The organism is Natronococcus amylolyticus DSM 10524 (assembly GCF_000337675.1).
Lineage (GTDB): Archaea > Halobacteriota > Halobacteria > Halobacteriales > Natrialbaceae > Natronococcus > Natronococcus amylolyticus.
This window is the reverse complement of sequence record NZ_AOIB01000028.1, coordinates 170,273-226,320: the sequence shown is the minus strand read 5'-3', so window position 1 is coordinate 226,320 and position 56,048 is coordinate 170,273. Positions and strand designations below refer to the sequence as shown.

Sequence of the window (56,048 nt, the reverse complement as noted above, 5' to 3'; positions counted from 1 at the left end):
GGACCAGCGCGCCGAAGACGATCCACAGGATCTCGAGTGCGGTCATCACCCCGACGAACGATGACCCCGCCAGGTAGTCCGGCGGGTTGTTCCACCAGATGTAGCCGACGGCGAGCGCGGCGATCCACGCGATCGGCATCGCCCGAGTCGCCGGCCACAATAGCCCGACGAGCAACACCGCGACGATCACGAGCGGTAGCGCCGCAACGATGACGTCCACTACCATCTGTGCCGTTCACCCCGGTTGTGTTGGCGTATGGCCACCGTTCGTCCGTTCCCCTGCCCGGTTTCCTGTCGCGTCGCACCGTCCTTTTGTGTCATGAACGTCCCATGATCACGTATATCACAAAGTATAATAAATGGTTCTATTTATAATCTGACTATTGAGTGTCAGTAGGAGGATACGAATCCGAGAGGGAAGCCGGCCGTCACCCCAACGAGAAGTTATCGCTTCTTGAACAGTGCGAAAAGCTACAAGGTGTCTGACGTTATCGAGCCGGGAGTAGCTCGTTGACCTTTTCGATCGGGTGCGGCGGCTTTTCGGAGGGTTCGTCGCGGTCGCCGATCTGACTCCGGCAGGAGGCGCCGGGCGCGACCGGGTTCCCCTCGCTCTCGTCGATCTTCTCGAAGAGTCGCTCGCCGATCGACTTCGAGAGGTCGTAGTGTTCGGCCTCGTAGCCGAACGAGCCGGCCATTCCACAACAGGTGCTGTCGAGCGGATCGACGGCGTAGCCAGCCCGCCGGAGGATGCCGACGGCGTGATGGTCCTTGCCGGTCGCCTTCTGGTGGCAGTGGCCGTGGTAGGCCAGCGTCTCGTCGGTCTCCTCGAGCGGGAGATCCTCGACGAGGCGGTAGGTGTCCATGTACTCGGTGATCCCGTAGGAGTGGCCCGCGACCTTCTCGGCGGTCGCGGAGGGCGCCAGATCGAGGTACTCGTCCTGGAACATCACGGCATCGGAGGGCTCGAGCGAGACGATCTCGTACCCGCGGTCGACGTAGTCGGCGAACCGCTCGATGTTCGCCACCGCGCGCTCCTCGGCGTCGTCGAGCATGCCGACCGAGAACGCCGCGCGGCCGCTCGGTCCGACGTCCTCGGGAACGGTGACGTGGACGCCCGCGGACTCGAGGACGCGCACGGCGGCCTTTCCGGGACGGGAGTAGCTGTAGTTGGTGTACGTGTCGGGGAACAGGACGACCTTCCGGTCGGCCGCGTCGGGATCGACCCGCGGGCCGCGCTTCGCGAACCAGTCCTGGAAGGACTCCTGCTGGAAGCTGGGGAGTTCCCGATCGGCGGCGATCCCCGCCACCTTCTCCATCACGAGGCGGCTGCCGGGGAGTTTCGGTCCGAGATTCGACAGCGGAGCGAGCGCACTCCCAACCTTCGAGAGGGTGTCGATGTTGCCGAACAGCCGCGAGCGCAGGCTGACGCCCTCACGCTCGTAGTACTGGTACTTGGTCTCGGCCTTGAGCTTCGCCAGGTCGACGCCGGTCGGACAGTCGCTCTTGCAGCCCTTGCAGCCGACACAGAGGTCGAGGACCTCCTCCTGGAAGCGCTCGGTGTACATCTCCTCCTCGGGAAGGTCGCCCGAGATCGCCGAGCGGAGCATGTTCGCCCGGCCGCGGGTCGTCGCGATCTCGTCTTTCATCCCGCGGTAGGTCGGACACATCACGTCGTCGGTCTGGCGACAGGTGCCACAGCCGTTACACAGCTCCACGAGGTGCGAAAAGCCGCCCTCGTCGGAGAAGTCGAGCTTCGTCTGAGGCTCGATCGAGGCGTAGGCGTGCCCGTAGCGGAGATTCTCGCGCATGTCCGTCGGCTCCTCGTCGGTGTAGACGACCTTCCCCGGGTTCATCCGCCAGTCGGGGTCGAACACGGACTTGACGTCCTTGAACGCCTGCCAGAGGTCCTCGCCGTACATCTTCGGGTTGAACGCGGTCCGGGCAAGCCCATCGCCGTGCTCACCGGAGAACGATCCCTCGTGCTCGAGGACGAGGTCGGTGACGGCGTCGGTGATCGACTGCATCGTCTGGATGCCGCCGTCGTCTTTGAGGTTGAGGATCGGCCGAATGTGTAGGGTCCCGCTGCCCGCGTGGGCGAAGTAGGCGGCGGAGGTGTCGTGGTCCTCGAGGACGTCCATGAACTTCTCGACGTACTCGGCGAGCTCCTCGGGGGGAACCGTCGCGTCCTCGATGAAGGGGTACGGCTTCGGGTCGCCCTCGAGGCCCATCAGCAGCGGGATCGCGGCCTTCCGGAGCTTCCAGATGTCGGCTTGATCCTCCTCGGTGTACGCTTCCAGGGCGTCGAAGGCGTCGCCCTTCTCGACGAAGTGCTCGTTCGTCCGACCGATCGCCTCCTCGAAGTCGTCGTGGAGCTCGGAGTCGTACTCGAGCATCAGCGTCGCCTCGGTGCCGTCGGGAATGGGTTCCTCGTACTGGGCGAACTGCTCGGACTCGCGGGCGAGCCGGAACACCTCGCTGTCCATCAGCTCGACGGCGCTGGGTTCGAACTCCAGGGCCTCGGGGACGGCCTCGAGCGTTTCGATGAGGTCCTCGAAACAGTACAGCACGAGCGCGGTCTCCTCGGGGAGGGTGACGAGGCTGATCTCGGCCTCGACGATCACGCCCAGCGTCGACTCGGCGCCGACGAACAGCTTCGAGAGGTTGATGACCTCCTCGCCGTCGTCGTTCTCGTAGACGACCTTGTTGAGGTTGTAACCCGAGACGTTGCGCTTGAGATCGGGGTAGCGCTTCTCGATCTCCTCCCGGTTGTCCTCGACGAGGCCGCGGACGGTCTCGTAGATCTCGGCCTCGCGGTCGTTCTTCGAGACGATCTCCTCCCACTCGGGAGAGTCGAGGACGACCTCGCGAGTATGGATCAGCGAGCCGTCCGCGAGCACGACGTCCAGTTCCTCGGTGTAGGCGTCGGAGATGCCGTACCGGACCGAGTGGGCACCGGTCGAGTTGTTCCCGATGCCGCCGCCGATCGTCGCGCGGTTCGAAGAGGCCGGGTCGGGAGCGAACTTGAGTCCGTACTCCCTGGCGGCTTCGTCGAAGTGGTCCTGGACGACACCGGGCTGGACCCGCGCTCGCTGGCGGTCGGCGTCGATCTCCAGGATATCGTCCATGTAGGTCGTCATATCGAGCACGACGCAGCCGGGCCCCACGGCCTGGCCGCCGAGCGACGAGCCCGCGCCACGGGCCATGATCGGCACGTCGTGTTCGGCCGCGACGCGAACGGCGTTCTGGACGTCGGCGGCGTCTCGCGGAAGCACGACGCCGGCGGGTTTGGCCTTGTAGATGCTGCCGTCGGTCGCGTACAGGACCTGGGCGTACTCGTCGAACCGAACCTCGCCCGTGACGACCGATCGGAGATCCCTCGCGAGTTCCACGTACTCGTCGACGTCGTCGTACTCGTGATCGAGTTCGTCACGGAACTCCTCGTAGTTAGCTAAGCCACCGCGTGGCTTTTCAACAGCCATTACCCGACCCTCAGGGATCGATTATGATAAATCCTGTGTCTGTCCTCCCCATGAAATCCGATAGACACCCACACGAACTGGCGGTTCCCGCAAGGCTTGCCTCACGAGGAAAATCTGGCAGTCACTCCTCGGGTTCGACGACGAGGATCCGAAGGTCGTTGACGTTCGTTCCGGTCGGTCCGGTCCGGACGATCGCGTCGGCGTCCTCGAGCGCGGGCAGAGCGTCGTTTCGCGCGAGCGCACGCCGACCCTCTGCGGCCGGGACGTCGCCAGCCGCTGCGATCGCGCCGGCGGCATCGGTCGCGCCGTCGATCCCATCGGTGTCGACGCTCGCGACGACGACCTCGTCGCTCTCGAGTTCGACGGCACTACTGAGCACGAACTCCTGGTTCGGCCCCCCCTCGCCGTGATCCTCGGCGAGCGTCACGGTCGTCTCCCCGCCGGAGAGCAAGACCGCAGGCGGCGAGATCGGATCACCAGTCTCGGCGCACTCCTCGGCGATCGAGACGTGGGTGATCGCGGACTCGCTGGCCTCGCCCCGGACTCTCGAAGAGAGGACGAGCGGATCGTACCCCCGGTCGCTCGCCACCTCGCGGGCCGCCTCGATCGCGGTCCGGCCGCTTCCGAGCACGTGGATCCGCACGGACTCGAGCAGCGGATCGTCCGGCGAGACCGTTTCGGGATTCTCGCCGCGCTCGCCGGCCTCCAGGTACGACGAGACGGTTTCTGGAACCGACAACTCGTAGCGCTCGAGCACCTCGAGGGCGTCGGCGTAGGTGGAGGCGTCGGGGGCGGTCGGACCGCTGGCGATCACGCTCAGGTCGTCGCCGACGACGTCGCTCAGGACGAGCGTCGCGACCGTCGCCGGCGCCGCTCGGCGGGCGAGTTTGCCGCCCTTGATCGACGAACAGTGCTTGCGAACGGCGTTGATCTCGTCGATGGAGGCCCCACACTCGAGCAGCGACTCGGTGACCGACTGGAGGTCGGCAAGCGAGATCCCCCCGGCGGGAGCCGGCAGGAGGGCGCTTCCGCCGCCGGTGATACAGGCCAGCACGAGGTCGTCCTCGCCGGCCCGGTCGGCGACCTCGAGCACTCGCCGGGCGCCCTCGACGCCGTCCTCGCTCGGGATGGGGTGATCGCCGGGGTGTTCCTCGACGACCGACGTGCCGGCCGGATCGTCGGTGACGACGACCCCGCCGGTGAGCGCGTCGCCGAGCGCGTCCTCGAGGGTTCGGGCGAGGTGGCCTGCGGCGTTGCCGCCCCCGACGACAAAGACGTTCTCGTAGCGGTCCAGGTCGTACTCGGTGCGTTCGTCTCCGGCGGCGTTCTCGACCGCGAGCACGCCCTCGCGAACGGTCAGCGTCTCGTCGACGATCCGCTCGGGATGGGCGGCCTCGAGGCCGGCGACGAGGCAGTCGAGCGCGACCTCGTGGGCGCGCGATCGCTCGAGCGCGTCGCGGTTCGCAATCGTGACCATACGTTCCAATGAACGGACCGCGGTATGTAGCTTTCCTGGATCGCCCGCGGCTCCCGCGTCCGTCGTCGGTTATACATAATTGTTGGTAGTGAAAACAGCTTTACCACCTGTGCGATATATGATGACATATGTCCCTCGAGGACGAGTCACTTGAGTACCACGAGGAGGAACCGCCAGGAAAGATCGAGATCGCGACGACGAAGTCGACGAGCACGCAGCGAGATCTCTCGCTTGCGTACTCACCCGGCGTCGCCGGCCCCTGTCGCGCCATCGACGAGCGGCCTGACGACGCCTATCGGTACACGGCGAAGGGGAACCTCGTCGGCGTCGTCTCGAACGGCTCCGCGGTACTGGGGCTGGGCGACATCGGCGCGCAAGCGTCGAAGCCGGTGATGGAGGGGAAGGGCGTCCTGTTCAAACGGTTCGCGGACATCGACGTCTTCGACCTCGAGTTCGAGCTCGACGATCCCGACGAGATCGTCGCGGCGACCGCGGCGATGGAGCCGACGTTCGGCGGGATCAACCTGGAGGACATCGCGGCGCCGGACTGCTTCGAGATCGAGGAGCGACTCCGCGAGCGGATGGATATCCCCGTCTTCCACGACGACCAGCACGGCACCGCGATCATCTCCGGGGCCGGACTGCTGAACGCCGCCGAACTCGCGGGAAAACACCTCGAGGACCTCGAGGTCGTCTTCTCGGGGGCGGGCGCGAGCGCGATTGCGACGGCTCGCTTCTACGTCTCGCTCGGCGTTCGGAAGGAGAACATCACGATGTGTGATTCGACCGGGATCATCACCGAAGAGCGCGCCGAGGCGGGCGACGTCAACGAGTTCAAACAGGAGTTCGCCCGCGACCTTCCCGAGGGGGGCCTCGCGGACGCAATGGAGGGAGCCGACGTCCTCGTCGGGCTGTCGGCAGCGGGCATCGTCTCCCAGGAGATGGTGCGGGCGATGGCCGCCGACCCGATCATCTTCGCGATGGCCAACCCGGACCCCGAGATCGGCTACGAGGAGGCCAAGGCCGCCCGCGACGATACGGTGATCATGGCGACGGGACGCTCGGACTACCCGAATCAGGTCAACAACGTGCTCGGCTTCCCGTTCATTTTCCGCGGTGCGCTCGACGTTCGGGCGACCGAAATCAACGAGGCGATGAAGGTCGCCTGCGCCGAGGCGCTCGCCGACCTGGCGAAACAGGACGTCCCCGACGCCGTCATCAAGGCCTACGGGGATCAACCGCTGCGCTTCGGCCCCGAGTACATCCTGCCGAAGCCGATCGACCCTCGAGTGCTGTTCGAGATCGCGCCTGCGGTCGCCGAGGCGGCAGTCGAGAGCGGGGCCGCCCGCAGCGAGGTCGACCCCGAAACGTACCGGGAGCGACTCGAGGCCCGACTGGGCAAGTCCCGCGAGATGATGCGGGTCGTGCTCAACAAAGCCAAGAGCGACCCGAAGCGCGTCGTCCTCTCGGAGGGGGAAGACGAGAAGATGATCCGGGCGGCCTACCAGATCCAGGACGAAGGGATCGCGACGCCGGTGTTGCTCGGCGACCGCGACGAGATCGGGACGACGGTCACCCGGCTCGGCCTCGAGTTCGAGCCGGAGATCGTCGATCCGTCGACCGGCGACTACGACTCCTACGCCGACCACCTCTACGGGCAGCGCCAGCGCAAGGGGATGACCCGCAACGAGGCCGACGAACTCGTCCGGAGCGACCCGAACTACCTCGGCAGCGTGATGGTCGACGTCGGCGACGCCGACGCCATGCTGACGGGGCTGACCCACCACTACCCCTCCGCGCTGCGTCCGCCCCTCGAGGTGATCGGCACCGGCGACGACGCCGACTACGCCGCCGGCGTCTACATGCTGGCGTTCAAGAACCGCGTGGTCTTCATCGCCGACGCGACGGTCAACCAGGATCCCGACGCCGACGTCCTCGAGGAGGTCACCCGACACACCGCCGACGTTGCCCGCCGGTTCGACGTCGAGCCCCGCGCGGCGATGCTGTCGTACTCGAACTTCGGCAGCGTCGACAACGAACGCACCCGTCCCTCCCGCGAGGCCGCCCAGCGGCTGCAGGCCGACCCGAACGTCGACTTCCCTATTGACGGCGAGATGCAGGCCGACACCGCCGTCGTCGAGGAGATCCTCAACGGCACCTACGAGTTCTCGGAACTCGAGGAGCCCGCGAACGTGCTCGTCTTCCCGAACCTCGAGTCGGGCAACATCGGCTACAAGCTGCTCCAGCGGCTGGGCGGCGCCGAGGCGACCGGGCCGATGCTCGCGGGGATGGACAAACCCGTGCACGTCCTCCAGCGGGGCGACGAGGTCAAGGATATCGTCAACCTCGCGGCCGTCGCGGTCGTCGACGCACAGCGAACGGAGAACTGAGCGACCCGGGTCTCAGGCGACGCGGTTTTTCAGCTCCTCGTCCGACTGGTAGCGCTCGACGTTCTCTGCGACGAGTTCGGCGATGTCGAGGTGGTACCGATTGGTCGCCGACCCCTTGTGCGGGAAGATGATCACGTCGTCGAAGCCCCACAGTGGCGACTCCTCGGGGAGCGGTTCGGTCTCGAAGACGTCGAGTCCGGCGCCGGCGATCTCGTCGGCCTCGAGGGCCTCGACGAGCGCGTCCTCGTCGACGACGGGCCCGCGGGCGACGTTGATCACGTAGGCGTCCTCGCGCATCGCCTCGAACTCCGCGTCGCTCAGCATGTCGTCGGTCGCGGGCGTGTGCGGGACGGTGAGGACGACGAACCTGGCGTCCTCGATCGCGTCGTGGAGCCGATCGGGAGAGAAGATCTCGGAGACGCCGGGCACCGGCTCGTCCGAGCGGCGAACGCCGACAACGTCCATACCGAGAGCGTCACAGCGGGTCGCGGTCGCCTCGCCGATCGTCCCGAGCCCGACGACGCAGACGCGCTCGTTCTCGAGGGTGAACGGTCGTTCGTACGGCGGCTCCCACCACTCGCGGTCGTTCTGGTGATCGCGGTAGCGGTGGCCCAGCCGGGCCAGCGAGAGCATGCAGTTGAGCGCAACCTCGCTGACCGTCGAGCCGTGGATCCCCGAACTGTTCGTGAGCGGAACTCCCTCCCGTTCGTACTCGTCGGTGTCGAACTCGTCGTAGCCGGCGCGAATGCAGTGGACCCAGCCCGCGTCCAGATACTCCGGTTGCGGAACGTAGGTCGCCACCGCGTCCGTCGGGCCGTACTCGCGACCGTCGCCGACCAGTTCGGCCGGAATCGGAAGGTCGTCGAACGCCTCGACGAACGCTTCCGGCGGGATCACGTTTTCGACCGATTCGTGGACGTACAGCTGCTCGAGCTCGTGGCGCTCGGTCATACGCTACTCCTTCCGTGGAGAGGTGTTGAATGTTGCGTATTGTTCGGTCCTCGAACGGGGTAGAGACAACTGTCGCGAGAGTCAAACTGCGAGGGTGGCGTCGCCGCCACCGCAATCTTTTTTGAGCAACGTTGCGCGTGTTGCGGTATGGAGTACCAGGAAGTAGAGGCGACGCGGGAGTTCCTCGCGCGACTCGAGACCGGACAGGACTGGCGCGACGAGATCGAGAGCCTCGCCCGGGCGGAGGAGGTCGAGGCGGGCTGGTTCAACGCGATGGGCGCAGTACAGGACGCCGAGATCTGGTTCTACGACCAGGACAAGGAGGAGTACCAGTCGGTCTCCTTCGACGAACCGCTCGAGGTCGCCGCCTGCGTCGGGAACATCGCGAAACTCGACGGCGACGTGTTCGCTCACACCCACGCCGTGCTCTCCCGACGGGACGGCGAGACCCTCGCCGGACACCTCGAGGGCGGGACCGTCTTCGCCGGCGAGGTCCACCTCCGCGCGTTCGAGGAGCCCCTCGTCCGGAACTTCGACGAGACGACGGGCCTGGACCTCTGGCTCAACGAGTAGCGCCAACAAAAATTGCTGTTTTCGTGGCGATCGCCACGACACCGGGAGATCCGTTAGAGGCGACTGCGGAGATCCTCAACTACGTCCTCGGTCCCGCTCGAGCCGCCCAGGTCGGGCGTCCGCGGGGCATCTGCGTCGGCGAGCTGGTCGGTGACAGCGTCCCAGAGGTCGTCGCTGGCCGCTTCCTCGCCGAGGTAGTCGGCCATCATCGCGCCGGAGAGAACCGTGGCAATCGGATTCGCGACGCCCTCACCAATGATGTCGGGGGCGCTGCCGTGAACGGGCTCGAACATCGACGGGTAGGTCCTCGAGGGGTCGATGTTGGCCGAGGGTGCAAGCCCCATGCTGCCCGTGATGATCGCGCCGATATCGGTCAGGATGTCGCCGAAGAGGTTCGAGGCGACGACGACGTCGAACTCCTCGGGACGGCGGATGAAGTCCATGCTCGCCGCGTCGACGAGCAGGCGCTCGACGGTGACCTCTGGGTACTCCTCGCTTACCTCCTCGACGATCTGATCCCAGAACACCATACTGTGAGCCTGGGCGTTGGACTTCGTGATACTCGTCAGGTGGCCCTCCCGCTCGGCTGCCGCGTCGAAGGCGGCCCGAACGATGCGCTCCGTTCCGGTTCGGGTGAAGACCGCGCTCTGGATCGCGACCTCGTGGTCGTGGCCGGGGTGTTCCTGCCCGCCCATGTTGGCGTACTCGCCCTCCGTGTTCTCCCGGTAGACGACGAACTCGATGTCGCCGCCGTCGTACCCCTCGAGCGGGCTCTCGACGCCGTCGAAGAGGATCGCGGGACGCTTGCAGATGGACTGATCGAACCCCTTGCGGATCGGGAGGAGGAGGTTGTTCAGCGTGACGTGGTCCGGGACGTCGGGGTGACCGACCGCCCCCAGCAAAATTGCGTCGTACCCTTCGAGTTCCTCGAGGCCGTCGTCGGGCATCATCGCCCCCTCCTCGAGGTGTCGCTCGGTTCCCCAGTCGTACCGCGTTAGTGAGAGTTCGAACCCGTGCTGTTCGGCGACGTCCTCGAACACCGGTCGGGCCGCGTCGACGACCTCGGGACCGATACCGTCGCCTGGAATACTCGCTATCTCGTATGCCATGTGGAGTGATACCGCCCGACCGTCAAAAAGACTCTGAAAGGGTCAAGGATTCCTCGTCCACCCGACGTCCCTGCATTCTGTGGACCCGGAGTGTCGATCGGTAGCATCCAGTGACTTTAATACCGTGGTCGACCGGGAAAACGGTATGGAGCTTATCCATATCAACATCAACGTCGCCGACGCCGACGAGACGATCGCGTTCTACGAACAGTTCGGCTTCGAGGAGAGCTGGGAGTTCGAGACGCCCGATGGCGAGACGCAGAACCGCTACATCGCCGACGAGAACGGCGTCGAACTCCAGCTATCGGACACCGATGGAGAGGAGAGCTTCGAGGAGGGGTCGTCGTGGGACCACCTCGCGATCGGCGTCGACGACGTCGACAGCGTGTTCGACGAGATCGACCACTACGGCGTCGAGAAGGAACCGGGCGACCAGCCCGAAGCGGGCGCCCGAACGGCGTTCGTCTACGATCCGGACGGACGGAAGGTCGAACTCGTCGAATCGCTCGACTAACGGATCAACACGCACTCGCCGCGGCGGAGCGGCTGCACGACCGATTTACCCTTCTTCTCGGCGGAACTCGCCTCCACGAATCGACAGTGCCGACGAACCGGACGGCGATCGGCCGGACCAGGATGACAAATCAGTACAGTTCGCTCGCTCGAGTTCTCTATTTCAGAATATCTGGCGCTGATGCGGGCGGAACCGAAGTGAATTACAAAAATACTGCTGTAAATATACTGATATCCTCTCGTCGCTATGGAGTGGTAAAAGAAGCGGATTCAACCTATGTTTTCTATCTCAGAACAAAGTTGAACTACCGAGTAATCGGTCGCTCAGCCCACGAATCGGGTTTGGCTGCCGTGCCGTCGGTCGGTTCGATGGATCGGTAAGCGATTATTTCTATAGGAGCACTGACCCGACAGTATCGTCATAGACGGACTGGACGAACCAGCCGTTCGGACGCGAGGTCGTCGTCGTCGCCGCGGCACTCGAGCGCGTCCGCGGCCGTCGCTTCGCCGTCGGTCCGGTTTTCCCGATCCCCAGTGCTGTACCGAACCGTCGCACGAACGCTCCGTCGGATACCGGAGACGGCGCGTTCGCGCCGAACTCGGCCGTCTCGGCCGCGAGGCGGTACCAAACGATTTTAATATTAGAACGCAATAGAGCCAGATGGATTCATGAGTACGCATACCGACCGTCTACACGACCGGAAGTTCGTGCGAACGTTCTTTACTACCCCGACCGCCGTCGAAGGAGAGGATGACTCCGCGAAGATGCTCCAGAGCGCCGTCCAGCTTCGTGGCATGCAGGCACCCGACGTCTGGGTGCCGGACAACGAGGACGCGACCGCCCCGTCGATGCGACCCGAGGGCGTCGACAACATGATCGACGTGATCTCGGAGCACGGCGCCGACTTCCCCGGCGAGATCCACCCCCGTGTTGTCTGGCACCGTGAGAGTCCCGGAACGCGATACCAGGGCCTCCAGCAGATCATGAAGCTGGCCAATCCCGAAAACGGCGCCATCGAACACCTCGACGGCTTCGTGATTCCCGAGGTCGGCGACATCGACGACTGGAAGAAGGCCGACGAGTTCCTCACCATCGTCGAGAACGAGTACGACCTCGAGGAAGGGAGCCTGGCCATGTCGGTTATCGTCGAGAGCGGCGAGTCCGAGCTGGCGATGGGCGACCTCCGCGAGGAGATGGGCAAGCCGTCGAACAACCTCGAGCGCCTGTTCATGCTGGTCGACGGCGAGGTCGACTACACGAAGAGCATGCGCGCGATCACGCCGACCGGCGAGCTCCCGCCGTGGCCGGAGCTGCGACACAACACCTCCCGCGGCGCGAGCGCGGCCGGTCTGATCGCAGTCGACGGTCCCTACGACGACATCCGCGACGTCGAAGGCTACCGCGAGCGCATGACCGACAACCAGGCGAAGGGGATGCTCGGCATCTGGTCGCTCACCCCCGGCCAGGTCGTCGAGGCCAACAAGTCGCCGCTGCCGCCGAAGAACGGCAGCTGGCAGCTCGAGGTCAACGACCGCACGATCGAGCTCGACGAGGAGGACGGACGCCACGTCTACAGCGGTAACGAGGTCGAACTCGAGGAGACGGGCGACGACCAGTACACGCTCCGCGTCGGCGGCGACGAGCTCGAGCTCGACGGCGAGGAGCTCTCCCAGGAGCTGCTCGACATGACCTCCTACATCCCGAGCCTGGACGACATCGTCGACTCGATGGAGGAGTTCGAGGCGGCCAAGGAGGCCGGCAAGGGCGCCATCGCGATGGAGCGATCGGGGACGCTCGTCATCGACGGCGTCGAGGTCGAAGTCAGCAACGACCGCATGTGGGACGAGGCGACCTATCAGGCGGCCCAGACGCCGATCACGCTGTTCCAGGACGTCTACGAGAACCGTCCGGACCAGCACGAGGACCTCGAGGAACTCTACGGGGAGGACCTCGTCGAGCGCGCGGTCGTCGTCGGATAGTCGGGGTTCGGTACCTCGGACGAATCGTCTCGTTTTTTTGATGCTCGTGCTCAAGGAGACAGATCCCTACTCCCACCCTGTCGGCTCGTCACGGCTCCCTCCGCGGTGGCGAGCGCTCTCGAGCACGGCCGACGGCGTCCGCAGTTCGTGCCCGCAGGCAATGGTGGCAGCGAGCGTCGAGCGTCCGACGACACCGCTCGACGGGCGATACCCGTAGCACTAACCCATGCTTGCGGACAGGAAGTTCCTCCACTTCGGGGCATCGGTCACGGCTCGAGAGGACGGGCGAACGGACGGCCGGTCTCGACTACCGACGAATGATCTGTTCTCCATGTGAGAATTTGTCTCCCGCTCGATCCCCAGCTCCCGTGTGCAGTACAAGGGGACGTTTTCGCAGCTCAGATGCCACTTACGCCGACTTCTGCCGAAGCTCGCGGTTTCGGCTGATAACTATACTCGTCGATTTTCCGCCCGGAAGCTCGGCATCGGCTGATTACGACGTTCTCTATAAGAGACCAACCTTTATTGGCGTCGATCGACTGGTTTCGCGTATGGAAAAACGGGCCAAACACCCCGTCCGGACGACCGAGAAGTCGCTGACGCTCATCGACGAGCTCAACCGCCGCGGGGGCGCGCGGATCACGACGCTCGCGGACGAGCTGAGCATGGGCAAGAGCGCGATTCACAACCACCTCAGTACGCTCGAGGAACACGGGTTCGTCGTCAAGAACGGGAACACCTACGAGCTGAGTCTGCGCTTTCTGGATATCGGCGGGCAGCTCCGCAGCGAGATGGACGTCTACAGGGTCGCCGAGCCGCAGGTCGAGGCGCTGGCCGAGGAGTCCGGAGAGCTGGTCCACTTCGTCGTCGAGGAGGGCGGAGAGGGCGTCTACCTCTGTCGCGCGAAGGGCGAGCGGGCCGTCGACCTCGACACCTACGTCGGCTGTCGTCACCCCATGCACAGCTCGGCGTTCGGCAAGGCGATCCTCTCGCATCTCCCCGATCAGCGGGTCGAGGAGATCATCGACCGCCACGGCCTCCCGTCGGTCACGCCGAAGACGATCACGAGCCGGGACGAACTCTACGACACGCTCGAGCGAACACGGGAACGAGGGTTCGCCGTCGACGACGAGGAGCGACTCGAGGGGCTTCGCTGTATCGCCGCACCGATCCGGTTCGACTCCGAGGTCATCGGTGCGATCAGCATCTCGGCACCGACGGCCCGCATCGACGACGACTGGGCGGAAAACGAGTTCGTCGAGCAGCTCCGTCGCACCGCGAACGTCATCGAGCTGAACAAGTACAAGGTGTAGCCTACGCGAGCGACGCCTCGAGTTTCGCGATCGGGTGGGGCGGTTTCTTCTCGTACTCGTCGCCGATCTGGGTTCTACAGGACGCCCCCGGAGCGACGACGCCGTCGCCGTCGCTCTCGTCGATCTGGCCGAACAGCTGCGTGCCGATCGCGCGGCTCATCGAGTAGTGCTCGGCCTCGTAGCCGAAGGAGCCGGCCATCCCACAGCAGCTACTGTCGAGGGGGTCGACGCCGTACCCCGCCCGTCGGAGCACGCCGACGGCGTGGTGGTCCTTCTTCGTCGCCTTCTGGTGGCAGTGACCGTGGTAGGTCAGGCGCTCGTCGACGGGCCCGAACTCGAGGCGGTCATCGAGTCGATGGACGTCGAGGTACTCGCAGACGCCGTAGGCGCTTTCGGCGACGTCGGTCACGTCGTGGCCGGTGACCAGATCCGGGTAGTCCGACTGGAACATGACCGCGTCGCTGGGCTCGCAGACGACGACGTCCCAGCCGTTTCGCACTCTCGGAATCAGGGCGTTGACGTTCTGCTCGGCCTGTTCGCGAGCCGTCTCGAGGAAGCCCTTCGAGTAGGCGGGGCGACCGCTGCTGGTGGTTCCGGACGGGAGATCGACGTAGACGCCGGCGGCCTCGAGGAGCCGAACCGCGGCCTTGCCGATCTCGGGATCGTTGTACTCCGTGGTGACGTCCGGGAACAACAGGACCTTGTGGTCGGCCGTCTCCGGATCCACAGTCGACTCCCGGCTCTCGAACCAGTCGGTGAACGTCTCCCGGTGGAACGTCGGCAGGGACCGCTCTCGGGCGATCCCGACGGTTTTCTCCATCACCGTCCGGGCGCCCGGCAGCTTCGTCATGTAGTTCGACAGCGGTGCGGTGGCGCTGCCGAGTTTCGAGAGCGTGTCGATGTTCGCGAACATGCGTTCGCGGATCGAGGCGCCGTTTCGCTGGTGGTACTCGTGTTCGACCTCGACCTTGAGCTTCGCCATGTCGACCTCGCTCGGACAGTCCTTCGCACAGCCCTTGCAGCCGATACAGAGGTCCATCACCTCGGTGACGAACTCGTCGGAAAACGCCTCGTCCGGCTCGAGTTCACCAGTCATCGCCTGGCGGAGCATGTTCGCCCGGCCGCGGGTGCTCGTGATCTCCTCGTCTGCCGCCCGGTAGGTCGGACACATCACGCCGCCGGTGCCCTCCTGGCTGGTCCGACAGCCGCCACAGCCGTGACAGAGCTCGACCATCCCCTGGAACCCGTTCTCGTTCTCCCAGTTCAGGGCGGGCTCGAAGCCGGCTTCAAACTCGCTGTCGGGGCCGAACCGGAGGTTCTCGGTCATGTCGTGGTCGCCACAGACCGAGCCGGGGTTGAGCAGCCAGTCGGGATCGAACGCGGTCTTCAGGTCGCGGAAGACGTTCCAGATGTGGTCGCCGTACAGCTTCCGGTTCCACTGCGTGCGGGCGCGACCGTCGCCGTGCTCGCCGGAGACGCTGCCGCCGTACTTCACCGCGAGGTCCGTCGCGCCGTCGGCGATCGCCTCCATCGTGTCGACCCCGTCGGCGGTTTTCGTGTTAACGAGCGGTCGGACGTGCATACAGCCCGGCCCGGCGTGAGCGTAGAAGCTGCCGAACGTCCCGTTTTCCTCCATGACCTCCTGGAAGTCGGCAACGTACTCCATGAGGTGCTCCGGCGGGATCGCGATATCCTCGATAAAGGCGATGTGTTTCTCGTCGCCGGTCCGCGAGAGCAAGATTGGCGTCGAGGCCTTTCGCATCTTCCAGAGCCGGGACTGCTGTTTCTCGTCGTAGGCCGTCAACGCGTCGAACGCGATCTCGCCCTCGCGGTCGTCGATCAGCGCCTCGACCAGTTCGCGGCCCTCCTCCTCGTCGTCCGCGTAGAACTCGACCAGCAGGAACGAACTGGTCCCCTCGGGAAGGATACCGACGACGTCGGCGAACTCCTCGGTGTTTCGCGCCAGATCGAGCAACACGTCGTCCAGCACCTCGACCGCCGCGGGGTCGTGCTCGAGGATATCCCCGACGTCGTCCATCGCGTCGAGCAGGCTGCGGTAGCAAAGCACCGCGACCGAGATCGTGTTCGGGATCGTCTCGAGGGAAACCTCCGCTTCCGTGACGATTCCCAGGGTGCCCTCGCTGCCGACCAGCAGCCGCGCGAGGTTGACGGTTCCGCTCTTGGCCTCCTCGACGAGCATGTCCAGGTTGTACCCCGAGACGTTCCGCTTGAGCGTCGGGTAGGCCTCCTCGACCGCGTCGCTCTCCTCGTCGACGACCCGAGCGACTTCGGCGTAGATCCGCTCGAGGAGCTCCCCGTCGGGATCGCCCCGCTCGCGCAGTTCCTCGAGGTCGATCTCGCCGAACCGTTCGACGGAGCCGTCGGCGAGGACGACCTCCACCTCCTCGACGTAGGCGTCGGTTTTGCCGTACTTCAGCGAGTGCGCCCCGGTCGTGTTGTTCCCGATCGCGCCGCCGAGGGCGCTCCGGTCGGCGGTCGACGGGTCCGGGGCGAACTTGAGCCCGTGGGGCTCGAGGGTCCGGTTGAGTTCGCCGACCGTGATCCCCGCCTGGGCTCGAGCCCGCCTGGCGTCTGGGTCGGTGTCGGTCACCCCGTTCATGTAGCGAGTGAAATCGAGGACGACGGCCTCGTTGACGGTCTGTCCGGCGAGGCTCGTGCCGCCACCTCGGGGGAGCACCGGGATCTCGTGGTCCGCACAGTAACCCATCACCGCGGCGACGTCGTCGGTCCCGGTCGGGTAGACGACGCCGATCGGGAGCATCTCGTAGGCGCTCGCGTCCGTCGCGTACAGCTCGCGGGAGTACTCGTCGAAGCGGACGTCGCCGTCGACCCGCTGCTCGAGCGCGTCGACGAGATCGGTTCGTTCCGTCGTCTCGTTCTGGTAGTCGTACTCCGCGCGACGATCCGTCGCCGGGTCTGCGTCGATCGGTCTGTCGTGTGTAGCCATTGGATATCTGGTGTTGGTCGAAGCGGTTTCTGTTGCAAGCGATGCCGAAAGCGGCCCGGGAAGGCGACGAGGGGGCGTCTACTCGCCGGTCCGGCCGTCGGCGAACGGTCGGACTGCTCGCCGCACCGCGAACCGGTCGGTCGGGAAGCGGGGAGCAGTCACCGGTCGTTTGCTAATCGCTTGCATGTTTCGTGTGTGGTAACTGCTAGTCGAGGGAACTCACATAACTGTTGTGCCACTCGGCTGCGAGCATAGTCGTGTTCGTGGATCGCACCACTCCAGCGCGCCGTTCCCACGCGGCCTTCCGGGAGTCGTTTCAATCGGCGTACCCGTCGTTCGCCCGGTAGACGACGAGGAGATACGCGGTGACGACGAGAAACACCGTCGCGTACAGCACCGATCGGACGTACAGGGAGTAGACGAACGCCGACGCGTTGAGCACGATTCCGCCCAGTACGAGTCCCCGCTGGAGTCGCGGCATAGCCATCGATACGGGCACTCGAGTATTAAACTCGGTGGTGGTGTCGACTCCCCAGTACCCCTACTTGTCGTCCCCAACGGAGCCGTCCGTCGCTTCGTCCGCGGTCTCGAGCTGGTGGACCGGATACCGTCCGTCCTGGGGCCACCCGATCGCGGCGAGCTTACACGGCTCCTCGAACGGGTTGTAGACGAGGTGAGCGCCCGCCTTCCCCTCGTCGAACGCGACGATATCGTCGGCCTCGAGCGTCAGGGTCTCTCGAGTCGTCTCGGCGCGACAGGACCCGGAAACGACGTAGAACAGCTCCTTCTGATTTTCGTGATAGTGGAAATGATTCTGCGAGAGTCGCTCGCCCGACTCGAGCACGGCGACGTTGAAGTTGAACGCGTCAATTCCGAGCGCCGGCGAGGCCTCCCACCGGCGTCCCGGCTTGTCGGGATTGGTCTCGAGCTCCTCGAGTGTGACGTGTTGCCAACCGTCTTCCATACGATACCGGTCGCACGTCGGTACTTAGCCGTTGTGATAGCGGTTGTTCGCCGCTCGCTTCGAGAAGGGATCGAGTGTCAGTTCCTGCTGACGAGCCGCTTGACCCGTCCCTTCAGGAAGGGACCGAATAGGATCAGGAAGATGGCAAGCGTCAGCAGGAACGACAGCGGCCGGTTGATCGGATCGAAGAAGATCGTGTACTCGCCGCCCGAGATCTGCAGCGACCGGAAGAAGTTCTCCTCGGCGATCGGACCGAGCACGATCCCGAGCACGAACGCGATGATCGAGTAGTTGTTCCGGACCATGTAGAAGCCCAGAACGCCGAGCACGATGACGGCGCCGACGTCCCACCAGTTCTGGTTCAGGGTGTACGCGCCGGCGTACGAGAGCACGACGACCATCGGAATGATCAGCGTGGTGTCGAGCTCGGTGATCTTGCTCGCGTACGGGATCAGCGTCAATCCGACGGCAAGGATGAGGACGTTACCGAGGAACAGCGAGATGAACAGCGCGTACGTGATCTGGAGCTGTTCGCCGAAGAGGACTGGACCCGGCTGGAGTCCGTGCATGAGGATACCGCCGAGCAGGACCGCAGTCGATCCGCTGCCCGGGATCCCGAACGACAGCGTCGGAATGAGCGATCCGCTCACGGTTGGATTGTTCGCGGCCTCCGGTGCGATGACCCCGCGAGGATCACCTTCGCCGAATCTCCCGTCCTTGGTGGAGGAGCGAGCCTCCTCTGCGTAGGCGACGAACGTCGACGTCGTCGCTCCGGAGCCGGGAACCATCCCGATCCCCATCCCGATCAGGCCCGATTTGAGGGTTGTCATCGGATACTTGAATATCGTCGTAATCCCGTCTCGAACGCTGCCGGCGATCTCGACGTCGTCCTCCGAAATCTGTTTGCGGGCGGCGAGTTTCATCATCTCGGCGAACGCGAACATCCCGATCAGCGCCGCGACGAAGTCGATCCCCTCGTAGAGTCCGAACTGGCCGAAGGTGTACCGCGGACGCGGACTGAGGATCGCGGTCCCGATGGTCGAGATCATGAATCCGAGCGCGCCGGCGACCAGTCCCTTGACGATCGACCCCTGGGTGACGATCGTGATCAGGGAGATCCCGAGGATCGCCAGCAGGAAGTACTCCGGTGAGCCGAACGCCAACACGACCTCGATCAGGACCGGCGAGAGGATGATCAGCGCGATCGCGGCGAGAAAGCCGTTCAGCGCCGAGGCCGTCGTCGCGATGGCGAGTGCGTTCTTCGCCAACCCGTTCTGTGACATCGGATAGCCGTCGAGTGTCGTCGCTGCGGCCGACTCGGTCCCGGGCGCGTTGATCAGGATCGCGGAGATCGAGCCGCCGAACATCGCACCGCTGTAGATCGCGACCAGCAGGATGATCGCCGCCGTTGCGTCGAGGGGCAGCGTCAGTGGCAACACGATCGCCATCCCGACCGGCGAACCGATACCCGGGAGGGCGCCGAGAACGATCCCGAGGAGCAACCCGAGTGTCAGCCAGACGAGCATCTCGGGCGTCGTTGCGATCGATAAGCCCTCGAAGAAGGCGTCGACCGCCATCTACAGTCCACCTCTCAGTAGTATCGGTGCGCCGTCGAACAGCATCGGCACGAGTGGACTGAAGTCGAAGACGTGCCCCTGGTCGAACGGTAACACGAGATACGTCATGAACAGGTAGATGACGGCGGTCCCCCCAATAGCCAGTCCGACACTGACGACCGGATTGACCCGGAACCAGAGGGTGTACCCGAGGATGTACAGCGGTGTAATGAAGAGGAAACCGGCGGCCCATCCGACGACGAAGTACAGAACCGCCGTCGAAACCATAAACACCGTCTCGTTCACTTCGTATCCGTACTTCGCACCGAGTGTCTCCTTTTTGTACTCCTCCTCCGGCTCATCGACCTCCTCGAGCGGTTCATCGTCCTCCTCGACCTGATCGATCACCTCCGACGAGTCTGAGGTGGTGATGCTGACACTCTCGGCGACGAACTTCTGGAGAGGGCCAGGAAGGTAGTTCTGCAGCAATAGGAGCAACGAACCGATAAAGACGGCTGATGCGGTTAGCTGGGGAAACACGCGAGCGTCGTCCGGGTAGCTCTCGATCACCGGCTCGAGAATGAACACCGCACTCACGACGAGGAACACAACGAGCATCACCCGCTCGGCCGTTACTTTCCTCTTGAATGACTCTGAGTTGCTCATAATATAATAGCGGCGGGGGTAGTTACGCGTGCTCTTCGATCAGCTCAATGACTTCCAGCTCCTCCATCTCCTCGAACGCGTCGTCGATCGCCGCGTTCGCCTCCTCGGGACCCTCGTAGAAGATCGGATTCCCGGTCTCGTCGGACCACTCCTCGTAGCGCTCGTCCTCGGTCGCCTCCTCGACTCGTGCGGTCAGTTCCTCGATCGTCCCCTCCGACGTCTCGGGTGGCGCGTACAGGCCACGGGTCACACCGGCGATGAAGTCCATCTCCGGGTATCCCTCGTCGGTTACCGACGGAATGTCGGGGTAGACTTCGGATCCCTCGCTGAAGAACGTGGCCACCGGGTAGATACCGCCCGCGGAGACGTCGGGTTCGGTCCCCGCGTCGGTTCCGATTCCGCAGGGCACCTCGCCGGAGGTCACCGCCTCCGCGATCGGGCCGGTGCCGGTGTACTGAACCCGGTCCTCCCACTGCCAGTCGTACTCGTCGGCGTACTCGTCGCCGTACTTCGCCAGCAGGGTCATGATGTCCTGGGGGCTCCCGGGCTCCTGGATGCCGATCGAGTCCCACTCGCCGGAGTTGTGCATCTCGCGAACGTCGTCGAACGTCTCGACCTCGTCCTCGTACTCCTCGTTGACGACCAGACACCACGTCGAGCGGCCGATGTTCGCGATCCCCTCGAGATCACGCTGGTCGAACCCGGGATCGTCCAGCATCTGTGGCGGCACCTCGAGCGGGGTCGCACTTCCCGCGAACGTATGCCCGTCCGGTTCGGAGCCGTACAGTTCCCCGAACCCGTTCAGGCCGCCACCGCCGGGCACGTTGTCGATCTGGATCTCCTCGCCCATCGCGTCGATGAGCGGTTCGATGATCCCGCGCGCGTAGACGTCGGTGCCGCCGCCCTCGTCGTACGGGATGATGAACCGCATCGATTGGCTGGGTTCCCAATCCTCGTCGTCCCCGGCATCAGGGTCGTCGTCCTGCAAACAGCCAGCCATCGATACCGCCGCACCCGCACCAGCGATCCCGAGGAACCCTCGCCTGGTCGTTGCCTCCACCGTCAAACGTCGTTGAGTTGGTTTTTCGGACATACGTATCGACCACAGACCCTGGAATGCGTTACACGACTCCGTGAGTCAGGGTCACACTACCATGATCAAACAGTACAAATATAAAGCTTTCTCTTGTGTTGGGGCTTGATCCACACATAGTGGAAAAATGAAGGCCAATAATGTTAGATCTAATAGTTGATAGGCCATCCGATCGTGGCTGCGGGCCATTCAGCCCGGCGAGTAACTGATTTATGGGTGGAGGCCGTCGTCGGATCCATGACCGTCGTTGCAGCGATCGATCGTTCCGACAGGGCCGGCGCCATCATCACCGAAGCACATCAACTCGGCGAGGCGTTCGGCGAACCGGTCGAGGTCGTCCACGTGCTCACCCGCGACGAGTTCGTCTCGCTCGAGCGGACGAACGTCAGCGAGACGGGGGAGTCGGTCCCGGTAGGAGACGTCGTCGAAATCGCCGAAGAGATCGCCGCGGAGGCGATCGAGGACGCCGGCGTCGAGGCGACCCCGGTCGGACTTCTCGGAGATCCGGCGGACGAGGTCGCCAGCTACGCCGACGAGGAGGGGGCGAGCTACCTGGTCGTCGCGGGGCGCAACCGTTCGCCGGTCGGCAAGGCGCTGTTCGGGAGCGTCGCTCAGTCGATCATGCTGGACGCCTCGACGCCGGTCGTCTCCCTTCGAGCCGAGTGAACCGACGCGACCGACGCCGTAATACAAAATTTTTTGCGAGAGACCCACTAACGGGGAGGTATGGTTAGCTACAGTGCCTACGAAAGCATTACCCTCGACGTCGACGACGGAGTGGCGACGATCGAGTTTCACCGCCCCGAGGTCTACAACGCGCTCAACAACGAGGTCATGCTCGACCTCAGCCGCGCGTTCGACGAGATCCAGCTGAACCGCGACATCGACGTCGTCGTGATCACCGGCGAGGGTGAGGACGCGTTCTCCGCCGGTGCGGACATCTCCCAGTACGCTGGAACCGCCGACGAGCACGATCCGCTCCAGCGGGACCGCCAGGAGCTGTTCTACGAGATGTACCAGAAGCCCTACGACTGCCACGCGCCGGTGATCGCGAAGATCAACGGCTACTGCGTCGGCGGCGGGCTGATCTTCGCGATGTACTGCGATCTCCGGATCGCCGTCGACGACGCGAAGTTCGGCGTCCCGACCGCGAACATCGGTCAGATTCCGACGGGGGGATCGACCTGGCGAGCCGTCGAACTCGTGGGCGAGGCGAAGGCGAAGGAACTCGTCTACACCGCGGGGATGATCGACGCCGACGAGGCCGAACGGATCGGGCTGATCAACCACGCGGTCCCGCGCGAGGAGTTAGACGAGACCGTCGACGGGATCGTCGAGGCGGTCCAGGACACCGGACGCGAGGCGGTCAAGAACTCCAAACGCGCGATCAACGGCGCGGTACGTGCGGGAAGCCTCGAGGGAGCGAGAGAACAGGAGGCCGAGATCTGGTGGGAGCAGTTCGCCACCGACGAGCGCCGCGAGCTGGTCGACGAGTTCAACGAGGGCCAATGACCGGGGGACCGCTTTCGGGCGTCTCGGTCGTCGAGATGACCGGTCACCGCGCGGGGCCGTTCTGCGGAGCGCTGCTCGCCGACATGGGCGCCGACGTCGTGAAGATCGAACGGCCGGGCGTCGGCGATCCGGCCCGATCCCAGGGGATCGGTCCCGACGGCAAGTCGGGGTACTTCATGGCGAACAACCGAAACAAGCGCTCGGTTACCCTCGATCTCAAGACCGATGCGGGAACCGAGGCCGCCCGTGAGCTGATCGCCAGCGCCGACGTCTTCGTCGAGAACTTCGGCTACGGCGTCACCGACAAGCTCGGCATCGGCTACGACGAGATCAGCGAACGCAATCCCGGGATCGTCTACGCGAGCATCAAGGGGTACGGCGAGACCGGTCCAAAGCGAGAGCAGCCCGGACTCGACCTCATCCTTCAGGCCGAGGGCGGCATCATGAGCGTCACCGGCCCCGAGGGCGGCGAGCCCGTCAAGGTCGGCCAGGCGATCGGCGATCTCACCACGGGGATGTTCGCCGCGATGGGCGTCCTCGCGCGGCTCTACGAGCGCGACCGCACCGAGGAGTCCGACTCGTTCGTCGGGAAGTTCGACGTCGGCCTGTTCGACTCGATCGTCACCCTGCTCAACGAGTACCTCACGGAGTACTCGATGGATGGCTCCGTTCCCGGCCCCCAGGGCGTGACCCACCAGACACTGGTCCCCTACCAGCGCTTCGAGACCGCCGACGGCGCCATCGTCACCGGCGTCCCCAGCGACGACCGCTGGGACGATTTCGTCGATCTCATCGGTGAGGAGGAGCTCCGGGAGTATCCAACGAACGACGACCGCCAAGACAACGCCGAGCGCGTGACGGAACTGATCCAGGCGTCCCTCGAGCAAGAGTCCACCGAGCACTGGCTCGAGCAGCTGACGGCCGCGAACTTCCCCTGCGGCCCGATCAACGACGTGGCCGATGTCGTCGCGGACGAGCAGACGAGCGCCCGGAACCTCGTCGTCGACCACGAGGACCCCGACTGGGGCGAGTGCCTGCTGCCGGGCCACCCGATCAACTACCCCGATCACGACGCCATCGTCCGATCGCCCGCGCCGCGCCTCGGCGAGCACACCGACGAGGTGTTCGACGAGATCGCGAGCGACCAGACGACCCTCGAGCAGTGGAGCGAGGGCGGCGCGTTCGGCGACTGACGCGCTCGGCCGTTCTTTCAGACCAGCAGCTCGGCGACGAAAGCAGAGAGAAGAGCGTTCGGCGGTGCCGTTTTACTCGAGATCCGGCCGCGAGAGCTCGGTCTCCTTCGAGGTGATGATCTCGAGCAGCGCGGGCGTGCCGGACTCGGTCTGTTCGATGGCACGTTCGATGGCCGGTCCGACCTCGTCGGGATCCTCGACGCGCTCGCCGTAGCCGCCGAGCGCCTCGCCGACGTCGGCGAAGTCGCCGGAAAAGGGCGTATCGTAGGCGGCCATCTCGTAGTTGTTCAGGTGGATCGTCAGGATCGGGATGTCCTCGCGGGCAGCCGTCTCGAAGTCCAGCCCGGTCATTCCGATCGCGCCGTCGCCCATGAGGTTGATGCAGTGCTTGTCGGGGTGGAGCAGCTTCGCGCCCAGCGCGAGCCCGAGCCCGTAGCCGAGCTGGGTCGTCTTCCCCCAGCCGATGTACGACAGGGGCTCGGTCGACTCCCAGAACGGCGCCAGGAAGTCCCGCGGGTTGCCGGCGTCGTGGGTGATGATCGTGTCCTCGGCGTCGAGGACCTCCGTGAGCTCGTGGATCACGCGGTAGGGGTTGATCGGCGTCTCGTCGGATGTGAGCTTCGGCCGCCACTCGTCGAGCCACGCCTCGCGCGCGTCCTCGATCTCGCTGACGACGTCGTCGAAGCGGTCGCGGGAGCCGCCGACCTGTGCATCGACGGAGTCGACCAGCGCATCGAGGGTCAGCTTGGCGTCGCCAACCAGCGAGTAGTCGGACTCGACGTCCTTGTCGATGTCCGTCGAGTCGAGCGTCGAGTGGATAACCGTCGGTCCGTCGGGGACCGTAACGCCGTAGGCGGTCTCGGTGAAGCTACAGCCGACGCCGAAGAGGACGTCGGTCTCGCGCATGAAGTGTGCGAGCTGTCCCGGTTCGCTCTTGCTGGCGGCGCCCAGCGACAGCGGGTGGTCCTCCGGGAACGCACTCTTGCCGTTGAGGCTCGTTGCGACGGGCGCCTCGAGCGTCTCGGCCAGCTCCCGTAGCTCGTCCCACGCCTCGGCGTAGTGGACGCCCTGGCCGGCGAAGATGACGGGGTTCTCGGCCTCGAGCAGGACGTCCGCGATCTCGTCGACGCCGTCCGGGTCGGGACCGGACCGGTTCGACGACGTCGGCTGATACTCGAAGTCCTCCGAGAGGTCGGTGTAGAAGACGTCCTTCGGAACCTCGACGACGGCCGGACGCGGACGACCGTTCCGGGCTGCGCTGAACGCGCGGCGCATCGTCTCGCCGACGGCGTCGGGGTTCGTCAGCTGCTCGCAGGACTTGCTCACGTGCTGGTAGTTGACCAGCGAGCTGAACTTGGGATCGACGTCGGTCTTGGCCTCGTCGTAGCCGGCGGGGATCGCGACGATCGGCGCCGACTCGCCGTAGGCCTGGGCGACGCCGCCGAAGGAGTTCTCCGTGCCGGGGCCGTGCTGGCACGCGAACGCGCCGACCCGCTCGCCGGAACTCAGTCGCCCGACGGCGTCGGCCATGTGAACGGCGGTCCGTTCCTGCCTGGTGATGATCGTTCGAATCCCTTCCTCTTCGGCCGCACCGGTGTCGAAGAGTGGGTTGCTCGGAAACCCGAACAGATACTCTACTCCTTCCTCTTTCAGGGTGCGCGCGATCGCTTGATTGACATCCATAGTGTTTGCTCCGAGTAGGGCTACCTACTCCTACTCCCGAGCACTATCATAAATCCTTCGACGCCTGCGGTCGGTTTCGGCCGAATGCGGAGCTATCGCTCCAAGAACTCGCGGTCTCGCTCGAGACGGGGATCGGCTGCCGGCACGTCTCGCGGCTCGACAGCGCCACCGCTCCTCAATGGGGCCTATGCCCCCTCATGCGGCCAGCTCAGCCTGACAGCGCTCCCTTCCGGCGAAGCTCTTCGATCTCCGCCTCCGAATACCCCAGCGCCTGAACGATGTCCTCGGTGTCCTCGCCGAGCAGCGGCGGTGCCTCGTCGAACCCACTTTCGGACTCGGCGTAGTTCAGCGGATGTTCGAGGATCGGGATCTCGCCGGCGGCGGGGTGGGAGAGACTGTCGACCGCGCCGCGCGCGTTGACCTGTTCGTTGTCCAGCGCCTCGTCGACGCTGTAGACGGGACCAACCGGCAGGCCGGCGTCGTCGGCGAGGCGTTCGACCCACTCGTCGGTCGAGCGCTCGGTGAGCGTCTCGGCGAGTTCCTCCTCGAGGGCGTCCATGTTCGCTACCCTGTCGGCGTTGGACTCGAAGCGGAGATCCGACGCGAGGTCCTCGCGGTCGATCTCCGCACAGAACTGTTCCCACAGCTTCTGATTTCCGCAGGCGACGTTGAGGTAGCCGTCGGCGGTCGGATAGCTCTGATAGGGTGCGAGCACCGGATCCTTCGTCCCCATCCTGGTCGGCTCGTCGCCGACGAACGCCTTCCCGGCCTGTTTGGTCAGCCACGGGAGCGCCGCATCGAGCATCCCGAGTTCGACGCGTTCGCCCTCGCCGGTCCGCTCGCGTCGGTAGAGCGCGTTGACGATCCCGAACGCGGACCACATCGCGGTGATCAGATCGGTCTGCGGAAGCCCGACCTTGACGGGGTCACCACCCTCGGGACCGGTAACGCTCATCATGCCGCTCATCCCCTGAATCAGCAGGTCGTAGCCGGGGCGATCGCTCCAGGGCCCCGAATCGCCGAACGCGGAGATCGAACAGTAGACGAGTTCGGGGTGCTCCTCGGAGAGCTCGTCGTAGCCGAGGCCGAGCCGTTCTGCGGTCCCCGGCCTGAAGTTCTCGACGACAACGTCGGCCTCGTCGATCAGCTCCCGACAGATCTCGTACCCCTCCTCGGATTTGAGGTTGAGTTCGACGCTCTTCTTGTTGTAGTTGACCGTCCAGAAGTACGGCGACTCGCCGTGTTCGGACGCCGCCCGTCCCTCACCTTCGTAGTCGGAAATATCGACGAACGGCGGCCCCGAATGTCTGCTGTCGTCGCCGACCTCCGGCCGCTCGATCTTGATGACTTCCGCCCCCTGGTTCGCAAGCATCAGCGTCGCGAATCCGCCGGTCACGAACGTCGTCAGATCGACGACGGTGATGTCGTCGAGAATCCCACGGCTAGCTCTGGCTACCATACACCAAGGATGCGAGAATACCGTATTAAATCTTGCCGTTAGTTACCTGCCCTCACCGTACAACGTGATCAGGGTGACCACGATCCCGGCACCCACGAGCGCGAGTACACCGAGTGTTCCGAGGAGCACGGTCTCGCTCGCGTAGGTGAGCAGTGAGCCGGCGAGTGCGGCACCCGCCGCGCCGAAGCCGAACATCCCGAGGTAGGCGTAGCCGTAGGAGAGGCCGTGGACGTCGGCGGCCGCGTACTCGGCGATCACCACCTGGTAGATCGGCGCCGTCGCGTAGAGGAAAAACCCCAGCGCGGCACAGACGAACAGGAACGGGGCGAGCCCCCAGCCGACGGAGGGGATGAAGACGAACGCGAGCACGCCGAGAGCGAACAGCGTCGAGAAGAACGCGTACTCCGTCCGAACGTGGTCGGTGACCCGGCCGCCGGCGTACTGTCCCAGAATGCCGATCATCAGGATCCCCGTGTAGATGTACTGTGCGGGCTCGGCCTCCTGGCCGAAGATTTCGTAGGTGCCGAACTGCGGCAGTCCTCCGATCATGTCGGGCAGGAACGTAAGCAGGCCACGGTAGTAGATCCCGTAGATCATGATCGCGGCGAACGTGAGCAGGAACCCGGTCGTGAGAAGTAGCCTCGAGTCGTCGACGATCGACTGGAGGTCCATCGACGACCCGTCGTCGTCGGTGTCGTCCGTTCCGCCGTCGGCCGCGGTCGCAGCGTTCTCGTTGAACTCGATCAGCGAGCCGAACGCGACGACGGCCACGGCCGGGACGGTGAGCGCGACGACGACGAGCCGCCAGTCGAAAAAGAGGAGCAGCGAGGCGGTCAACAACGGGCCGAACGCGGTCCCGATGTTGCCGCCGACACCGTGGTAGGCGAACACCGTACCGCGGTTTTTCGCACCGCGGCTGATCAGCGACAGACCGGCGGGGTGGTAGACGCTCGCGGCGACGCCCCAGATGACGATGGCTACCATCAACACGTAGACGTTCGGCGCGAGCGCGAGGAGGAAGAAGCCGCCGCCCATCCCGACCACCGATGCGACGATCAGCCGGCGTGAGCCGTAGGTGTCAGACAGCAGGCCGCTCGGGATCGCACCGACGCCGATGAGGCCGTAACCGATACTGACGACAACGCCGAGGACGAACGGCGAGACGTCGAAGACGTCCAACCAGATGACGATGAAGATGGGGATGCTCAGCTCGTAGGTATGAAAGATTCCGTGTGCGAGCATCGTAAACCCCGTAATCGAGCGATCGTTCTCATCCATCGCCGTTCACCACTTCCTTCCAGCGGGAGGACGAACCTGGCATGGCATAACGGAGCGTGTCGAATCTACTTAACCGATTCCCTGTCGCGTTCGCTCTCAAGCGGAGCATGCTGGCGTAATCTGTCCCAGTTATTCGGATAAGCCGAAAGAAGGATCGAGACTGTTGTACGAGGCTCGGAAAGCGGTTATTTTGGTATCAGTCCGCCAATATAGCATCCGAGAGGCCGGGATGTACGCGAAGAACACCAGAACGTGACGAATGAGGCCACATCACACGTCCGACTGCTGGCCCCGCAGATATGATTACGAAAGTACGAATGTAATTCCATGAGACGGCCTCGGTTTTGGATGATAATATATTGAGATTGTTGTCGGAAAACGGCCGAAACAGGAGTCCCGATTCACGGTGCGAATGTCGCTGATCCCGTTCTGTAGGATCTGGAGGGAGACCGGTCTGGAGGCCCGTCTCCGCAAGGAGTGGCATAATTTATAATGCCTGGGTCCCCAGGACCGAGTATGGCAAACAAACCCAAATCGGGGGCGCGCACGACCGAGACGTCTATACAGATCATCGATGTCCTCCGAGAACTGGGGGAGGCGACGATCCACGAGCTATCCGAGCATCTCGGACTCGCCCCGAGCACCGTGCATCGTCACCTCGTTACGCTCCGCGAGCACAGCTACGTAGTGTGTACGGACGGGCGCTACCGGATCGGATTCCAGTTTCTCACCGTCGGCGGCCACGCACAGCGAACGACGACCGCGTACCCGATGATCAAGCAGAAGGTCGACGTGCTGGCGGCGGAAACCGGAGAACGCTCTCAGTTCATCGTCGAGGAACACGGCGAGCGGGTCTATCTGTACACCGAGGTCGGCCAGAGCGCGGTGCAGACCGGCGCCCACATTGGAAAGCGCGGCCCGCTCCACACGAGCGCCGCGGGAAAGGCGATCCTCGCGAACATGCCAGCGGACCGTGTCGACGAGATTGTCGCGACCCACGGGTTACAGGGCGTGAGCGAGAACACCATCACGACGCGCGCGGAACTCGAGGAGGAGTGCGAGCGGATCCGAGAGCGAGGGTACGCCTTCAACAGGCAGGAAACGACGGAAGGAGTCCACGCGGTCGGCGCGGCGGTGACGGATGCCGACGACGAGGTGATCGGTGCGCTGAGCGTCTCCGGACCCGCCCACCGCGTCAAGGGAGCACAGCTCACCGACGAGCTTCCGGAGCGGGTGCTCGGCGCGGTCAACGAACTCGAACTCCACATCGCTCACTCTATATAATCGTCGGTCACCGGTCTCACTGTTTGCCCGAACTCGTCGGTGTCTCCCGATCCCGGTCGGTTTCGGCCGGAACGAGCCGCGGGGGCGATCCCGCTCCGTCCGGCGTCTCGAGGACGACCGAGTCGCCCGCCTCGAGACCGTCCTCGAGCCGGGCGATGATACTCGCATCGCCGTCGAAGGAGGCGAGACCGAGCCGATTCGGGGCGCTGACGCCGTCGGGCGTGACGTGAACCGCCGTCACCGCCTGCACGATACCGACGCCCGAATCGCGAGGCCGCAGTCCGTCGGCGCCGCAGTCGAGACAGCGGCGTTTCTCGTAGAAGGTTCGCCGACCGCAGTCCGGACACTCGAGGACGCGCGTCATCCGCTCGCCTCCACGATCGTACAGACGCTGTTGTTCCCGAACCCGGCGACGTTGATCGCAAGTCCGTACCGCGGCGAATCGACCGCACGGTCGCTGGGCACGTCCCCTCGAAGCTGCCAGACGAGTTCGACGAGCTGGGAGATTCCCGTGGCGCCCAGCGGATGGCCCCGGGCTTTCAGCCCGCCACCCGGGTTGACCGTCAGGTCCCCATCGCCGTCGATCTCGGTCCGTCCCTCCCGCGTTAGTCGCCACGCCTCGCCCCGCTCGGCGAGGCCCAGTTCCTCCATCTCGAGCCACTCGAGGATGGTGAAGGCATCGTGGATGCACGCGACATCGATCTCGTCGGGATCCGTCCCCGCCGCGTCATACGCGGCTCGTCCGGCGGCCGCGGCGCTCTCGATCCGCAACGGATCGGCCCGATCCGCGACGGCGTGGACGCCGACGGCGCTCTCGCAGGCCGTCACCGACACGTCCGCGTCCGCCGCCGTGACGACCACCGCGGCGGCTCCGTCCGTCGTCGGGCAGCAGTCGTACAGACGAAGCGGCGTCGCGACCTTCGGCGAGTCGAGGACGTCCGCGACCGTCACGTCGCTTTCGAACTGCGCGTACGGGTTTCGGCGGGCGTTCGCGTGGTTCTTTACCGCAACCCGTGCGAGATCGCGTCGAGTCGCGTCGTAGCTCTCGAGGTACCGGGCAGCCGCGAGGCCCGCGAACGAGGGGAGGGTGATCCCCTGATCGTACTCCTGGCTGTGCGTGATCCGGCTGATGATCTCCGTCGCGACCGACGTCTCGGCGACGGACATCTTCTCGCCGCCGACGGCGAGTGCGACCTCGGCCCGTCCTGCTCGAACGGTGTCGACCGCGTCGAGCACCGCGCTCGCGCCGGTCGCGCTGGTGTTTTCGATCCGGCGTGCGGACGCCCGGCTGAGGCCGAGGCTAGCGGTCAACGCGTTCGCCAGTCCGGAGGTGTTGTTGAACGCTTCCGCGGCCATGTTGCCGACGTGAACCGAGTCGACGGCGTCCGGTTCGACGTCCGCGTCGTCGAGTGCCCGCTCCGCAGCGGTTTCCAGCAACTCGGCGATCGATCGGTCGTCGGACCCGGTAAACCTCGTCATTCCGACGCCGGGGAGTCCGAAGCGAGCCGGCGATGCCTCTGGCCGACCCGAAAGGGAGTTATGACTTACCATCTCACTGCGTGAGGTAACAAACCACACTGACTTATAGATGTCGTTGCGAACGCCCCGAAAACTGGACGAACACCCGCTAGCGGTCGGATTCGATGGCTGGCGGCTTCCGAGAGTAGCATCGTCTTCCCTCCCTTGCCTTCGACGAACCGCCTCGGGATCGAGTCGTTCGAGAGAGGGACGCTCTCTCGTCGTCGAGCGAGAGTGCCGGTTCCGTCGAGACCGGGGTTTCGTCCCTTCCCGAGAGATAAATGTAGATATATTGTTATGCTTTTTGCTGATGGAATTGTGCTACTATAACTATACTAATGCGTGCTGCACTCGAGCCAGTCCCGACCGAGGGTTGGTAGTTGCTCCTTCGCTGGGTCTCCGCTCGAGCTGTTTCAGATTCAAGCACGAGCGGCTGAAATAGATCTTTAACCTGGACTAATGCCGATCCAGGTCTGTCATACGTGGCGTAGCGCTCGAATCTGTTCCGCGCCTTCGGAGGAATCGTCGTGCTCGTATCCGTCTGTGAGCGAGTCGAAACGGCAGCTGATATAACAGCTACTCGAAAATCCAATTTGGTTATAAAACTATAGTGCTATTATATCGTTACGAGGGAACGTAGACCGCTGCCCGATTCGAGTCCCGGTGGAATCGGACGCCCCATGTCGAGTGCAGTTGGCCTCCGCTACGAGGGAGGAGAAAAGGGCCCGGCTGCACTGGGAACGAACTCGGCGGCGGCGCGGACGAGAATGCCGATAGTAACGAAGATGTGGACTATGCGGACGCAGCGATGGCGTACTCCGAGTGAGCCGCTGGAAAGGCAGCATCTACCCGCCAGCAAGGGAAAGAGTGAGGAGGAGTATAGGAGTCTAGTACGGAATGAGCAGTCATCAAGGTGCGCGCTGGGAGTACAAGGCGATCGAGCCGCCGACGGAGCTGACGAAGCGCGAATCCGCGAACCCCGAGGGACGGTTGAATCAGTTGGGTGCAGATGGCTGGCGGCTCGTCGAGACGGTTTCCTACGACGGCGGCGGCACGAAGTTCCTGCTCTTCGAACGGCGCCTCGAGGACTGATCATCGTCGATGAGGGATCTGACGACCGCCAACACGATGCGCGAGCGGGCCGCCGAGAACCGCTACAAGCTCTGGGTGCTCCTCAACGCGAACCGATGGCTCCTCACCGGGATGCTGGCGGCGGGCGTGTTCTCGCTGTTGATGCTCTGGGGGGTCTCGAGTTCGCAGTCGATCCGCGCGGTGATCGCCTCGGAGGACTGGGTAAAGATGACGTTCCAGGCGCTGATCGGCGCGCTCATCACCGGGACGACGCTCGTGGTCTCGATCAACCAGCTGGTTCTCTCCCAGGAGATCGGACCGCTGGGCAGCCAGCGAAAGCGGATGGATCTCGCGATGGATTTCTATCAGAACACCGACGAGCTACTGGACTTTCCGAGCCCCGCGAGCCCGGCGCTGTTCCTCAAGGAGCTCATCGACGCGACCAGCGATCGGGCTCAACGGTTCGAACAGACCGTGCAACCCAGCGACGACGAGGACCTTCGCGCACAGACCGCCGAGTACGTCGACGACCTCCTCGAGAACGCGACCGTGGCCGGAGAGGGGTTAGCGGGGGCCGACTTCGGCTCGTACGACGTGATGAAATCGGCGCTGAACTACAACTACGATCGGAAGATGTACGATCTCCGCTGGCTGCTGGCCGAGCACGAGGAGGACCTCTCGGCAGAGCAACGTGAGTCGGGCGTCCGGACCCTGGAGGCGCTTGCGATGTACGGGCCGGCAAGAGAGTACGTCAAGACGTTGTACTTCCAGTGGTCACTCGTCAAGCTCTCGCAGGGGATCCTCTATCTGGCGGTCCTCGCGCTCGTCGTCGCTGGCGGGATGCTGCTGTTCGTCGACGAGGGGACGATGATCGGCTCGCTGTTCGGCGTCGACAACCTGCTGTGGATCGTCGCCCTCGCGTACACGATCTGCGTGCTGCCGTTCCTGCTGTTCGTTTCATACATCCTTCGGCTGGCGACGATCGCGAAGCGAACGTCTGCGATGGGTCCGCTGGTCCTTCGGGGGGACTGAGATCGTTCGTCAAAATATCGGTCGCTTCGCCGTCACTCTCTCCCTCGAGCGTCCGACAGCTGGCACCGAACGCAGCGGTCACCGGGGAAGCAAGCGCCGTTCTCGTACGGACAGTCCGATTCGTCGACGTCGACGGAGAGCTCGCGTTTCGCGTCCTCCCACGCGGTTTCCCAAACTTCGATCTCCATCTCCGCGGAGGTGAAGACGACGTTCTCGTCGCGGTCGAGGATCTTCGCGGCCGTCACCGACCGCTGGCGGTCCTTCACTACCTCGATCGCGTCGGCGTACGAGTTACACCGGATCGTCCTCGTTTCGTCGCCGTCGTCCAGCAGGCGAACGGTCACGGAGCCGTCGGTCTCCTCCGTCGGTTCCAGTCCTCCGGTCATACTGCCGGGGTCGGGCCGCCGACACAAAAGGGTGCCCTCAGGTTTCGACGAATCCGACGTTCGTACTGGCGGACAGTATCACCCTCGCCCGAAGTGTGAGCAATCCAAAGAGCCATCCGATACTCCCTCGTCAGAGAGTGGTATGGTCACCGTTAGATCGGTCGCCCAGTGGGGGCTGGGCGTGCTCGTCGCGCTCTTTGCGCTCACCGCGCTCTCCGCGATAGAACTCTCACCGCTGTCGATACTACAGGGAGTACTCGCCGCCCTCCTGTTTCTCGGCGCTGCAGCGCTCATCGTTCCGCGAACCCGGGCCGAGATCGTCGGACGAACCGATCGGACCCTCTCGTCGAGCGTCCTCGCCATCCTCGTCGTGGTCGCAGTTCTGACGGGGATGCTCGTCACGCCGCTCGACGCCGACGACGATCCACCGGTCGACGCCAACGCCGAGGACCTCGAGGCCGCCGATACCGACGGCCAGGCGGACGACGGAACGCAAGCCGACGAGACGAACGACGCGGACGACGAGGTGGAGTCCGACGACGGTGCAGCAGACGAAACCGGTAGCGAACCGGGATCAGCGCAGGCGGACGCCGATGACGACGGGACCGAAGCGGAAGGCACCGACGACGGCTCGAGCGACGACACGGGAGCAGCGAGCACGGACGGCGACCCGGAGACCGAACGGACGACCGACGTCGAGGGCGAACTCGAGACCCACCACATCGACGTCGGCCAGGCCGACGCGACGCTTCTCGTGACGCCTGACGACGAAACGGTGCTGATCGACACCGGCGACTGGCGCCAGGACGGCTCGGACGTCATCGCCTATCTCGAGTCCCAGAACGTCGATCGGATCGATCACCTCGTGGCGACCCACGCACACGCAGATCATATCGGCGGCCACGCTGCCGTGATCGAGCACTTCGAAACCGACGGTGACGGCGTCGGAGCCGCCTACGACTCGGGCGTCGCCCACGACTCCGCGACCTACGAGAACTACCTCGACGCGATCGAAGAACACGACGTCGACCTCTTCGAGGTCGAGGAGGGCGACGAACTGCCAATCGACGGGATCGAGGCGACCGTGCTGAACCCGCCCGCAGGCGAATCCGACGACGACCTCCACTACAACAGCGTCTCGGTCGCGTTCGAGTTCGGCGAGTTCGCCTACCTGACGACGGGCGATGCCGAGGCCGACGCCGAACAGCGGATGGTCGAAGCACACGGCAGCGCGCTCGAGGCCGACGCGTACCAGGCCGGCCACCACGGCTCGTCGACGTCGTCCACCGGGCCGTTCATGGACGCGGTCGACCCGGAGATCACCGTTATTTCGAGCGGCTACGACAGCCAGTACGGCCACCCGCACGAGGAAGTGCTCGAGGAGTACGCCGAGCGGGGAATCGAGACCTACTGGACGGGCGTCCACGGCGACATCGTACTGACGACCGACGGAACGGAGGTGGGTGTCGAGACCGAACGAGAGTTTTCGACAGATGCGGCCGACCTCCTGGAGGAACGACCCGAGGAACAGGCCAGCATCGCCACACCACAGGTTGATACGGCTACGGCGGGTGTGTCCGGATAATGACCGTCGACGGATCGTTCACCTGCGTCGTCGATCGTATCGTCGACGAACGGACCGCCGTCGTGCTTCTCGAGGAGGACGGCGACGTCGTCGACCAGCTGGATCTCGACCTTGAGACGCTCCCGGAGGAGTGTCGACACGAAGGGGCGCTGTTCGACGCCGACGTCTCCGACGGGGCGCTCGTCGACCTCGAGTACCGACCCGAGCGCGAGCGAAAGCGACGGGAGCGGCTTCAGGAGAAGTTCGATCGGCTCTCGAAGCGACTCGACGAGCAGTAGTTTCCCTCCGGTGTCGCGCGGTTCACGACAGAGTCGCAGGCGGACGAACGGGAAGTTTCGACTCGCTGTGAAGCGTCGAGCCAGTCCGGCCCGAGGGGATTCGCGCCAATGCTCTCGAGAACGGAGCGGTAGTTGATCGTCCGTCTGCCCGACTCAGTCCGCGCTGTGGGCCGGAATGGATCCACACTCCGGACAGCCAACGTGTTTCGTCGTTCTGTAGTCGAGCGCAGCACTGCATCGGGTACACTTGTACTCGGTTTCGGTCATCGAACGCTGGTAATCCACTCGAGCATATATGCCTTGTGCGACGTCTATAACGGTTAATTCGGCAGATACGGGGACGTTCTCGCCTCGCGGTCAGCCGGCACGTTCGTCGGCGCCGACGTTTTCCCGGCTCTCGAACGAGTCGGGATCGGGCTCGATGTTGGCGAACTGGACCGCTCGCGTTCCGAGCGTCTCGACGCGCTGGCGAACGTCCTCGTCGACCAGTTCTCGGCCCTCGAACCGACTGTGGGCGTTCGGCACCGCTGCCTGGTGAGGTAACACCCAGGCGTCGAGCGCCCGGCAGACGACCCGCAGGTGGTCGAGCGCCCCGATTGGGAAACTGCCGCCGGAGACCGCGAGCAGCCCGACGGTCTTGTTCTCGAACTCGTCGAACCCGCAGTAGTCGAGCGCGGTCTTCAGCACCGAGGAGTACGACCCGTGGTACATCGGCGTTCCCAGGAGGATGGCCTCGGCCTCCCGAACGCGCCGGGCGAGTTCCGACGCGTCGCCGGCCTCGTCGTCGTCGGCGTCGAACAGCGGGATCTCGAGCTCCCGGAGGTCGATCAGTTCGGTGCTCGCGCCGGCGGCCTCGGCCGCGTCTAAGGCGTGTCGCAGGGCGGGGCGGGTGTAGCTCTCCTCGCGGAGGCTTCCGGCGATGGCGACGACGTGCACTGCGTTCTCGTCCATAGGACACCTTCGGCGGTGTGGGTTAAAATCGCTCTCCCGCACGCGACGGTCGGGCCGGTCCGCTACTCGTTCGTCGCGACGGGGTCTTCGCTCGCCGCCTCGAGCAGGAGGATCGCCCCGCCGAGGAGGGCGACGTTCTTGCAGAAGTTGATCTTGTTCGCCTGGCGCTCCTCGCCCTCCATCGTCCAGAAGTCGTGGATCCCGGGCGTCGTCCCGAGGAAGAAGACGATCACCGCGCCGGCGGACGCTCGAGGGTACTTCCAGCAGACGATCCCGAGGTTGGCGACGAACAGCATGCCGGTGACGAACGGAACGAGCAGATCGGGGACGGGAACGCCCTTCTCGCGGGCGATTTCGACGCGTTTCTCGTTGCTCTGGAAACCATCGACAGCCATGTACATGAGCGTCGCTCCATACAGCAGCCGGCCCAATCTCGAGGGCGGAGACGAGTTGGCCATCGCTCAGATCGCCTCCATTCGGCTGACGTTGGCTCCGAGTCGGCCGACCGTCTCGTACTCCCCGCTCTCGTCGCGTCGCATGATCCGGCCTTCGACGTCGTCGCGCTGGTCGGGGACGTCGAACAGGCCGGAGCCACAGAGCACGTCGCTGTCGTGGACCGTCCAGGTTTCGATGACCTCCTGGGGCTCACCGGGGAACGGAACCCGCTCGAAGTCCCGCCCGAAGTTCGTCGACTCGAACAGCGCGACCTCGTGTTCGTCGTCGACCCACGCCGGGGGCGCCTCCTCGCCGCCACAGAAGAACAGTCGGCCATCGTGGACGAAGACGCATCTGATGTACGAGAAGTCGTTGCCGTCGTCGAGCCGAGTCCACGACTCCCCCGCGTCGGTCGTCCGATACAGGCCGCCGACGCCGACCGCGTGACCTAGACCGAGGTTCTCGAGATCGTGATCCAGATACCCGGTCGTCGCGAGCCAGACGTCTTCCGAGATCGGCAGCACCTGGTGGACGTCGTCGATGATCGTGTCTCGACGGTCGAGCCAGGTCTGACCACCATCGTTACTCAGGTGGATCCCGCCCGCTTCGACCCCCGCGATCAGTCGTTCCGGGCGACCTGGGACGGTCTCGAGCGCGCGCAGCCGCGCGTAGTGAGGGTCGATCGGCGACTCCCAGTGGCCGCGGGAGGGAAGCTCGCGGAAGCCCTTCAGCTCCGACCACGTCTCGCCGTCGTCGACCGAGCGGTAGATGTAGGGGTCGTTCGTCCCCGCGTACAGCGCCCCGTCGGCCGTCGCAAGGATCGACCACACCTCGCTCTCGCCGGCGTGCCAGAAGCGGTCGCCGAGGGGAACCTCGAGATCCGCCCACGTTCGGCCGCCGTCTCTCGAGCGGTACGCCCCCGTCGACGACGCGACGAACACGCCGTCGGCGTGGTCCCACGATCTGACCGCCGTGACGACCCCGCAGTCGAGCACCTGCTCCGCTTCGTCCCGATCAAAGGGGACCCCGGCGACCCGGTAGAGGCCGTCGTCCGTCCCGATCAGCAGCGCCATGTGTGTCACGTTACTTCCACACATAATAAAGTTTTACCAGCCTGTAAAACGCTAAGTGGTCGCGCCGACGATAGGGTATCTGTCGCGACTACGACAGCCTCGCTTCCGCCGTTTGCAGTACACTCAACCTGACCCATGCCACCGACACACCCGACGAAGCGGCCGACCGATGCAGCGCATCTCGACGACCACCCGGAGCTGCCGACCGAGCTCCTCAACTTGCCCTGGATCGACGTCCACAACCACGCCCACACGCTCTCGTGGGACGATCGCGAGCGGTACGCCCTCTCGGGCTGCGAGTCGATGGTGATGGTCGCCTCGGGCTACCACTGGACGCCGTACAAGCCGGTCAGAGCGGAGGATATCCGGTACCTCTGGGACGACGCGATCAACCGACGCGCGGCGATCGAGCGAAACCACTTCTTCGAGGCCAACCTCGGGCTAGGGATCCACACCGGCGTCCGCATCGAGAACCCCGACGAGGCGCTCGAGGCGATGGCCGACTACTGCAGCCTCGAGGAGGTCGTCGCGATCGGGGAAATCGGCGTCACACCTACCCAGCACGTCAGTCGCTGGGACCTCGACGAACAGCGCGCGATCGTCCAGGCCCAGATGGAACTCGCGGATACCCACGACCTCCCGGTGCTCCTCCACACGCCGAACACCTCGAGCGACTCGGGTCGGTCGTATCGGGACGGGATCGGGACGCCGGGCTACGAGAAAAACCCGGGGCTGGGACAGGAGCCGGTGATCGACGCCGAGAACCCCGCGCTCGAGGCGGTGAAGATCGACGTCGAGGCAGCCCGAGACGCAGGCTTGGACGAGGAGCAGGTCGTCGCCTCCCACGCTGACGGGAACAACACGGAGTATCTCATGGCGGAGACCGACTGCTACCTGAGCTACACCATCGGCCACTCGTGGCTGATCGGCGTCACCGCGGCGGACGTCGCCGACGCCATCGACGAGTACGGCCCCGAGCGGATCATGGTCGACACCGACTGTGCGAACGTCCTGCGGACGGATCCGTTCGCGCTGAAGCGGGCCATCCTCGAGCTGTATCGCTACGGGATCGACGAGGCGGCGATTCGGCAGGTAGTGCTCGAGAATCCGCGCGACGTATTCGACATCGGGCAGTGATCCTCGAAGAGGGGATCGTCACCTGTTTCGCTTCGGCATCGTCGAGTGGCGCTTGACGGCGTGCATGTCCGCCCGTTCGGACGGCGGCGGTGCCATCGTCGAGAGACGGGACGACTCGCTCGAGCCGAGTCCGCCGCTCCCGTCGTCGCTCAGCCCGAGGAGTCCGTCGTCGCCTTCGTCGGCCTCCCTGGTGTCGGTTTCTTCCGCCTCGTCCCCGTCGCCCTTGCCGTCCGTATCGTTCGCCATCACTCCCTCGAGTTGGTTCTGGACGTCGCCGATCTCGTCGCCGAACGTCTCGAGCGGCGATTTCATCGCCTCACGAAGGCGATCTCCGAGATCGGCGGCGGCTTCGCCGTTGCCTTCCTCGGCTTCCGCCTCGCTCTCTTCGTCGGTCGTCGGCTCCCGGTCGGAGGGGTCGTCCCGGTCGGTGTCCTCTCGTTCCGTCTCCGACTGCGCCCGCTGGATCGCCTCGCGGATTCCGGAAGTGGCGTCCTCGAGCGTGTCCTCGTCCGATCGGTCGCCGAGTTTCGCGAGGCGCAACAGTCGATGGAGATCCTCGACGCGTTCGGGATCGCCCCTCGCGATCGCCTCGAAAACGGACTCGGCCTCCGACCCGTCCGGGAGCGTCCCGAGGCCGACGGCCTCGAGCAACGCCGTCGGCTCCGAGGACGCGACGAACTCGTCGGCTTCCCGTGCGACTTCGAGAAGGTCGCGCCCGGCATCGTCCGCCGACGCTTCCGGCGCCAGCAACGTTTCACTCTCGGTGCTCGCTTCGTCCAGAATCTCCGCCACTCGAGTATCGTATTCGTCAGTCATGGATCGATCCGTGCAGGCGCTCACAATCGGTCTAACCGCACTTCATCGTCCGTAACCGTCTTGACGTTTCGTTCGGCGAGATCGTAGCTCTCCTCGTCAGAGTCGCCCCACCCGAGCTTCGATCTGATGGCGTCCGTAACTCCCGGATCGGGGTTGACGTAAGCGCTCCCGTTTTCGACGGTCTCGATGATGCCGATTTCGTTACCCTCTGCGTTGACGACCCGTTTGCCTTCGTCGTCGTCCGTGAATCGAGCACACATACGGCAGTTCGTCAGCGAGTACCGAGTAAGAGCTGTCACCTCCATGTGCCGGGAACTCAACTCCCGGTCCTCACCTCTCCGGAGTCCAACTCGTCGTCTTGGTTCGCACGTTCGGCGACCGGTGGACTAGAAGACGCAGACGGCGAGAAACCGATCATCTACGAAGGCGATTTCTCGGACTGTTCGGCGTCGGTCGATCGGATGTAGACCTCGAGGACACCGTTCTTGAACCACGCGTTTCGCATTTCCGACGAGGTCCAGGGAAGCTCCACCCGTCCGACAGTAGTGCCCGTCTTTTTGATGACGAGTTCGTTCGTCTCTGGATTGATTCCAGCCGTGAGATCCTCTTTGGTTGCTCCGGGAAGGTCTGCGACGACGACGAACTCCCCGTCGTCGAGACGAGTGTCGATCAAACACTCCGCGGACTCGGATTTTTGTGTCCGTTTCCGTTCCGAACCGTCTCGGTGCTGTTTTCGATTTACCCGGCTTCTCTGAGCCGGTGGGCGTGATCCGGGCGGCCCTCTCGAGGAACGCTTCGCCTCTTCTCCGACCACGTTCTCTAACCCCTCCGATAGCGATCGCAATCCCGCTTGAAGCGAACTCTCGATAGCTCTTGCAAGGGACGGATCGGTTCGTTGTCGATCGCGTTCGGATGCATCTCGGTCACTGTCCTCCCGCTCGTTTTCGTCCTTGTTGCTCATAGGGGGGTCACCTCTGCATCGTGATTATCTCGTACGTTATGTGATAGCCTCTAGTGGGATAAGCCTCCGTACCCGTCAGTTGCTACGTTTTCTTTTAGGCTGCCTTCTGAGCGGTGAAGGCAGTGCACTGGCCCCGGAGAGGGCAACTCAGTTCTCAGTTCACATACCCCCGCAACTCGATCCTCGAGGGGTGGTTCGCGGGACAGCTCACCACACCCTTCTCACGGCCGCTCGCACCGGTTCATACGGGCAGTAAAACTGGCGGCCACTCGACGACGAAAATCTACGCCACGGAGCCGCTCGTTCTTGGAGGGCGCTCGCGAGTCCCGTGCTCGAGCGACGCCGCGACGGTATCAGCTTCGACCGTGCGAGATGGTGGCTCGATCCGAACTGAGACGCATCCCCACCCTTCCACGAGTTCCGCGGCCAGCACGAACTGCCGAAACCGTGCTGCCCTCTGGCGTTAGCTATCGAACGCGCAGGTGTTCGTCAGTTCGCCGAGCCCTTCGACGCCGATCGTCACCTCGTCGCCGTCCTCGAGCAGTACCGGTGGTTCCCGATAGACGCCGACTCCGGGCGGCGTCCCGGTGAATATCAGGTCGCCCGGCTCGAGCGTGAATGCCTGGCTGCAGAACGAGACCAGTTCGTCGATCCCGAAGATGAGGTTCGCGGTAGTCGACTTCTGCAGTCGCTCCCCGTTGACCTCGGCTCGGATCTCGAGGTCGTGGGGATCGTCGACCTCGTCTGCCGTGACGAGTTCGGGTCCGATCGGGGCGAAGCCGTCGAGGCTCTTGCCGCGGACCCACTGGCCGTCGCCGTGTTGAAGATCGCGAGCCGAGACGTCGTTGCCGACGAGGTAGCCGGCGACGTGCTCGAGGGCCTCGTCCTCGTCGACGCGCCGGGCTTTCTCCCCGATGACGGCGACGAGTTCGGCCTCGTAGTCGACCTTCTCGGTGAGGTCGGGATCCCAGCTGATCGTGCTCTCCGGACCGGTTACGGTCGTCGGGAACTTCGAGAAGAGGACGGGTTCGTCCGGAATCGGATTGTCGCCCTCCTCGGCGTGATCCCGGTAGTTGAGCCCGACACAAACCACCTTCTGTGGATCACCTACCGGCGCGTGTCGCACCAGATCGTCGTGCTCGTAGACGCCGACTCCCGTCCCCGCGGCGTGCTCGACGGCCAGTTCGGCCTTCCGCTGCCACTTCCAGCCGGCCAGCAGGTCGGTAGTTCGCTGGGGCAGGTCGATGCCGGCGGCGGCGCCCGCTTCGGCGAGATTGACGACCGTCTCGTCGTCGGTTCTGGCACCGCACCAGGGCTGTTCTCCGTCCGTCGTCGCGTACTGTCCGAGTCGCATTATGAGTGAATCTGTAGCGGGTAGTTACTCGAGGTCGACGCCGGCCTCGTCGAGCAGCCGTTCGCCGGAGGCGACGAAGCGGTCGAACTCCTCCTCGAGGAGCGGGTTGTGCAGTTCGCCGTCGCGCTTGACCGGTTCGCCGTCGACGAGCACGGTGTCGATGTGGGACGGGTCCGACTGGAAGACGACGGTTTGGACCGGGTCGTGACACGGCGCGGTCATGAAGTCGTCCGTGCGGATCATCACAATGTCTGCCCGCTTGCCGGGCGTGAGCGAACCGATCTCGTCCTCCATGCCGAGCGCTCGCGCGCCCTCGATGGTGGCCATCTCGAGGGTGTCTCGCGCGGTGGTCTGTACCTCGGTGACCTCCGAATCGCCCTCGAGGATCGCCTGGTTCTCGAACATCCGCTGGACCTGCAGGCCGATCCGCATCTGCGTCGCCATGTCGCCGCTGATGTCCGAGCAGACGTCGACGCCCCACGCCGGTCGGCCGCCGGCCTCGAGGACCTTCCCGGTGACGGGGATGCCGTGGCCCATCTGCATCTCGACCTCCGGCGTCGCCGAAAAGGAGACCCCCTGCTCGACGGCGTGGTCGATATCCTCCTGGGCGAAGTGGTTTCCGTGGGCGACGTTGACGTCCGGCCCGAGCATGTCCTCGATCGCGCCGAAGCCCTGGTAGTCGTCGCCGTACACCGACGAGGGCCAGCACGCAGCGCCCATGTGAAGCGTGGCGATAACGTCGAGTTCGCGGGCCAGCTCCAGGTCGCTGCGGGCGGCCTCGTCGGTACAGAAGTCCGGGCCCCGGAGTCCGAGCGCGAGGTCGAGCAGGTCGTCGTCGCTGATCTTCTCGTCGTGGAACTCGCGGATCTCCTCTTCGGGAAGGGTGACGTCGCTATCGAACCACCACGTCGCCGCGTCGTCACCCGGCGGTCCGTAGGTGTACACCGCGCGTAGTCCGGTGTCCTGTAGCGCGTCGACGGCCCGTTCGGCGTGCTCGAGCGAGTTGGGGTACGACCAGTCCAGGGCCGTCGTCGTCCCCGTATAGAGCTTCTCCAGCGCGCCGAACAGGCCCCCGAGGTACATGTCTTCGGGCTGGTAGAGCCCAGCGATGTTGCCGAGCATGTGATCGAAGTAGTCGCCCATGAGCGACCAGTCCCCGGCGATCCCTCGTACCTGAGTCTGTGCGAGGTGGATGTGCGAGTCGACGAATCCCGGCAGGACGATGTGATCGCTCGCGTCGATCTCCTCGGCGTTCGACGCGCTCAGCCCGCGTCCGATCTCGACGATCTCGCCGCCTTCGATCAGCACGTCGGCGTCCTCGAGATCGCCGATATCGGGGTCGAGCGAGACGATCGTCCCGTTCCGGATGAGTGTATCTGCCATGCGCGGTCTGACAGACTGACCGCGAGGACAAAAATTTACCGTGCGGTAAACTCCCGGTCGCCGGAGCAATCGAACTATATATCGTTCGAACGGAGAGAACGTATGAGCGAGTCCGACGGGAGCGCCTCCGAGAGGGACACCGAGGCGGTGATCATGGAGGCGACGTTCCGTGCGCTACGCGAGCACGGGTACGCGGATCTCAGAATGCGCCACATCGGCGAGGAGATGGAGCTGACACGACAGGTGATTCACTACCACTTCGAGGGGAAGTACGATCTCCTGTCCTCGTTTCTGGAGTACGTCATCGACCAGTACGAGGGTAGCGTCGACGTCGACCGCGATACGGACCCGCGGACCGAACTCGAGGCCCGGATCGATCAGTGTCTGTTCGGTCCCGAGTTCGAGGAGTTTACCCACTGGGACCGGATGAAGGTGTACCACGAGCTGTACACCTACGCACAGAACGACGAGCAACACCGGGAGATCTTCAACGAGCACTACGAGCGGATCCGCGGCAGCATCGTCGAGGTCGTCGAGGACGGCATCAAGCAGGGCGTCTTCCGCGACGTCGACGCCGAGCGGATGGGCCAGCTCGTCACCGACGCGATCCACGCCGCGCGCGGACGGCGGATCTCGCTCGGTCACGACGACGCTCCCGAGGAGGCGCGGCGGGCCATCCACGAGTTTATCCTTGACCCGCTGTGTATCGACGCGGAGGGCGACCGATACTCCTGATCTGTCGCGCACAGCGCCGACGACGTCGACTTCACGATCGACGCACCGAGCGTCGGTCTTTCGATACTGTTATTCCGTCGTTGGATAACAAACGTGTATGCGACGACGGACGCTACTCGGGGGCGCCGGGGCGACGCTCTCGATCGCGCTGGCGGGCTGCGGTGACGACGAAGCGTCTCCCGATCAGAGCGACGAGTCCGACGCCAACGACTCCGATGCCGACGACTCCGGTAACGAAAGCGACGAACCGACCGACGACGACGACGAGCAGGTGTACGAGGACGACTCCATCGAGGGGGACGTAACTCTCTCCGGGGACGCGGGCGAATCGCTTTCGGCCCGGCGACACACCTACACGTGGACGGACGAACCGCCGACGGACTACTGTTACATCCACGTCGAACTCGAGAACGAGGGCGACGAGGAGCCGACCCTCGACATGGAGGCGCGGATCTACGACGACGACGGTGGCGAGCTCTCGAGGACGCGCCATACCGACGAGACGGCCCCCGAACCGGGGGAGGCGGAGGTCTACTCGTTCTCGCTCAGCAACTGCGAGGAGACCGCCACGTACGAACTCGAGATCGGAGACGTCGGCGAGGACGACGAGGACGACGAGAGCGAGGATGCGGACGAACTGACGATCGACGACTTCGAGGCGTACGACGGCGGCGACCTCGAGGGTCCGTGGACGCTCGACGGAACCGGCGACGCCGACGTCTCCTCGAGCGCGGCGCTGCACGAGGACTCGAGCCAGGGGCTTCGACAGGGCGGCGACTCGAACGTTCGCTCGTTCCCCGATCAGGGACTCCCGAACTACCCCGAGGACGGCCGCGAGGTCTCGGTGCTCGTGCGCCCCGAGTCGGGTGCCTCCCAACCCTGGATCCTCGTCGGGATGGAGGAAGACGTCTGGTCGACGCAGACACCCGGCTGGCGGCTCATCGTCGATCCGAGCGGCGAGATCCGGCTCGGGCGTGAGACCGGCAGCGGCGTCGAAATCCTCGAGGAGGACTCGACGGTTCCGAACCTGGCGGACGAGACCGTCGACTGTCGGTTCGTTTTCGACAGCTCCGAGGGCGTCGAGTTCCGGATTCAGGATCTCGAGGGGGCGACGCTCGGATCGGTACACACGAGCGAGACGGACGGGATCGACGACGAGATGAGCATCGGGTTCCGCTCGACGAGCGGCGTCGACTGGGACTGGCTGCGGCTCGTCGAGGAGTAGCGATAGCGGTCGGGGAGCTCCACGGAACCCGGGCGGTCACGATCGGTCCGCCTGCGAAATCGACACCTCGAGTCGCTTCCGTCGCGCTCGAACTGTTTCCATCGACGTTCCGTCCGGGGGCGATTCTCGAATTAGCGGCGTTCCCCCACCGTTTCACCGTGCGTGACTCCACTCACGAGGAAGAGCGACGACGGGAAGCAGATCCACGCAGCCAACTTCCGTTCGCCGCTTCGAAATTGGTGTCGATGAGGAGGCCGACTCAGTCCTCGCGGTCCGCCTCGAGTTCGAACTGCTCGTTCTCGGCGACCTTGTTGAGCACGATGCTGGTGTTCGACTGCTTGATGTCGGGATCCGTAACGAGCGCCTTGATCTGGTCGTTCATGTCGTCGGTATCCTTGAATTTCCCGATCGCGACGATGTCGTAGTCTCCGGTAACCTCGTAGACGGACATCATCTGCTGGTGGTCCCGGAGCGTCTCTGTGATCTCCGCGAGCGCGCTTCCCTCGGCTTTGAGCTGCATCACTGCGGTCACGTCGTAGCCGGCGGCGTCGTAGTCGACGATCGGGGTATAGCCCTCGATGACCCCCTCGTCCTCGAGGTCGGAGAGATGGTTCGAGACCGTCGTCACGGAGACGTCGAGCTCTTCGGCGAGGCTCCGGAGGCTGGCGCGGCCGTTCCCGAGCAGTTCGTTCACCAGATCGGTGTCCAGATGTTCGTAGGTCATTAGTTTGGATGTTTTTCTCCTTATACTAGGGTGTTACGAAAACTGATTCGGCGAATTCCGGAAAGGATTCAGCCGAGTTTATAAGCTACAATTTGTACTTTCGGGAAAGCACTCGACAACGAGCATCGGCGAGTCGAGGTGCGTCGAGCGGATCGCGAGGGAAAAACCCCACAGTATTACGGCTCCGATTCGCCGATACCGGCAACTCGAGTCGTCTGACGAAGCTAACGGCGGTCCTCAAGGCCAGCCAACTATTCACTTGGGAACGGCCACAGAAGGACTTCCCCGAGGGGAAGACCGGGTGCATGGGTGCAGGGTCGATACCACTGCACGTGTGAGCAAGCGACGGTATAATACAGTCGTTACGGTTTTAGTTGAATAATAGCTATTGCTAGTATTATATGCTTGCAGCAGTCTCGAGACAGTCGTGGCCCGACGGCTGTCTCGAAACGTTCCACCGCTGGCCGGTCGGAATCAGCTCCACGGGCGCTTTCCGGGAGTTACAACTCGTCCAGGGTCGAGCCTCGACACGAAGGATGACCGACGACACCGACACACAGGACGGAACCCCCGAACCGAAACGACGCGTGGTCGCCGGCTGGCACGGCCGCTACTACGAGGACTTCGCGGTCGGCGACGTCTACAAACACCCCTTCGGCCGAACCGTCACCGAGACCGACAACGTCTGGTTCACGAACGTGACGATGAACCTCAACCCGATGCACTTCAACGAGGCGTACGCCGCCGGGACCGAGTTCGACGAGCGGCTCGTCGACGGGACGTTCGTCATCGCCCTCGCCGTCGGGATGAGCGTAATCGACGTCTCAGTGAACGCGACTGCCAACCTCGGCTACGACCGGATCCGCCACCACGCCCCCGTCTACCACGGCGATACGATCTTCGCCGAGAGCGAGGTGCTCGAGAAACGCGAGAGCGACTCCCGGGACCACGTCGGCATCGTCACGACCGAGCTCCGGGCGTACAACCAGGACGGAACGAAGGTGCTCTCGCTCGAGCGGACGCCGATGGTGCTCAAACGGGAGCACGCCGATCCGTCCGCCGCGCAGCCGCCCGGGTGGCCCGAGGGGATCGGCACCCAGTCGGAGGACTCGTGACCCGGAATCGGCCCTCGTCGGTGGGGAACCGGGACGGGAACGCGGCGTTCGAGCGGCTGGCCGACGCGACCGCGACCGCCGGAGCGGACGCATTCGTCCACGTCGGCGACCGGTTCGACGACGACCTGCGATACCTGACCCGCTTTGGCGGGCCGGATCGGGACTACGCGTTCGTCCACGCCGACGGTCGCTCGACGCTGTGTGCGCCCCGACTGTTCGCCGAGCAGGCCGAGCGGGAGTTTCCGGGTTCGGTCGTTTCGGCCAGCGAGTCCTCGGCCTCGAGCGCGGCCGAACGGGCCCTCGAGGTGCTCGGCGACCGCCTGACATCACCGCTCGAGGATGCCTGCGTGCTCGCCCTCCCCTCCATGCCTGCCGGAGCCACACGGACTGTCGCCGACAGCGTCGACGAGGTCGTACTCGAGCCGATCGACCTCGGTCGGGCGCACAAGACGAGTGCCGAGCGGGATCGACACGCGTTCGTCCAGCGGGCGGCCCAGCGGGGGATGGCCAGGGCGGAGGCGGTGCTCGCGGCGGCGACCCCCGAAACCGCCGGGGACGCCGAGGACGCTGAGGAAGCCCGACTCGACGAACTTCGTTGGGACGGCGACCTCCTTACGACGGAACGACTGCGCCGCGAGGTGAACGCGACCCTGGCGAAATCGGGAGTTCGTGACGCGGAAAACACGGTGATCGGCGTAGGAACGACCTGTGCGGACCTGCACTTCACCGGCGAGGATCGTATCGGTCCGGGCGAGACGGTGTTGCTCGACCTCTCCCCGCGGGGCCCGCAGGGGTACTACGCCGATCTCACGCGGACCTTCGTCGTCGGTGACGTCGGCGAGTGGGAGCGACGGGCCTACGACGCGGTCGGCGAAGCCCAGGACGCGGCGTTCGACGCGCTCCGCGGCGGGGCCGGGACGCGCGCGGCCGACGTCCACGAGGCGGCGACTCGGACGCTCGCCGAGTACGGGTTCGAGTCCGGCGACGTCGACGTCGGCATGTACCACGGCACCGGCCACGGCGTCGGCGTCAGCCTCCACGAGGCGCCGTCGCTCTCGAGCGAGGACCCGCTCGAGGCCGGCCACGTCGTCACCGTCGAACCGGGAGTGTACGACCCGGACCGTGGCGGGGTGCGACTCGAGGACCTCATCGTCGTGACGGCCGACGGCTACGAGAACCTGACTGCCTACCCCTGCGAGATCGAGCCAAATCCGACCCGAACTGAGACGATTTCCGACCTCTCCAACTAAATATAACTCTACTTTCGCTGTTTAGGGCTTGTCGGCGCTTCGGACCGTAATCACAAAGACGTTCCGACACTGAACGTGAGAGTACGCCGATCCAATGAGTGAACAACCCGACGACGACCTCGAGGAACTGGGGATCGACATCTCGATCCGCGGCCCCGACGGGGAGGATCTGGAGTACGACGGCGTCTCGGTCGACGAGGAACTCGAGAGCGGCGTCGCGCCGGCCGGTGCCGACGAGGAGTGCTCGCTCGAGGCGGTGAGCAAACAGTCCACGCGGGACTACCCCGACGACTGGGATCGGCGCCGACAGGAGGTCTACCGGCGCGACGACTACCAGTGTGCCAACTGTCGGCGCCGCGGCGGCCCCCACGGCGACGTCGAACTCCACGCCCACCACATCGTCCCGAAGTCCCGCGGGGGGATCCACGAACTCTCGAACCTGATCACCGTGTGCGAGGCGTGTCACACCGCGGTCCACAACAGGGACGCGGTCGCGCCGACCGCGATCCCGCCCGAGGAGCGGGGGAAGACCGCCGGCGGCGAGCTCGCGGAAGCCGTCGACGAGATCAAGTCGGCGCGACGGCAGTACCGCTCGTGGAAGCGACTGTTCAACAAGTTCTTTTGAACTCTCCGCAGGCGACAAGCAAAGTAGCTCCGCCCGAGACACCCTCGTATGCCACGCGTCCGCGTCCTGAGCACCGGCGGAACGATCGCATCGACTGACGGCGACGGCGGCGCCACGCCCTCGAAGGACGGCGACGACCTCGTCGCGGCCGTCCCCGAACTCGAGGACGTCGCGACCCTCGAGGTCGAATCCGTCTGCGACGAACTCAGTTTTCACCTCTCCGCGTCGAACGTCGCGTCGCTGGTCCGTGCGGTCGAACGGGCCGGCGAGGATGGCGTCGACGGCGTCGTCGTCACCCACGGCACCGACACGATGGAGGAGTCGTCGTACTACCTCGACCTGGTGAGCGACGCCGACATCCCGGTCGTCTTCACCGGCGCACAGCGGCCCGCGGACATGGCGGGCGCCGACGGCCCGGCGAACCTCCTGCAGGCGGTCCGCACCGCGGCCGACGAGCGGTTCACGGAGGGTGCGTACATCGCGTTCGGCAACCTCGTCCACGCGGCCAGGTGGGTGACGAAGGCACGAGCCGGCCGCCCGGAGGCGTACGCCTCGCCCGACTCGGGACCGGTCGCGGAGCTCACGGCCGACGGCATCTCGCTGCGCCGCGACCCCCGAAGCGAGTCGGTCTCGCTGCCCGCCACCGAGCTGACCGCTCGAGTCGAGATGATCCCCAGCGGGCTGGCCGTCGACGCTCGCCAGCTCGAGCGCGCCGTCGAGGACGACGTCGACGGCCTCGTTCTGGCGGCGAGCGGCATCGGCAACACGACGCCCGCGATCGGCGACGCCGTCGCCGACGCGGTCGAGACTGGCATCTCGGTTGTCGTCGCGACGCGGTGTTTCGACGGCGCGGTGAGCGCTCGCTACGGCGGTCCGGGCGGCAGCCGAACCGTCCGCGAGCACGGGACGATCCCGGCCGGCGACCTGCCGCCCTGGAAGGCCCGGATCAAGCTCGGGCTGGCGCTGTCGGCGTTCGACGACCTCGAGGCGGTTCGAGGGGCGTTCGAGGACCAACTCGGCGTTCCGACAACCGAGTAAGCGCTCGCTCGTCCGAACGTGTCAGCCGCCGCGTTTCCGATACCAGACTCGAGCGCCGACCGGCGACTCGCCGTCCTCGAGCCCCAGTCGCTTCTCGACTAACTCCCCGATAGCGGCCGTGACGACGAGCTCGACCGACTCGCTCTCGTCGCTTCGCACCTCGAAGACGGTGTTTCCGTCCCGATTGCCGGTTCGCTCGACGGTGCCGACGGTCCACCGATCGACGTCGGCCGTCGGTTTCCGCGCGCGGATTCTGTCGTGACTCATGATCTTAGTAGTCGCCGAGGACGCCGAGCCGTCTCGCTCGACGGGTCGCGTACTGGAACACGACGTACCCCAGAGCCAGGTAGCCGACCGCGACCCCGACGAGAATTCCCACGTCGATCGGCGAGAACTCCCAGAGCCGGATCCCGTCGACCATCGCGCGCTGGAGGAGGGCGCTGCCGTGGGCGAGCGGGAGAAAACGCATTCAGCCGAGGTCGAACGCAGGCGCGGAGATCAACACGATGAACCCGAACTGAAGGAGGTTGAGCCAGTTGCCGATCTGTTTGTAGAGCACGGTGATCCCGCCCGCCGCGAGACCGAGGCCGAGCACCGAGACGATCGTAAGCGTCGCGACGACGACGATCGTCAGGAGATTCAGCTCGAGCGTCGTACCGGTGACGACGATCATCACGGCCAGGATCACCGTCGAGGTGAGGAAGGTCCGAACGATCTTCGCGACGCCTTTCAACAGCGCGACGGGCGCGAACCCGAACGGCGTCATCACGTGGCGCTCGAGAGTTCCCCACTGGACCTCGCTCCCGATGTCGTTCGAGATCGAGGAGTAGGCGCCAACCGAGAGCGTCCACAGGAAGTAGCCGACGACGATCCCCTCGATCGAGTCGGTGAGCGCCTGCCCGGCGACCATCCGCCCGCCGTAGAAGAGGACGCCGAAGAAAAACAACGCGACGACGATCCCCCCGACCGCGTTGGCGGGGTAGCGGACGAAGAGCAGGAACTCCCGATAGAGGACGGCTCGAGCGAGGTGGCGGTAGCCCGCCTTCCGCGGCGTCTCGGCCGCAGCGGCTTCCCGGGCTGTCATCGCTCGCCCTCCTCGACTCCTCGCGTGGTCGGCTCCTCCCCCTCGGCGCTCGTCAGCTCGACGAACACGTCCTCGAGGTCCGGCTCGACGGTCCGCACCCGCTCGAGGGCCACTCCGGCAGCCCGGAGCCGGGCCATCAGTTCGTACAGCCCGTCGCCGTCCGTCGTGACGTCGATTCGCCCGCCGGTGTCGAACGCCTCGATCTCGATCACGGCGAACCGGTTTCGCAGCTCCGAGACGATCGATCCGACGAGATCGGGACTCGAGATCCGAATCCGATGACGGTCCGTTCCGCGAAGCAACGCGTCGACGGTGTCGTCCGCGATGATCCGCCCGTTCGAGACGACGAGGACCCGATCACAGACCGTCTCGACGACGTCCATATCGTGGCTGCTGAGGACGACGGTGAGCCCCTCCTCCTCGACGAGGCGCCGCAGCTCCCGCTGGAGGGTGCGCGAGCTCTCGACGTCCAGCCCGAGCGTCGGCTCGTCGAGGAAGATCACCTCCGCTCCCCCCGCGAGGACGGTCGCCAGCGACACCTTCTGTTTCATCCCCCGCGAGAGGTCGCGGACGGGGACGTCCGCTTTCTCGGCGAGTTCCAGCTGCGAGAGCAGTCGCTCGTGTCGGCCGCGCACCGAGTCCGGGTCGACGCCGCTGATCGTGGTGAAATATCGCAGGTTCTCCCGGACGGTCAGTCGCCAGTAGTCGTTTCGCGCGCCCTCGAGCATCGCGTCGACGAACGCGTACGCCTCGCGAGGACGGTCGTAGACGTCGACTCCCCGGATCCGGACCGTTCCCTCATCGGGAAACACCATTCCGAGGATCGACTTGATCAGCGTCGTCTTTCCGGCGCCGTTCGGCCCCAGCAGTCCGACGATCGATCCGGTCTCGATCTCGAGCGAAACGTCGTCGACGGCCGTGATCGCCTCCGGACCGTCACCGAACCGCTTGCACAGCCCATCGACGGAGACGGCTGGGGGACGACGCGCCGGTAGCGGGCCGTCGGTGTCGTCGGCGACGCGGTCGATCGGCTCGGCCCTCGAGTTGGACTGTTCGGCCGAGCGTTCGAGGACGGGTTCGGCGGCCGTCTCGCCGGTTCCCGTGGCTTCGTTCTGCCGACCCGCGAACCGGCCGTCGTCGCGCACTGTCACACACCGTAGAGGCGAGGAAGCTACAAAAGCTCGAGGCCTCCGCCGCGATCCGGGTCGGAGCTCACTCGCAACTCCTGTTCGGCCGGCCCGGAAGAGTCCACGTCGCCGCTCGAACGATCACGGCGAAGGAGAAAGCGTTTCACCCCCTCGCCCCGGAGCGGTGAGTAGATGAGCCGAGAACGACGGGACCGGTCGGTCGACGTCATCAACGGAAAGCTGGTGTGGCCGTTGATCGTCCTCTCGGTTCCGATCGTCATCACCAATCTGCTGATGGTCGGCTACAACCTGGCCGACACGTTCTGGGTCGGTCGGCTCGGTCAGGCGGGCGTCTCTGCGCTGTCGTTTTCGTGGGCGATCATCTTTCTGGTGATCAGCTTCGGGATCGGCTTTAACGTCGCGGGGACCGTCCTCGTCGCCCAGAACAAGGGCGCCGGCAACGTGGAGCGGATCGCCAGGGTCGCCGGCCAGACCGTCACGTTCGTCTTCGGCCTCTCGGTACTGATCGGGATCGTCGGCTTCCTGCTGACGCCGACGATGCTCCGGCTCGTCGGCGCCGAGCCGGGTACCCTCGAGTACGAGTACGCCCGCACCTACACCCGAACGGAGTTCGCCGGAATGCCCTTTATCTTCGCGTTCTTCGTCTTCCAGTCGCTGCTCCAAGGGTGGGGTGATACGCGCACGCCGCTGTATCTCATGACGTTCAGCGTCGCGCTCAACGTCGCCATCGACCCCTTTTTCATTCTGGGCTTTCAGGACAACGTCGTCTTCGCCTGGTTCGGCCTCGAGGCCCTCGAGTCACAGCTGTTCGCGCTCACCGGATTCGACGGCTGGGCCGTCCAGGGGGCGGCGTTCGCGACGATCCTCTCGCGGGGGCTCGCAGCCGGGATCGGGATCTGGCTGTTGCTCTCGGGACGGGTCGGGGTCGAACTCTCGGCGAGCGACTTCCGACCGGAGTTCGAGACCATCAAACAGCTCGTGACGATCGGCCTTCCCGCGAGCGTCGAGGTCAGCACCAAGGCGTTCAGCGTGACGATCCTGACCGCGCTGGTCGCGCTGGCCGGCCCGACGGCGGTCGCCGGCTACGGCATCGGCACCCGCGTCACGTCGATGGTCGTGTTGCCGGCGCTCGGGCTCGCTCGAGGCGTCGAAACCGTCGTCGGGCAGAACCTCGGCGCCCAGCAGGTCGACCGCGCCAAGCGCGGGGTGTACGCCGCGGCCGGCCTCATCGCCGGCTGTTTCCTCCTGTTCAGCGGGTTCGTCTACCTGCTCGCCGATCCGATCGTCAGCTTCTTCATCACCGGCTCGGGGGCGGCCGAGGTGACGGCTGTCGGCGCCGAGTACCTGCGGATCGTCTCGCTCTCGTTCGTCTTCCTGGGCGTCTTCTACATCGTCCAGGGGGCGTTCCGCGGAAGCGGCAGCACCCGAACCGCGATGGGGTTCGCGATCGTCGGCTTCATCGTGCTCCGTCCGCTGCTGGCCTACGGCCTCGCCGAACCGCTGGGGATGAGCGCGACCGGCGTCTTCATCGGGGACGCGCTGACGAACGTCGTGATCGTCGTGCTGGCCGGCCTGTACCTCCTTCGGGGGACATGGACCGACAGCGTGGTCGAGGCGGATTCGGATCGAGAGCGCGAGCCGGGCGCCGAGGAACGACCGCCGACCGCGAACGGTGGATTTGAGGAGGACGACTGACGAGACGGCCGTCGAGCGTTCGACGGCGGTCGATCGTCACGACCGGGCAGGCAGCTGAAAGCAGCAGTGTTTACCGTTCCACTGAGTATCAGAATATATGCCTATTCTCACGGCAGTAAAAAAGCGTCTCTCGGGAGATACTGCCGTGGTCTACGAGTGTCGGAACTGCGGCACGGTGCTCGAGGCGAACGAGTGGACCTGTTCGTGCTGTGGCTCCATCGAGATCGCGGAGTACGAGAGCGGGGAGTACGACGCCCCATGAGCCAGAGACGGTCCCGGCCCGCAGGAGACCGTTCCCGCGAGGAGCCGCCGATTACGACGACGGCGACGGGTCGTCCCGAAGCGGTGCCTGTAGCTCCTCGACGTCGACGATCACCACGTTGTTCGTCTCCTCGATAGCCGTGATCTTACCGAGAACGACCAGACTCGAGACCGGAGAGGGGCCGACGACGATCGGATCACCCTCCTCGAGGTCGCGGACCGACTGCTGGAAGTGGAGCTGCGCTCGGCAAAGGTCGGGGTGATGAACGTTCGTGAAATCGATCTCGTCGACCGTCGCGTCGACGCGATCGTACTCGCTGGCGAGGGTGACGGTTTCCGTATCGTCCAGCTGCTGGCGACCGAGGATTTGGTAGGCGGCGTCGGTCGGTTCGTACCCGCCTTTCGGCCCGGCGATCCCCTCGGCGAGCCCGATCGAGGTGAGCGTCCGCATCTGATTCCGAACTGTGCCCGCGTTCCGATCGGTTTCGTCCGCGAGGGCGCGGGCGTTCACCGGTTCGCCGGTCGCCTGATACTCGTTGATCAGCGTCGTTATCGTCAGCCGCTGACTGTTGCTCAGATCGATTTCGTCCATACCTGCACAAACGGTCGTTCAGTTATACGGATTGTGGTTATCAGTTCACTAACACGGACGGAGCGGCCACAGTCGAAGAGAGACCAGAGTAAGCGAAGAGGGGCGACCACCGCTAGCGACCCTGCAATCGGGGTCGACACCCGTGATTCACGCTCTCTTCCCGCGAACCGTACTCCGCCGACCGTACGTGACCAGGTAGGCGGTCACTGAGGTGAGTAGTAACAGCGGTACCGAGTACAGAACGAGCGTGAACGGATCCGGCGGCGAGACGATCGCCGCGATCGAAACCGCGAGCATCGCCAGAACCAACGCCGTCGACAGGAACTTCGAGAACGTTTTGGAGTGCATACCGGGAACACTGCTGTTATTTCACCATATCCTTTGTGTCGGCGCGGATCCGGTTCGAGCTCCGGAGGGTATCGGGTCGAGTTTCCGCATCCCCTGCGTTCAACTGGCGTCGAGGAGACGGAGTCGCATGGAGGATCGATCACAGCCGTTGCTAGCGAGGGACGACCGCTCGGTCGGAAACTGGATCTCGATCGGCCATCCGACCGTCGCGGAGCTCTGCGCTCGAGGGTTCGATTTCGTGGTTATCGACACCGAGCACACGGCTCTCGGCCTCGAGACCGTCGCGAACATGCTCCGGGCAATCGAGGCGCTCGACGAGGCGGTCGCGTCGATCGTTCGCGTTCCGGGGAACGATCGAACCCGGATCAAGCGGGTGCTCGATCTCGGCGTCGACGGACTGCTGGTGCCGAGGATCGAGACGGCCGAGGAGGCCGAACGAGTCGTCGACGCGATGCGATACCCGCCCGAGGGAAGCCGCGGGGCGGCTCCCGCTCGAGCGTCCGACTACGGGCGGGCGTTCGGCGAGTACGTCGAGCGCGCGAACGAGGAGCTGACGACGATCGTCCAGATCGAGACCGAACGCGGCGTCGAGAACGCCGCGGGGATCGTTTCGGTCGACGGCGTAGACGCGGTTATCGTCGGCCACGGCGACCTCTCTGCGTCGCTGGACGTCTTCGGCCAGTGGGACCACGAACGGTTCCAGTCGGCACTCGAGTCGATCCTGGAGGCTGCCCACGGAGCCGGGAAACCGGTCGGGATGCTCGCGACCGACGACGAGGAGATGCGG

At 64.9% G+C, this 56,048-nt stretch carries 53 protein-coding genes and 1 pseudogene (2 of these 54 running past the window's edge); 23 read left to right on the top strand and 31 right to left on the bottom strand.

Features of this window, described 5'->3' with window-relative positions:
* The 3 genes from C491_RS14200 to C491_RS14190 all read right to left on the bottom strand — a co-directional run.
* Positions 1-226 carry the 5' end (the start) of an L-lactate permease gene (locus C491_RS14200; RefSeq protein WP_049891966.1) on the bottom strand. Its footprint begins 1,547 nt before the window's first position, so 226 of the gene's 1,773 nt are visible here — the first part of the coding sequence; the start codon lies at positions 224-226; the stop codon falls past the left edge of the window.
* Positions 227-488: 262 nt separating this feature from the next.
* Positions 489-3,479, bottom strand: coding sequence for an FAD-binding and (Fe-S)-binding domain-containing protein (locus tag C491_RS14195; protein ID WP_005557452.1), 2,991 nt, complete (start codon positions 3,477-3,479; stop codon positions 489-491).
* Between the two features lie 121 nt (positions 3,480-3,600).
* Positions 3,601-4,956 (bottom strand): glycerate kinase type-2 family protein, encoded by a 1,356-nt coding sequence (locus tag C491_RS14190; protein ID WP_005557451.1) that lies wholly within the window; start codon positions 4,954-4,956, stop codon positions 3,601-3,603.
* Between the two features lie 128 nt (positions 4,957-5,084).
* Between C491_RS14190 and C491_RS14185 the strand changes: the two genes are divergently transcribed.
* Positions 5,085-7,346, top strand: coding sequence for an NADP-dependent malic enzyme (locus tag C491_RS14185; protein WP_005557449.1), 2,262 nt, complete (start codon positions 5,085-5,087; stop codon positions 7,344-7,346).
* Positions 7,347-7,358: 12 nt separating this feature from the next.
* On the opposite strand, the gene ddh is transcribed toward C491_RS14185, so the two are convergent.
* Entirely contained in the window at positions 7,359-8,297 is a 939-nt protein-coding gene (gene ddh, locus C491_RS14180) for a D-2-hydroxyacid dehydrogenase (RefSeq protein ID WP_005557447.1), read from the bottom strand.
* A gap of 147 nt (positions 8,298-8,444) precedes the next feature.
* On the opposite strand from ddh, the gene C491_RS14175 reads away from it, so the two are divergent.
* A complete protein-coding gene (locus C491_RS14175; RefSeq protein WP_005557445.1) occupies positions 8,445-8,870 on the top strand; it encodes a PPC domain-containing DNA-binding protein in 426 nt (141 codons plus the stop codon).
* Between the two features lie 53 nt (positions 8,871-8,923).
* Here the strand turns inward: C491_RS14175 and C491_RS14170 are convergent, their stop codons facing one another.
* The gene (locus tag C491_RS14170) at positions 8,924-9,979 is read right to left on the bottom strand and encodes an isocitrate/isopropylmalate dehydrogenase family protein (RefSeq protein ID WP_005557443.1); all 1,056 of its coding nucleotides are present in this window, start codon (positions 9,977-9,979) and stop codon (positions 8,924-8,926) included.
* Between the two features lie 145 nt (positions 9,980-10,124).
* Between C491_RS14170 and C491_RS14165 the strand changes: the two genes are divergently transcribed.
* From C491_RS14165 to C491_RS14150, 3 genes are all read left to right on the top strand, one after another.
* Positions 10,125-10,493: a VOC family protein gene (locus tag C491_RS14165; RefSeq protein WP_005557441.1), complete on the top strand. Its 369-nt coding sequence runs from the start codon at positions 10,125-10,127 to the stop codon at positions 10,491-10,493.
* 668 nt (positions 10,494-11,161) lie between these two features.
* On the top strand, positions 11,162-12,472 hold the full coding sequence (gene aceB, locus C491_RS14155; RefSeq protein ID WP_005557439.1) for a malate synthase AceB: 1,311 nt from the start codon (positions 11,162-11,164) through the stop codon (positions 12,470-12,472).
* A 551-nt stretch (positions 12,473-13,023) separates the two neighbouring features.
* Entirely contained in the window at positions 13,024-13,785 is a 762-nt protein-coding gene (locus C491_RS14150) for an IclR family transcriptional regulator (protein WP_005557438.1), read from the top strand.
* Between the two features lies 1 nt (position 13,786).
* Here the strand turns inward: C491_RS14150 and C491_RS14145 are convergent, their stop codons facing one another.
* From C491_RS14145 to C491_RS14125, 6 genes are all read right to left on the bottom strand, one after another.
* Positions 13,787-16,753, bottom strand: a complete 2,967-nt coding sequence (locus C491_RS14145; RefSeq protein ID WP_005557437.1) for an FAD-binding and (Fe-S)-binding domain-containing protein — start codon at positions 16,751-16,753, stop codon at positions 13,787-13,789.
* Between the two features lie 316 nt (positions 16,754-17,069).
* Positions 17,070-17,234 carry a hypothetical protein gene (locus tag C491_RS23315; RefSeq protein ID WP_169331741.1) on the bottom strand — a complete coding sequence of 55 codons (165 nt, stop codon included), beginning with the start codon at positions 17,232-17,234 and terminating at the stop codon, positions 17,070-17,072.
* A gap of 60 nt (positions 17,235-17,294) precedes the next feature.
* Positions 17,295-17,717, bottom strand: a complete 423-nt coding sequence (locus C491_RS14140) for a cupin domain-containing protein (protein WP_005557436.1) — start codon at positions 17,715-17,717, stop codon at positions 17,295-17,297.
* Between the two features lie 77 nt (positions 17,718-17,794).
* Complete coding sequence (locus C491_RS14135; RefSeq protein WP_005557435.1) at positions 17,795-19,294, bottom strand: tripartite tricarboxylate transporter permease; 1,500 nt, start codon at positions 19,292-19,294, stop codon at positions 17,795-17,797.
* Positions 19,295-19,891, bottom strand: a complete 597-nt coding sequence (locus tag C491_RS14130; protein WP_005557434.1) for a tripartite tricarboxylate transporter TctB family protein — start codon at positions 19,889-19,891, stop codon at positions 19,295-19,297.
* Between the two features lie 70 nt (positions 19,892-19,961).
* Positions 19,962-20,966, bottom strand: coding sequence for a Bug family tripartite tricarboxylate transporter substrate binding protein (locus C491_RS14125; RefSeq protein WP_049892072.1), 1,005 nt, complete (start codon positions 20,964-20,966; stop codon positions 19,962-19,964).
* A 303-nt stretch (positions 20,967-21,269) separates the two neighbouring features.
* Here C491_RS14125 and C491_RS14120 point away from each other — a divergent pair, with 303 nt between their 5' ends.
* The 3 genes from C491_RS14120 to C491_RS14110 are packed head-to-tail and all read left to right on the top strand — an operon-like array spanning position 21,270 to position 23,737.
* Positions 21,270-21,698: a universal stress protein gene (locus C491_RS14120; protein WP_049892068.1), complete on the top strand. Its 429-nt coding sequence runs from the start codon at positions 21,270-21,272 to the stop codon at positions 21,696-21,698.
* A gap of 60 nt (positions 21,699-21,758) precedes the next feature.
* On the top strand, positions 21,759-22,544 hold the full coding sequence (locus C491_RS14115) for an enoyl-CoA hydratase/isomerase family protein (protein WP_005557431.1): 786 nt from the start codon (positions 21,759-21,761) through the stop codon (positions 22,542-22,544).
* On the top strand, positions 22,541-23,737 hold the full coding sequence (locus tag C491_RS14110) for a CaiB/BaiF CoA transferase family protein (protein WP_005557429.1): 1,197 nt from the start codon (positions 22,541-22,543) through the stop codon (positions 23,735-23,737). The genes C491_RS14115 and C491_RS14110 overlap by 4 nt, the downstream gene beginning before the upstream one ends.
* Before the next feature lie 72 nt (positions 23,738-23,809).
* On the opposite strand, the gene C491_RS14105 is transcribed toward C491_RS14110, so the two are convergent.
* The 3 genes from C491_RS14105 to C491_RS14095 all read right to left on the bottom strand — a co-directional run bounded on the left by C491_RS14105 (position 23,810) and on the right by C491_RS14095 (position 28,157).
* Positions 23,810-25,420 (bottom strand): thiamine pyrophosphate-requiring protein, encoded by a 1,611-nt coding sequence (locus C491_RS14105; RefSeq protein ID WP_005557428.1) that lies wholly within the window; start codon positions 25,418-25,420, stop codon positions 23,810-23,812.
* A gap of 208 nt (positions 25,421-25,628) precedes the next feature.
* Positions 25,629-26,879: a CaiB/BaiF CoA transferase family protein gene (locus C491_RS14100; protein WP_005557426.1), complete on the bottom strand. Its 1,251-nt coding sequence runs from the start codon at positions 26,877-26,879 to the stop codon at positions 25,629-25,631.
* 42 nt (positions 26,880-26,921) lie between these two features.
* Complete coding sequence (locus C491_RS14095) at positions 26,922-28,157, bottom strand: MFS transporter (RefSeq protein WP_005557424.1); 1,236 nt, start codon at positions 28,155-28,157, stop codon at positions 26,922-26,924.
* A 516-nt stretch (positions 28,158-28,673) separates the two neighbouring features.
* Here C491_RS14095 and C491_RS14090 point away from each other — a divergent pair.
* The gene (locus C491_RS14090) at positions 28,674-29,441 is read left to right on the top strand and encodes an IclR family transcriptional regulator (protein WP_005557422.1); all 768 of its coding nucleotides are present in this window, start codon (positions 28,674-28,676) and stop codon (positions 29,439-29,441) included.
* Positions 29,442-29,457: 16 nt separating this feature from the next.
* On the opposite strand, the gene C491_RS14085 is transcribed toward C491_RS14090, so the two are convergent.
* A complete protein-coding gene (locus tag C491_RS14085) occupies positions 29,458-29,805 on the bottom strand; it encodes a Zn-ribbon domain-containing OB-fold protein (protein ID WP_005557420.1) in 348 nt (115 codons plus the stop codon).
* Positions 29,802-30,920 carry a thiolase family protein gene (locus tag C491_RS14080; protein WP_005557417.1) on the bottom strand — a complete coding sequence of 373 codons (1,119 nt, stop codon included), beginning with the start codon at positions 30,918-30,920 and terminating at the stop codon, positions 29,802-29,804. Before C491_RS14080 ends, C491_RS14085 begins: the two co-directional genes overlap by 4 nt.
* A gap of 936 nt (positions 30,921-31,856) precedes the next feature.
* On the opposite strand from C491_RS14080, the gene C491_RS14075 reads away from it, so the two are divergent.
* A complete protein-coding gene (locus tag C491_RS14075) occupies positions 31,857-32,051 on the top strand; it encodes a DUF4177 domain-containing protein (protein ID WP_005557415.1) in 195 nt (64 codons plus the stop codon).
* Between the two features lie 9 nt (positions 32,052-32,060).
* Positions 32,061-33,062, top strand: coding sequence for a hypothetical protein (locus tag C491_RS14070; RefSeq protein ID WP_005557413.1), 1,002 nt, complete (start codon positions 32,061-32,063; stop codon positions 33,060-33,062).
* Between the two features lie 32 nt (positions 33,063-33,094).
* On the opposite strand, the gene C491_RS14065 is transcribed toward C491_RS14070, so the two are convergent.
* Positions 33,095-33,448, bottom strand: a complete 354-nt coding sequence (locus C491_RS14065; RefSeq protein WP_005557412.1) for a hypothetical protein — start codon at positions 33,446-33,448, stop codon at positions 33,095-33,097.
* 526 nt (positions 33,449-33,974) lie between these two features.
* Here C491_RS14065 and C491_RS14060 point away from each other — a divergent pair.
* The gene (locus tag C491_RS14060; protein ID WP_338042748.1) at positions 33,975-35,033 is read left to right on the top strand and encodes a ComEC/Rec2 family competence protein; all 1,059 of its coding nucleotides are present in this window, start codon (positions 33,975-33,977) and stop codon (positions 35,031-35,033) included.
* On the top strand, positions 35,033-35,311 hold the full coding sequence (locus tag C491_RS14055) for a DUF3006 family protein (RefSeq protein WP_005557408.1): 279 nt from the start codon (positions 35,033-35,035) through the stop codon (positions 35,309-35,311). Before C491_RS14060 ends, C491_RS14055 begins: the two co-directional genes overlap by 1 nt.
* A gap of 357 nt (positions 35,312-35,668) precedes the next feature.
* On the opposite strand, the gene C491_RS14050 is transcribed toward C491_RS14055, so the two are convergent.
* The 3 genes from C491_RS14050 to C491_RS14040 form a co-directional block, all read right to left on the bottom strand.
* The gene (locus tag C491_RS14050; protein WP_005557406.1) at positions 35,669-36,262 is read right to left on the bottom strand and encodes an NADPH-dependent FMN reductase; all 594 of its coding nucleotides are present in this window, start codon (positions 36,260-36,262) and stop codon (positions 35,669-35,671) included.
* A gap of 62 nt (positions 36,263-36,324) precedes the next feature.
* Positions 36,325-36,720: a DoxX family protein gene (locus C491_RS14045; RefSeq protein ID WP_049891958.1), complete on the bottom strand. Its 396-nt coding sequence runs from the start codon at positions 36,718-36,720 to the stop codon at positions 36,325-36,327.
* Positions 36,721-36,723: 3 nt separating this feature from the next.
* Positions 36,724-37,770: a WD40/YVTN/BNR-like repeat-containing protein gene (locus C491_RS14040; protein ID WP_005557401.1), complete on the bottom strand. Its 1,047-nt coding sequence runs from the start codon at positions 37,768-37,770 to the stop codon at positions 36,724-36,726.
* Positions 37,771-37,905: 135 nt separating this feature from the next.
* On the opposite strand from C491_RS14040, the gene C491_RS14035 reads away from it, so the two are divergent.
* Positions 37,906-38,907, top strand: a complete 1,002-nt coding sequence (locus tag C491_RS14035) for a TatD family hydrolase (RefSeq protein WP_005557399.1) — start codon at positions 37,906-37,908, stop codon at positions 38,905-38,907.
* A gap of 18 nt (positions 38,908-38,925) precedes the next feature.
* Here C491_RS14035 and C491_RS14030 read toward each other — a convergent pair whose 3' ends face one another.
* From C491_RS14030 to C491_RS14010, 5 genes are all read right to left on the bottom strand, one after another.
* The gene (locus C491_RS14030) at positions 38,926-39,723 is read right to left on the bottom strand and encodes a hypothetical protein (protein WP_005557396.1); all 798 of its coding nucleotides are present in this window, start codon (positions 39,721-39,723) and stop codon (positions 38,926-38,928) included.
* Between the two features lie 20 nt (positions 39,724-39,743).
* Entirely contained in the window at positions 39,744-39,983 is a 240-nt protein-coding gene (locus tag C491_RS14025; protein WP_005557394.1) for a hypothetical protein, read from the bottom strand.
* A gap of 158 nt (positions 39,984-40,141) precedes the next feature.
* A complete protein-coding gene (gvpH, locus tag C491_RS24000) occupies positions 40,142-40,684 on the bottom strand; it encodes a gas vesicle protein GvpH (protein WP_083909331.1) in 543 nt (180 codons plus the stop codon).
* Positions 40,685-41,147: 463 nt separating this feature from the next.
* Complete coding sequence (locus C491_RS14015; protein ID WP_005557390.1) at positions 41,148-42,038, bottom strand: fumarylacetoacetate hydrolase family protein; 891 nt, start codon at positions 42,036-42,038, stop codon at positions 41,148-41,150.
* A 24-nt stretch (positions 42,039-42,062) separates the two neighbouring features.
* Positions 42,063-43,421, bottom strand: a complete 1,359-nt coding sequence (locus C491_RS14010) for an amidohydrolase family protein (protein WP_005557389.1) — start codon at positions 43,419-43,421, stop codon at positions 42,063-42,065.
* Positions 43,422-43,523: 102 nt separating this feature from the next.
* On the opposite strand from C491_RS14010, the gene C491_RS14005 reads away from it, so the two are divergent.
* A complete protein-coding gene (locus C491_RS14005; protein WP_005557387.1) occupies positions 43,524-44,156 on the top strand; it encodes a TetR/AcrR family transcriptional regulator in 633 nt (210 codons plus the stop codon).
* 97 nt (positions 44,157-44,253) lie between these two features.
* Positions 44,254-45,381: a hypothetical protein gene (locus C491_RS14000; protein ID WP_005557385.1), complete on the top strand. Its 1,128-nt coding sequence runs from the start codon at positions 44,254-44,256 to the stop codon at positions 45,379-45,381.
* Positions 45,382-45,640: 259 nt separating this feature from the next.
* Here C491_RS14000 and lrp read toward each other — a convergent pair whose 3' ends face one another.
* Positions 45,641-46,105 (bottom strand): HTH-type transcriptional regulator Lrp, encoded by a 465-nt coding sequence (lrp, locus tag C491_RS13995; protein WP_005557383.1) that lies wholly within the window; start codon positions 46,103-46,105, stop codon positions 45,641-45,643.
* Positions 46,106-46,641: 536 nt separating this feature from the next.
* Here lrp and C491_RS13990 point away from each other — a divergent pair.
* The 4 genes from C491_RS13990 (at position 46,642) to C491_RS13975 (ending at position 50,133) form a co-directional block, all read left to right on the top strand.
* The gene (locus C491_RS13990; RefSeq protein WP_005557381.1) at positions 46,642-47,220 is read left to right on the top strand and encodes a MaoC family dehydratase; all 579 of its coding nucleotides are present in this window, start codon (positions 46,642-46,644) and stop codon (positions 47,218-47,220) included.
* Positions 47,217-48,470, top strand: coding sequence for a M24 family metallopeptidase (locus C491_RS13985; RefSeq protein WP_206537572.1), 1,254 nt, complete (start codon positions 47,217-47,219; stop codon positions 48,468-48,470). Before C491_RS13990 ends, C491_RS13985 begins: the two co-directional genes overlap by 4 nt.
* 94 nt (positions 48,471-48,564) lie before the next feature.
* Entirely contained in the window at positions 48,565-49,095 is a 531-nt protein-coding gene (locus C491_RS13980) for an HNH endonuclease (protein ID WP_005557377.1), read from the top strand.
* Positions 49,096-49,143: 48 nt separating this feature from the next.
* Entirely contained in the window at positions 49,144-50,133 is a 990-nt protein-coding gene (locus tag C491_RS13975; RefSeq protein WP_005557374.1) for an asparaginase, read from the top strand.
* 21 nt (positions 50,134-50,154) lie between these two features.
* Here C491_RS13975 and C491_RS13970 read toward each other — a convergent pair whose 3' ends face one another.
* From C491_RS13970 to C491_RS13960, 3 genes and pseudogenes are all read right to left on the bottom strand, one after another.
* Positions 50,155-50,400 (bottom strand): DUF7861 family protein, encoded by a 246-nt coding sequence (locus tag C491_RS13970; protein ID WP_005557372.1) that lies wholly within the window; start codon positions 50,398-50,400, stop codon positions 50,155-50,157.
* Positions 50,401-50,404: 4 nt separating this feature from the next.
* Positions 50,405-51,217, bottom strand: a pseudogene (locus C491_RS13965) (ABC transporter permease).
* Positions 51,214-52,362, bottom strand: a complete 1,149-nt coding sequence (locus tag C491_RS13960; RefSeq protein ID WP_005557370.1) for an ABC transporter ATP-binding protein — start codon at positions 52,360-52,362, stop codon at positions 51,214-51,216. The pseudogene C491_RS13965 and the gene C491_RS13960 overlap by 4 nt, the downstream one beginning before the upstream one ends.
* A gap of 174 nt (positions 52,363-52,536) precedes the next feature.
* Here C491_RS13960 and C491_RS13955 point away from each other — a divergent pair, with 174 nt between their 5' ends.
* Together C491_RS13955 and C491_RS23310 are read left to right on the top strand one after the other, a co-directional pair.
* Positions 52,537-54,060 carry an MATE family efflux transporter gene (locus tag C491_RS13955; RefSeq protein ID WP_005557369.1) on the top strand — a complete coding sequence of 508 codons (1,524 nt, stop codon included), beginning with the start codon at positions 52,537-52,539 and terminating at the stop codon, positions 54,058-54,060.
* A gap of 97 nt (positions 54,061-54,157) precedes the next feature.
* Positions 54,158-54,322: a hypothetical protein gene (locus tag C491_RS23310; protein WP_169331740.1), complete on the top strand. Its 165-nt coding sequence runs from the start codon at positions 54,158-54,160 to the stop codon at positions 54,320-54,322.
* Positions 54,323-54,373: 51 nt separating this feature from the next.
* Here C491_RS23310 and C491_RS13950 read toward each other — a convergent pair whose 3' ends face one another.
* Together C491_RS13950 and C491_RS13945 are read right to left on the bottom strand one after the other, a co-directional pair.
* Positions 54,374-54,913: an Rrf2 family transcriptional regulator gene (locus C491_RS13950; protein ID WP_005557367.1), complete on the bottom strand. Its 540-nt coding sequence runs from the start codon at positions 54,911-54,913 to the stop codon at positions 54,374-54,376.
* A gap of 147 nt (positions 54,914-55,060) precedes the next feature.
* Positions 55,061-55,261: a DUF7534 family protein gene (locus C491_RS13945; protein WP_005557365.1), complete on the bottom strand. Its 201-nt coding sequence runs from the start codon at positions 55,259-55,261 to the stop codon at positions 55,061-55,063.
* A 127-nt stretch (positions 55,262-55,388) separates the two neighbouring features.
* Here C491_RS13945 and C491_RS13940 point away from each other — a divergent pair, with 127 nt between their 5' ends.
* Positions 55,389-56,048, top strand: partial view of an HpcH/HpaI aldolase family protein gene (locus tag C491_RS13940; RefSeq protein WP_005557362.1) — the 5' portion only. The gene runs 123 nt beyond the window's last position; 660 of the gene's 783 nt are visible here — the first part of the coding sequence; its start codon is at positions 55,389-55,391; the stop codon falls past the right edge of the window.

What these genes read in the sequence shown, in the direction of transcription:
- C491_RS13970 (WP_005557372.1), bottom strand. Translation starts at nt 50,400, where the DNA reads ATGAGTCACGACAGAATCCGCGCGCGGAAACCGACGGCCGACGTCGAT.
- C491_RS14120 (WP_049892068.1), top strand. Translation starts at nt 21,270, where the DNA reads ATGACCGTCGTTGCAGCGATCGATCGTTCCGACAGGGCCGGCGCCATC.
- C491_RS13945 (WP_005557365.1), bottom strand. Translation starts at nt 55,261, where the DNA reads ATGCACTCCAAAACGTTCTCGAAGTTCCTGTCGACGGCGTTGGTTCTG.
- C491_RS14140 (WP_005557436.1), bottom strand. Translation starts at nt 17,717, where the DNA reads ATGGAAGACGGTTGGCAACACGTCACACTCGAGGAGCTCGAGACCAAT.
- C491_RS14065 (WP_005557412.1), bottom strand. Translation starts at nt 33,448, where the DNA reads ATGACCGGAGGACTGGAACCGACGGAGGAGACCGACGGCTCCGTGACC.
- C491_RS14085 (WP_005557420.1), bottom strand. Translation starts at nt 29,805, where the DNA reads ATGACGCGCGTCCTCGAGTGTCCGGACTGCGGTCGGCGAACCTTCTAC.
- C491_RS14025 (WP_005557394.1), bottom strand. Translation starts at nt 39,983, where the DNA reads ATGTGTGCTCGATTCACGGACGACGACGAAGGCAAACGGGTCGTCAAC.
- C491_RS14165 (WP_005557441.1), top strand. Translation starts at nt 10,125, where the DNA reads ATGGAGCTTATCCATATCAACATCAACGTCGCCGACGCCGACGAGACG.
- C491_RS14105 (WP_005557428.1), bottom strand. Translation starts at nt 25,420, where the DNA reads ATGGATGTCAATCAAGCGATCGCGCGCACCCTGAAAGAGGAAGGAGTA.
- C491_RS14075 (WP_005557415.1), top strand. Translation starts at nt 31,857, where the DNA reads ATGAGCAGTCATCAAGGTGCGCGCTGGGAGTACAAGGCGATCGAGCCG.
- C491_RS14010 (WP_005557389.1), bottom strand. Translation starts at nt 43,421, where the DNA reads ATGGCAGATACACTCATCCGGAACGGGACGATCGTCTCGCTCGACCCC.
- C491_RS14050 (WP_005557406.1), bottom strand. Translation starts at nt 36,262, where the DNA reads ATGGACGAGAACGCAGTGCACGTCGTCGCCATCGCCGGAAGCCTCCGC.
- C491_RS13955 (WP_005557369.1), top strand. Translation starts at nt 52,537, where the DNA reads ATGAGCCGAGAACGACGGGACCGGTCGGTCGACGTCATCAACGGAAAG.
- C491_RS13950 (WP_005557367.1), bottom strand. Translation starts at nt 54,913, where the DNA reads ATGGACGAAATCGATCTGAGCAACAGTCAGCGGCTGACGATAACGACG.
- C491_RS14070 (WP_005557413.1), top strand. Translation starts at nt 32,061, where the DNA reads ATGAGGGATCTGACGACCGCCAACACGATGCGCGAGCGGGCCGCCGAG.
- C491_RS13975 (WP_005557374.1), top strand. Translation starts at nt 49,144, where the DNA reads ATGCCACGCGTCCGCGTCCTGAGCACCGGCGGAACGATCGCATCGACT.
- C491_RS14005 (WP_005557387.1), top strand. Translation starts at nt 43,524, where the DNA reads ATGAGCGAGTCCGACGGGAGCGCCTCCGAGAGGGACACCGAGGCGGTG.
- lrp (WP_005557383.1), bottom strand. Translation starts at nt 46,105, where the DNA reads ATGACCTACGAACATCTGGACACCGATCTGGTGAACGAACTGCTCGGG.
- C491_RS13990 (WP_005557381.1), top strand. Translation starts at nt 46,642, where the DNA reads ATGACCGACGACACCGACACACAGGACGGAACCCCCGAACCGAAACGA.
- C491_RS14195 (WP_005557452.1), bottom strand. Translation starts at nt 3,479, where the DNA reads ATGGCTGTTGAAAAGCCACGCGGTGGCTTAGCTAACTACGAGGAGTTC.
- C491_RS14185 (WP_005557449.1), top strand. Translation starts at nt 5,085, where the DNA reads ATGTCCCTCGAGGACGAGTCACTTGAGTACCACGAGGAGGAACCGCCA.
- C491_RS14145 (WP_005557437.1), bottom strand. Translation starts at nt 16,753, where the DNA reads ATGGCTACACACGACAGACCGATCGACGCAGACCCGGCGACGGATCGT.
- aceB (WP_005557439.1), top strand. Translation starts at nt 11,162, where the DNA reads ATGAGTACGCATACCGACCGTCTACACGACCGGAAGTTCGTGCGAACG.
- C491_RS14115 (WP_005557431.1), top strand. Translation starts at nt 21,759, where the DNA reads ATGGTTAGCTACAGTGCCTACGAAAGCATTACCCTCGACGTCGACGAC.
- C491_RS14030 (WP_005557396.1), bottom strand. Translation starts at nt 39,723, where the DNA reads ATGACTGACGAATACGATACTCGAGTGGCGGAGATTCTGGACGAAGCG.
- C491_RS14045 (WP_049891958.1), bottom strand. Translation starts at nt 36,720, where the DNA reads ATGGCCAACTCGTCTCCGCCCTCGAGATTGGGCCGGCTGCTGTATGGA.
- C491_RS14095 (WP_005557424.1), bottom strand. Translation starts at nt 28,157, where the DNA reads ATGGATGAGAACGATCGCTCGATTACGGGGTTTACGATGCTCGCACAC.
- C491_RS14135 (WP_005557435.1), bottom strand. Translation starts at nt 19,294, where the DNA reads ATGGCGGTCGACGCCTTCTTCGAGGGCTTATCGATCGCAACGACGCCC.
- C491_RS23315 (WP_169331741.1), bottom strand. Translation starts at nt 17,234, where the DNA reads ATGCCGCGACTCCAGCGGGGACTCGTACTGGGCGGAATCGTGCTCAAC.
- C491_RS14100 (WP_005557426.1), bottom strand. Translation starts at nt 26,879, where the DNA reads ATGGTAGCCAGAGCTAGCCGTGGGATTCTCGACGACATCACCGTCGTC.
- C491_RS14035 (WP_005557399.1), top strand. Translation starts at nt 37,906, where the DNA reads ATGCCACCGACACACCCGACGAAGCGGCCGACCGATGCAGCGCATCTC.
- C491_RS14110 (WP_005557429.1), top strand. Translation starts at nt 22,541, where the DNA reads ATGACCGGGGGACCGCTTTCGGGCGTCTCGGTCGTCGAGATGACCGGT.
- C491_RS14175 (WP_005557445.1), top strand. Translation starts at nt 8,445, where the DNA reads ATGGAGTACCAGGAAGTAGAGGCGACGCGGGAGTTCCTCGCGCGACTC.
- C491_RS23310 (WP_169331740.1), top strand. Translation starts at nt 54,158, where the DNA reads ATGCCTATTCTCACGGCAGTAAAAAAGCGTCTCTCGGGAGATACTGCC.
- C491_RS14080 (WP_005557417.1), bottom strand. Translation starts at nt 30,920, where the DNA reads ATGACGAGGTTTACCGGGTCCGACGACCGATCGATCGCCGAGTTGCTG.
- C491_RS14000 (WP_005557385.1), top strand. Translation starts at nt 44,254, where the DNA reads ATGCGACGACGGACGCTACTCGGGGGCGCCGGGGCGACGCTCTCGATC.
- C491_RS14055 (WP_005557408.1), top strand. Translation starts at nt 35,033, where the DNA reads ATGACCGTCGACGGATCGTTCACCTGCGTCGTCGATCGTATCGTCGAC.
- C491_RS13980 (WP_005557377.1), top strand. Translation starts at nt 48,565, where the DNA reads ATGAGTGAACAACCCGACGACGACCTCGAGGAACTGGGGATCGACATC.
- C491_RS14130 (WP_005557434.1), bottom strand. Translation starts at nt 19,891, where the DNA reads ATGCTCGTTGTGTTCCTCGTCGTGAGTGCGGTGTTCATTCTCGAGCCG.
- C491_RS14190 (WP_005557451.1), bottom strand. Translation starts at nt 4,956, where the DNA reads ATGGTCACGATTGCGAACCGCGACGCGCTCGAGCGATCGCGCGCCCAC.
- C491_RS14090 (WP_005557422.1), top strand. Translation starts at nt 28,674, where the DNA reads ATGGCAAACAAACCCAAATCGGGGGCGCGCACGACCGAGACGTCTATA.
- C491_RS14150 (WP_005557438.1), top strand. Translation starts at nt 13,024, where the DNA reads ATGGAAAAACGGGCCAAACACCCCGTCCGGACGACCGAGAAGTCGCTG.
- C491_RS14040 (WP_005557401.1), bottom strand. Translation starts at nt 37,770, where the DNA reads ATGGCGCTGCTGATCGGGACGGACGACGGCCTCTACCGGGTCGCCGGG.
- ddh (WP_005557447.1), bottom strand. Translation starts at nt 8,297, where the DNA reads ATGACCGAGCGCCACGAGCTCGAGCAGCTGTACGTCCACGAATCGGTC.
- C491_RS14170 (WP_005557443.1), bottom strand. Translation starts at nt 9,979, where the DNA reads ATGGCATACGAGATAGCGAGTATTCCAGGCGACGGTATCGGTCCCGAG.
- gvpH (WP_083909331.1), bottom strand. Translation starts at nt 40,684, where the DNA reads ATGAGCAACAAGGACGAAAACGAGCGGGAGGACAGTGACCGAGATGCA.
- C491_RS14015 (WP_005557390.1), bottom strand. Translation starts at nt 42,038, where the DNA reads ATGCGACTCGGACAGTACGCGACGACGGACGGAGAACAGCCCTGGTGC.